At 43.8% G+C, this 57,671-nt stretch carries 40 protein-coding genes (2 of these 40 running past the window's edge); 33 read left to right on the forward strand and 7 right to left on the reverse strand.

Features of this window, described 5'->3' with window-relative positions:
• From ACFI6L_RS02720 to pabB, 3 genes are all read right to left on the reverse strand, one after another.
• A protein-coding gene (locus tag ACFI6L_RS02720) for an L-serine ammonia-lyase (protein WP_014949525.1) crosses the window boundary here: on the reverse strand, positions 1–198 show its beginning. The gene continues 1,176 nt to the left of window position 1, outside the view; 198 of the gene's 1,374 nt are visible here — the first part of the coding sequence; it begins with the start codon at positions 196–198; the stop codon falls past the left edge of the window.
• Positions 199–351: 153 nt separating this feature from the next.
• Entirely contained in the window at positions 352–924 is a 573-nt protein-coding gene (locus tag ACFI6L_RS02725; RefSeq protein ID WP_014949526.1) for a CoA pyrophosphatase, read from the reverse strand.
• Positions 925–986: 62 nt separating this feature from the next.
• Positions 987–2,426, reverse strand: a complete 1,440-nt coding sequence (gene pabB / locus ACFI6L_RS02730; RefSeq protein WP_462573381.1) for an aminodeoxychorismate synthase component I — start codon at positions 2,424–2,426, stop codon at positions 987–989.
• 268 nt (positions 2,427–2,694) lie between these two features.
• Between pabB and ACFI6L_RS02735 the strand changes: the two genes are divergently transcribed.
• Positions 2,695–4,224, forward strand: a complete 1,530-nt coding sequence (locus ACFI6L_RS02735) for a fumarate hydratase (protein WP_014949528.1) — start codon at positions 2,695–2,697, stop codon at positions 4,222–4,224.
• A 233-nt stretch (positions 4,225–4,457) separates the two neighbouring features.
• The gene (gene rmuC / locus ACFI6L_RS02740) at positions 4,458–5,747 is read left to right on the forward strand and encodes a DNA recombination protein RmuC (RefSeq protein ID WP_061095029.1); all 1,290 of its coding nucleotides are present in this window, start codon (positions 4,458–4,460) and stop codon (positions 5,745–5,747) included.
• Positions 5,748–5,789: 42 nt separating this feature from the next.
• Here rmuC and ACFI6L_RS02745 read toward each other — a convergent pair whose 3' ends face one another.
• On the reverse strand, positions 5,790–9,758 hold the full coding sequence (locus ACFI6L_RS02745) for a S8 family serine peptidase (RefSeq protein ID WP_462573382.1): 3,969 nt from the start codon (positions 9,756–9,758) through the stop codon (positions 5,790–5,792).
• A 501-nt stretch (positions 9,759–10,259) separates the two neighbouring features.
• Here ACFI6L_RS02745 and ACFI6L_RS02750 point away from each other — a divergent pair.
• The 28 genes from ACFI6L_RS02750 (at position 10,260) to rmf (ending at position 50,648) form a co-directional block, all read left to right on the forward strand.
• Positions 10,260–11,447, forward strand: a complete 1,188-nt coding sequence (locus tag ACFI6L_RS02750) for a thiamine pyrophosphate-dependent dehydrogenase E1 component subunit alpha (protein WP_014976583.1) — start codon at positions 10,260–10,262, stop codon at positions 11,445–11,447.
• A complete protein-coding gene (locus ACFI6L_RS02755; RefSeq protein WP_061485898.1) occupies positions 11,447–12,424 on the forward strand; it encodes an alpha-ketoacid dehydrogenase subunit beta in 978 nt (325 codons plus the stop codon). The genes ACFI6L_RS02750 and ACFI6L_RS02755 overlap by 1 nt, the downstream gene beginning before the upstream one ends.
• A 16-nt stretch (positions 12,425–12,440) precedes the next feature.
• Positions 12,441–14,141, forward strand: coding sequence for a dihydrolipoyllysine-residue acetyltransferase (locus ACFI6L_RS02760; RefSeq protein ID WP_462573383.1), 1,701 nt, complete (start codon positions 12,441–12,443; stop codon positions 14,139–14,141).
• 147 nt (positions 14,142–14,288) lie between these two features.
• Complete coding sequence (locus ACFI6L_RS02765) at positions 14,289–15,167, forward strand: 23S rRNA (adenine(2030)-N(6))-methyltransferase RlmJ (RefSeq protein WP_462573384.1); 879 nt, start codon at positions 14,289–14,291, stop codon at positions 15,165–15,167.
• An 83-nt stretch (positions 15,168–15,250) separates the two neighbouring features.
• Positions 15,251–17,131 carry a protein kinase domain-containing protein gene (locus ACFI6L_RS02770; RefSeq protein ID WP_014979333.1) on the forward strand — a complete coding sequence of 627 codons (1,881 nt, stop codon included), beginning with the start codon at positions 15,251–15,253 and terminating at the stop codon, positions 17,129–17,131.
• Complete coding sequence (tesB, locus tag ACFI6L_RS02775) at positions 17,124–17,984, forward strand: acyl-CoA thioesterase II (RefSeq protein ID WP_014949536.1); 861 nt, start codon at positions 17,124–17,126, stop codon at positions 17,982–17,984. Before ACFI6L_RS02770 ends, tesB begins: the two co-directional genes overlap by 8 nt.
• Before the next feature lie 10 nt (positions 17,985–17,994).
• Positions 17,995–18,519, forward strand: a complete 525-nt coding sequence (locus tag ACFI6L_RS02780) for a gamma carbonic anhydrase family protein (protein WP_110289107.1) — start codon at positions 17,995–17,997, stop codon at positions 18,517–18,519.
• Between the two features lie 519 nt (positions 18,520–19,038).
• Complete coding sequence (locus tag ACFI6L_RS02785; RefSeq protein ID WP_231513074.1) at positions 19,039–20,160, forward strand: pyridoxal-phosphate-dependent aminotransferase family protein; 1,122 nt, start codon at positions 19,039–19,041, stop codon at positions 20,158–20,160.
• A gap of 391 nt (positions 20,161–20,551) precedes the next feature.
• A complete protein-coding gene (locus ACFI6L_RS02790; RefSeq protein ID WP_014976589.1) occupies positions 20,552–21,283 on the forward strand; it encodes an SIMPL domain-containing protein in 732 nt (243 codons plus the stop codon).
• A 12-nt stretch (positions 21,284–21,295) separates the two neighbouring features.
• Positions 21,296–21,751 (forward strand): GAF domain-containing protein, encoded by a 456-nt coding sequence (locus tag ACFI6L_RS02795; protein WP_014949540.1) that lies wholly within the window; start codon positions 21,296–21,298, stop codon positions 21,749–21,751.
• A gap of 2 nt (positions 21,752–21,753) precedes the next feature.
• Positions 21,754–22,044, forward strand: coding sequence for a hypothetical protein (locus tag ACFI6L_RS02800; protein ID WP_014949541.1), 291 nt, complete (start codon positions 21,754–21,756; stop codon positions 22,042–22,044).
• A 16-nt stretch (positions 22,045–22,060) separates the two neighbouring features.
• On the forward strand, positions 22,061–22,729 hold the full coding sequence (gene proQ / locus ACFI6L_RS02805) for an RNA chaperone ProQ (RefSeq protein ID WP_075176602.1): 669 nt from the start codon (positions 22,061–22,063) through the stop codon (positions 22,727–22,729).
• A 3-nt stretch (positions 22,730–22,732) separates the two neighbouring features.
• Positions 22,733–24,775 (forward strand): carboxy terminal-processing peptidase, encoded by a 2,043-nt coding sequence (gene prc, locus ACFI6L_RS02810; protein ID WP_014949543.1) that lies wholly within the window; start codon positions 22,733–22,735, stop codon positions 24,773–24,775.
• 82 nt (positions 24,776–24,857) lie between these two features.
• Entirely contained in the window at positions 24,858–26,192 is a 1,335-nt protein-coding gene (locus ACFI6L_RS02815; protein WP_014949544.1) for a sodium-dependent transporter, read from the forward strand.
• Between the two features lie 72 nt (positions 26,193–26,264).
• Positions 26,265–27,740 carry a Na+/H+ antiporter NhaC gene (nhaC, locus tag ACFI6L_RS02820; RefSeq protein ID WP_039227711.1) on the forward strand — a complete coding sequence of 492 codons (1,476 nt, stop codon included), beginning with the start codon at positions 26,265–26,267 and terminating at the stop codon, positions 27,738–27,740.
• 47 nt (positions 27,741–27,787) lie between these two features.
• Positions 27,788–30,397, forward strand: coding sequence for an aminopeptidase N (gene pepN, locus ACFI6L_RS02825; RefSeq protein ID WP_462573385.1), 2,610 nt, complete (start codon positions 27,788–27,790; stop codon positions 30,395–30,397).
• Positions 30,384–30,626 (forward strand): DUF2835 family protein, encoded by a 243-nt coding sequence (locus tag ACFI6L_RS02830; RefSeq protein WP_462573386.1) that lies wholly within the window; start codon positions 30,384–30,386, stop codon positions 30,624–30,626. The genes pepN and ACFI6L_RS02830 overlap by 14 nt, the downstream gene beginning before the upstream one ends.
• A 333-nt stretch (positions 30,627–30,959) precedes the next feature.
• On the forward strand, positions 30,960–33,020 hold the full coding sequence (locus tag ACFI6L_RS02835; protein ID WP_462573387.1) for a DUF1302 domain-containing protein: 2,061 nt from the start codon (positions 30,960–30,962) through the stop codon (positions 33,018–33,020).
• Between the two features lie 11 nt (positions 33,021–33,031).
• Positions 33,032–34,399, forward strand: coding sequence for a DUF1329 domain-containing protein (locus tag ACFI6L_RS02840; RefSeq protein ID WP_014949549.1), 1,368 nt, complete (start codon positions 33,032–33,034; stop codon positions 34,397–34,399).
• Positions 34,400–34,478: 79 nt separating this feature from the next.
• A complete protein-coding gene (locus ACFI6L_RS02845; protein WP_462573388.1) occupies positions 34,479–35,525 on the forward strand; it encodes a WD40/YVTN/BNR-like repeat-containing protein in 1,047 nt (348 codons plus the stop codon).
• Between the two features lie 15 nt (positions 35,526–35,540).
• On the forward strand, positions 35,541–37,859 hold the full coding sequence (locus ACFI6L_RS02850; protein WP_462573389.1) for an efflux RND transporter permease subunit: 2,319 nt from the start codon (positions 35,541–35,543) through the stop codon (positions 37,857–37,859).
• A gap of 196 nt (positions 37,860–38,055) precedes the next feature.
• Positions 38,056–42,894, forward strand: coding sequence for an NAD-glutamate dehydrogenase (locus tag ACFI6L_RS02855; RefSeq protein ID WP_338851363.1), 4,839 nt, complete (start codon positions 38,056–38,058; stop codon positions 42,892–42,894).
• Positions 42,895–43,060: 166 nt separating this feature from the next.
• On the forward strand, positions 43,061–44,068 hold the full coding sequence (gene pyrD / locus ACFI6L_RS02860) for a quinone-dependent dihydroorotate dehydrogenase (RefSeq protein WP_014949553.1): 1,008 nt from the start codon (positions 43,061–43,063) through the stop codon (positions 44,066–44,068).
• Between the two features lie 67 nt (positions 44,069–44,135).
• The gene (gene rlmKL, locus ACFI6L_RS02865) at positions 44,136–46,232 is read left to right on the forward strand and encodes a bifunctional 23S rRNA (guanine(2069)-N(7))-methyltransferase RlmK/23S rRNA (guanine(2445)-N(2))-methyltransferase RlmL (protein WP_156078374.1); all 2,097 of its coding nucleotides are present in this window, start codon (positions 44,136–44,138) and stop codon (positions 46,230–46,232) included.
• On the forward strand, positions 46,229–46,462 hold the full coding sequence (locus ACFI6L_RS02870; protein ID WP_014949555.1) for a glutaredoxin family protein: 234 nt from the start codon (positions 46,229–46,231) through the stop codon (positions 46,460–46,462). Before rlmKL ends, ACFI6L_RS02870 begins: the two co-directional genes overlap by 4 nt.
• Positions 46,459–48,399 carry an ATP-binding cassette ATPase Uup gene (uup, locus tag ACFI6L_RS02875; RefSeq protein ID WP_462573390.1) on the forward strand — a complete coding sequence of 647 codons (1,941 nt, stop codon included), beginning with the start codon at positions 46,459–46,461 and terminating at the stop codon, positions 48,397–48,399. Before ACFI6L_RS02870 ends, uup begins: the two co-directional genes overlap by 4 nt.
• A 12-nt stretch (positions 48,400–48,411) precedes the next feature.
• Positions 48,412–50,169, forward strand: a complete 1,758-nt coding sequence (locus tag ACFI6L_RS02880; protein ID WP_014949557.1) for a DUF3466 family protein — start codon at positions 48,412–48,414, stop codon at positions 50,167–50,169.
• Positions 50,170–50,471: 302 nt separating this feature from the next.
• Positions 50,472–50,648 carry a ribosome modulation factor gene (gene rmf, locus ACFI6L_RS02885; RefSeq protein ID WP_014949558.1) on the forward strand — a complete coding sequence of 59 codons (177 nt, stop codon included), beginning with the start codon at positions 50,472–50,474 and terminating at the stop codon, positions 50,646–50,648.
• 101 nt (positions 50,649–50,749) lie between these two features.
• Here the strand turns inward: rmf and fabA are convergent, their stop codons facing one another.
• Positions 50,750–51,268 (reverse strand): bifunctional 3-hydroxydecanoyl-ACP dehydratase/trans-2-decenoyl-ACP isomerase, encoded by a 519-nt coding sequence (gene fabA, locus ACFI6L_RS02890; protein ID WP_014949559.1) that lies wholly within the window; start codon positions 51,266–51,268, stop codon positions 50,750–50,752.
• A gap of 208 nt (positions 51,269–51,476) precedes the next feature.
• Between fabA and ACFI6L_RS02895 the strand changes: the two genes are divergently transcribed.
• Positions 51,477–51,764 (forward strand): hypothetical protein, encoded by a 288-nt coding sequence (locus tag ACFI6L_RS02895; RefSeq protein ID WP_014976601.1) that lies wholly within the window; start codon positions 51,477–51,479, stop codon positions 51,762–51,764.
• Between the two features lie 5 nt (positions 51,765–51,769).
• Here the strand turns inward: ACFI6L_RS02895 and ACFI6L_RS02900 are convergent, their stop codons facing one another.
• Positions 51,770–53,401, reverse strand: a complete 1,632-nt coding sequence (locus tag ACFI6L_RS02900; protein ID WP_187446472.1) for a cryptochrome/deoxyribodipyrimidine photo-lyase family protein — start codon at positions 53,399–53,401, stop codon at positions 51,770–51,772.
• Positions 53,402–53,413: 12 nt separating this feature from the next.
• On the reverse strand, positions 53,414–54,721 hold the full coding sequence (locus tag ACFI6L_RS02905; protein ID WP_168463618.1) for a DASH family cryptochrome: 1,308 nt from the start codon (positions 54,719–54,721) through the stop codon (positions 53,414–53,416).
• Positions 54,722–54,832: 111 nt separating this feature from the next.
• Between ACFI6L_RS02905 and ACFI6L_RS02910 the strand changes: the two genes are divergently transcribed.
• Both ACFI6L_RS02910 and ACFI6L_RS02915 read left to right on the forward strand, forming a co-directional pair.
• Positions 54,833–56,257 (forward strand): cryptochrome/photolyase family protein, encoded by a 1,425-nt coding sequence (locus ACFI6L_RS02910; protein WP_462573391.1) that lies wholly within the window; start codon positions 54,833–54,835, stop codon positions 56,255–56,257.
• A gap of 3 nt (positions 56,258–56,260) precedes the next feature.
• On the forward strand, positions 56,261–57,671 hold the 5' portion of the coding sequence (locus ACFI6L_RS02915) for a cryptochrome/photolyase family protein (protein WP_168463616.1). The gene runs 128 nt beyond the window's last position; only the first 1,411 of its 1,539 coding nucleotides appear in the window; the start codon lies at positions 56,261–56,263; its stop codon lies off the right edge, out of view.

Raw genomic sequence — 57,671 nt, forward strand, 5'->3', positions numbered from 1 at the left:
AGCTTTTCCTGTTCCGTGGCCGATACCGGTTTGGCCTAATGACCCAAACAGTTCAACTTTCACGCTATCCACTGAATCAAAAAGCGCAGCTTCCTGAGCGAGTTCGGTGACAAATTCGGCGCCTGCTTTCATTGGTCCTACGGTGTGCGAACTCGATGGGCCAATGCCCACGCTGAACATATCAAATACACTGATCATAAACTTTCAAAATTAAAACAAAGTAATAGTAAGATCATGCATCCACCAGGGAAAAACCACAATACAGAAAAGCTAATAAAGGGATTAGTTTTGCTAATACGCTGTAAAGTTTAATTTATAGTACACGCAAGAGCGGTTAAGCAAATACAAAGGCTATGGATGAATATGATGAGATAAATTGCGTAACATTGCCGCCGTTGCGCCCCATATCATGCGGTTTTTCCATGGGATAAAGTAAATTGGAAATGCCTTTTTATCGCGATGCGTCGTGTGAACTAAATGATTTCTTCTGTCTAAAACATGTGCGAGAGGCACTTCAAAAGCGCTTTCTACCTCATTTTTGTCAATTATCGGTGTAAAGTCAGGATTTACAAAGCCAACAACTGGCGCAATTTCATATCCGCTGATTGTTCGGTACCTAGGCAACATTCCTACTACGTCTACGTGAGTAGCGGGTAAACCAACTTCTTCTTCTGCTTCTCTAAGTGCTGCGTCAAAAAAAGAGTTATCAGCTTCGTCGACCGCTCCGCCTGGAAAACTGATTTGACCTGGATGATGCTTGAGGTGGTGCGCTCGTTCGGTAAGCAGTAGTTGAAGCGAATTGCCATAATCTATCAGGGGGATAAGTACAGCCGCAGGGCGTCCTGTTTTTCGCAACGGAAAATCTGGCTCGGTGTGAGGCTGCCTTAAGTGGTGAAACTGTGATAGAAATTCGTTCTTTGTCATAGATATTTGCTTACAACCTATATGCTTACCTTTGTGCTAGCACATTACATACAAATACTGTGCTATTGGTTAATTGATTCAAGTACTGGCAGTATTCTAGACACTTTATCTAGGGTTTCTTGATATTCTTCGCTAGAAACAGAATCTAGCACAATACCACCACCGGCCCAGCAATGTAATCGACGGTTCTCTGCCAATACGGTTCTAATACAAATACTTGAATCCATGTCTTCACGAAAACCCATATAGAACACGCTGCCACAGTAGATATTCCGGCGGTGAGGCTCTAGCTCATCGATAACTTCCATCGCGCGGATTTTCGGTGCTCCAGTTATTGACCCCCCAGGAAATGCTGATGCCAGAAGTGATAAAGGCGAAGAAGACTCATTCAATTCACCAGTTACCGTACTTACTAAATGGTGCACAGCCTGATAACTTTCAAGAGCAAAGAGTGCGGGTACGTTCACCGAGTGAGGTTTGCAGTGCTTTGAAATATCGTTGCGCAGCAGATCTACAATCATAAGATTTTCTGCACGGTCTTTTTCTGCTGAGAGCAAGCTGTGAGCACTGGCGGCATCTTCTTCTTTGTCTTCAAATCGCGGGCGTGTACCCTTTATCGGTTTTGTTTCTACAACCCCATCTTTAACGCGTAGAAAGCGCTCTGGTGAAATGGAAGCAATACAGCCTTGGGGCAGGTTATAGAAAGCTGAAAATGGCGCTTGATTTTGATTGCGTAGCTCACAATATGCTTGCCACATATTCCCTTCAAACGCTGCGCTAAAACGTTGCGCCATATTTACTTGGTAGCAATCACCGGCACGCAAATAGGCGTGTATTTTATCCAAACAAGCTTCATATTCCGTTTTAGACAAATTTGATTCGAACCGCGACGTTAACTTGAAATTTGGCTCAGGTGTTTCGTCGTTGAACGAAGAAAAAACCTGAGTCAGTGGTTGACTGTCAACGGAGCAATAATAGATGTAACCTGTTTTTGTATCTTCAATAAGTGAATGAAGATAAAGGCCAACCGCAAAATCAGGGGTTTCGTAGTCATCTTTGGCGATGCTTGGCATCTTTTCATAAAAGCGCCCAGTGTCATAGCCTGCCATACCAGCCACACCGATAATAAAAGGGAGGTGCGCTGTATTTACACTGGCATGTATCTCCACATTTGAAACGCGCGCATGTAAGTGTGCTTGCACCGCTTCAAAGGGAGCCAGTGTCAATTGCTGGTGCTTTGAAGTGTTTAGATCGATGAGTTGAACCTTATCACCTTTTGCTTCGATAACTGCGGAAGGCGAAAATGCCATAATATTGAAACGACCTTCACTTTTCGACGAACCGGAAGTATCCAGTAAAAGGGAATATGGGTGTGTACAGACTCGCTTAAAAAGTGCATTGAAAACGGCTGTGTTCTCGTCACAATTTAGCGCTAATTTATCGGCTAATTCCTCTGCAGTGAAACGGGAAACATGAACGTGAATAGTATCTGCGTGTGACATAGGTGTTTTCTGTACTTCTTTTTATCGTGGGCGTTTGGTGCTTGAATTAAGCACAAACTTCCTTCTATTTTTAACTGGCGTTAACAAATAAGGGCTAATAACCGATCACATTAGGCTGCTTTTTCAGATATCCCTTCAGCATAGTTTTTAAAAATGACTGGAATTAGCCACAAGCACATGGTTTTACATGGTGCGTTGTCTTTAGATGCGCTAGTATACGCTTTTTTAGCTAGCTAAGACCACGAAAGCCAAATAAAAAGAGGATGTCATGACCGTTATCCGTCAACAAGACTTCATTGACAGCATTGAAGATGCCCTGCAATTTATTTCTTATTATCACCCGCTCGATTACGTTAAAGCCGTAGAAGAAGCCTATAAAAAGGAAAAGAGCCAAGCCGCGAAAGACGCGATGGCACAAATTCTTATCAACTCACGCATGTCTGCAGAGGGTAAACGCCCTTTGTGTCAAGACACGGGGATCGTAACCTGTTTTGTTAAAGTTGGTATGGGTGTGACATGGGATAAAACTGACATGACCGTTCAAGAAATGGTTGATGAAGGTACACGTCGTGCATACCTTAATCCAGACAATCCACTTCGCGCCTCTATCGTTGCTGACCCTGCGGGTGCGCGCAAAAACACCAAAGACAATACGCCATCTGTTGTGCATATCGACATGGTAGCGGGTGAAAAGATCGAAGTGATGATCGCGGCTAAAGGCGGCGGTTCTGAAAACAAGTCTAAAATGGTAATGCTTAACCCAAGCGATGATATTGCTGACTGGGTAGTAAAAACTTTGCCGACGATGGGGGCAGGCTGGTGCCCTCCAGGAATGCTGGGAATAGGTATTGGCGGTACGGCTGAAAAAGCAGCGGTACTTGCAAAAGAAAGCCTTATGGACCCAGTAGACATCCAAGAGCTTATAGAGCGCGGCCCGCAAACTACCGACGAAAAACTTCGCTTAGAAATTTTTGACCGCGTAAATAAGTTGGGTATCGGTGCGCAAGGCCTAGGTGGTTTAACGACTGTTGTTGACGTAAAGATTAAGTCGCTACCTACTCACGCTGCGTCAAAACCTGTAGCAATGATCCCAAACTGTGCGGCGACTCGTCACGCACATTTTTATCTAGATGGTTCGGGTCCAGCGGAGCTCACGCCACCTAAATTAGAAGATTGGCCAGAAGTAACTTGGGAAGTGAGCGAAAACACTCGCCGCGTTAACCTTGATGAAGTAACAAAAGAAGATATCCAAGAGTGGAAAGTAGGCGAAACGGTACTGCTGTCAGGTAAGATGCTTACCGGTCGTGATGCTGCTCACAAGCGCATTCAAACCATGATGGAAAATGGTGAAGGTTTACCAGAGGGCGTTGACCTAACTAACCGCTTTATCTATTACGTTGGTCCTGTTGACGCTGTAGGTGACGAAGTGGTTGGTCCGGCTGGCCCGACAACGGCTACCCGTATGGATAAGTTCACTGACATGATGCTAGAGAAAACAGGCCTTATTGGCATGATTGGAAAAGCAGAGCGTGGTCCAGCAACCGTTGATTCAATTGCTAAACACAAAGCGGTTTATCTAATGGCAGTTGGAGGTGCAGCGTACCTTGTATCTAAAGCCATTAAGAAATCTCGTGTCGTAGCATTCGAGGACTTAGGTATGGAAGCAATTTACGAGTTCGACGTAGAAGACATGCCAGTAACCGTTGCAGTAGACAGCACGGGTGCCAATGCTCACAAAAATGGTCCGGCCATTTGGAAAGCAAAAATTGAAGAGCTTGATGCCTCGCTATCTAAATAGATAGAAAGGCAAAACTTAAGATGAGCCGTTCTGCTTAAGAAAGCTAATTAGGTTTTTCATCACAGTATAAAAAACGGGTGCAATAGCACCCGTTTTCATTTGTGTAGTTTCATTTTTTCAAAGGTTTACGTGCTAGACGTTTTGCCCCAATTTCATTTTAAATTTATACCAGTTGGTATATTTATCTGATTTTGTTTATAGTGCTGTACAAAATAACAGTATGAACGTGCACTATGTTAATTAACCTTATTTCTAGCGAACCCATTTCCTTTCTTATAGCCTTCGTAAGTGTGTGTGCTTTTTCACTTTATTCATTTATTCGAGGCCAGGCGAATGCCACCAAGATAGCGCAGCTTTCGCAAATCAATGAGCAGCTACAAAATGATTTGAATAGCGAGCGTATTGCTATTGCCAAGCTTCAAGCACAAAACGAAGCGCACCAAGCAAGAATTCAGGCGCTTCATGCTGCGCATGAAGATAAGCTTGCGTCTATGAATGCATCTGAACAACGTCTGCATACGCAATTCGAAAATCTAGCAAATCGCATATTCGAAGAAAAGCAACAGCGTTACACGCAACAAACAAAACACAATATAGAAGCTGTTTTGGCGCCATTCAAAAACGAGTTAGATGGTTTTAAACGTCAAATCTCAGAACAACACATACGTGAGGGGCAGGAGCGAGCCTCACTTAAAACAGAGATTCTAAGTTTAAAGGCTCTCAACCAGAAAATTACGGAAGAAGCTGCAGCGCTGACCAATGCACTAAAAGGTGACAATAAAAAGCAAGGAAACTGGGGCGAAGTAGTGCTTGAGCGGATACTCAAAGAATCTGGTTTACGCGAGGGTCATGAATTTGAAACACAAATGTCAGCAACATCAGAGCACGGCAAGCGATTTCAACCAGATGTCGTGGTGCATTTGCCAAATGATAAAGATGTGATCATAGATTCAAAAGTAAGTTTGGCGGCCTATGAAAGGTATTACAACTGTGATGATGAAGCTGAGAAAGCGCAATTTTTAAGTCAACATGTGGCTTCTATAAAAGGGCATATCAAAGGCTTAGGCGCGAAGGACTACCAAACGCTTAAAGGCATAAAGACACTGGATTATGTGTTACTTTTCATTCCCATTGAGCCTGCATTTCTGATTGCTGTCGAAGAAGAACCAGATTTAGTCACAATGGCACTTAATCACAATATCATGTTGGTTAGCCCAACTAATTTACTGGTTGCACTGCGTACTATTAATAACATTTGGCAGTATGAGTACCAAAATCAAAACGCACAGCTTATTGCGGAACAAGCAGCAAAGCTTTATGACAAGTTCGTTGGGTTTGTGACGGATATGGAAAAAGTAGGTAAGTCGATGGATACCGCTCACGCAAACTACGAACAAGCAATGAATAAGTTAACCAGTGGAAGAGGGAACTTGGTAAGGCAAATAGAAAAGTTTAGAGAACTTGGTGTACAACCCAGTAAGCGAATGTCTCAGCACTTACAGCAACTTTCTCAAGACGATTAAAAAAGGCCGCAATTGCGGCCTTTTTTCTCTTATCAAAAAACGTTATGAACGTTTCATGCGTCTACGTAGGTAAACTGCTGGAGCAAGAAGCAATGCAATCCAGCCCATTGAACCACCAGACTTATCGTTAACGCGAATAGTCACGCTTTCTGTAGTAGTTTCAATACCATCTGAAGCCGTTACTTGAACCGTTACACGGTTAGACTGTTCGTTACTAGGCGCTGTATCAGTGAACGAAGTGCGCTCTACACCGTTAATGGTGATAGTCACATCGTCTCCGTCTGCGTCAGTTGCAGAAGCAGTTACAGTGTAAGACTGACCTTCATCAACGCTAGTTGGAGCAGATATTGAAATAACTGGAGCATCTTGCACACCTGCAACCGCTACAGTTACTGTGCCTTCACCAACAATTTCACCTTCAACTGGCTCTTCGTTTTCATCAATTGTACCTTCAACACGAACGGTGTATGTAAATGAATCTTCACCGAAGAAGTCAGTATTTGGTGCATACGTTACTGTTCCATCATCATTTACAGTTACTGTGCCATTTGCTGGCTCACCAGAAATTACAACTGTTGATGGATCAAGAGGCGCTTTATCAATAGTGATAGGCGTAAACGTACGGAACTCACCAGACAGAGAGTCCATGGTGAATTTATTGATGATTGTGCTGTCCATTTCGTTAGCAAGAATGTTAGCCGTTACCGACGCATCTTCGTTAACTGACAACATGTCGTCCATATACTCACTAGATGGAACAACAGTACCTGCGTAGCTGATAGTAACTTCGTCACCCGCATTAGCAGTTAGTACAAATTCGTCACCTTCAACTGGAAGGGTACCTTGAAGGCCCGCAGATGTTAGTGCAGCGTACGTTGTACCAACGCTACCTGAAATGTTTTCAGCACCAACTACCGTTGCGTAAACAGGTGAGTCCATTGGACCATATACAAAGTTTACGTTGCCTGTTTCGTACTCAAACCACAACTGGAAGTTAAAGCTTGTGCCATCTTCATTCCAAATTTGAGCGTTTTCCCACTCAACAACAAAGTGACCTGTTGTAAGGCTTACTGCGTAGATATTACCAGCGCCTGCACCGCCACCCGCAAGGTCAAAATCAGTCCAATAAGGTGCGACAATATTGTTTGGCTCACTTAGGCTTGGCAATACTTCTGCAAACGGTGTAGTAATGTTGCCAGAGCTTGTACCTAAAGATACAAAACCATTAGATGAAATCTGCATGGTTGTGTATTCGCTACCTAAGTAAGTGATAGTGCGAGGTAGGCTTACTTCAATTGAAGCGTCATCACACGAACCAGAGCACTCTAGCGGCGCAACACCAATAGATGCCATTGGTACGTAACGGTCAAGACCAAAACCTTCAAGTATGTCACCAATAGTAGTATCTGCGTTCATCGAGAAAGAAGCAGTGTTAAGTGCGCCTTCCCAATATACGGTACCTGAGTCAGCGTCATAGCTTACTGGCTCTTGGTTTCCGTTTTTAACAGCAGAAATTGTAGAAGGGTTAATCGCATATTTGTGGTCAATTTCACCCGTGATGCTGATCATACCAGTTACGTCAGTGTTAGTAGCAAACGCTTCGGTTACTACCAATTCACCTTCAGCTGCTACTTGCGTGCTTACATCGCTATCAAACAATGATGGTTCATCACTGCTAATAGGATAGATAGCTACTGGGATGAAGTAATCGGTTGTTGTGTCGTCAGTGTCTGCCCAATTAATACCACCGAAAGACCATGACCCTGTAGACGCTGTTGTTACATCTACTGCTACCATAATTTCAGCTGAAGCACCTGCTGCAAGGGTTGCCATTTGAGGTGTAACGGTTGCAGAAATAGCTGAGTCATTAAACATTGCTGTAGCATCGACTGTAACTTCTTCATCGCTGGTGTTTGTTACAGTGATAGACATTTCGCAGTTCAGGTAGCAGTTACCGTCTACTAAGCTTAAATCGCTATAAGTTAGCTCTACCGTTGTTGCACGAGGAAGATCTAAACGACCTGCACCCATGTCAAAGTTGTCTGCTGCGGTAGACGCATCTTCTTTCAAAATATCGCGAATTGAAGAAGTAACAAGCGCACTCTTTATCTGCTGTGCAGTCCAATCAGGATGCATTTGCTTAAGAAGTGCAGCTGCACCAGCTACGTGTGGCGATGCCATTGAAGTACCGTTCTTGAACGAGAAGTTCTGGTCTTCGTGTCCTGGTGCATCCGGTGATTCGCCAGAGAAGATGCGAGTACCAGGAGCAGCAATATTAGGCTTAAGGAACGTCGGGTCGCCGTTAGGACCGCGAGAGCTGCTTTCATTCATGATGTCAGCAAGGCTGTCTGAAACAACGCGAACAATATCGCTACCGATAGTTACATTTAGCGACTCTTCAGTAGTTTCAGCTAGGTTAGCAAGCGCTAAACCTGGTGTAGCAGGAAGCATAAGTGATGGAATTGTTTGAGCTTCACTTAAGCCGCCCATTAATATTGGCGCTTCACCGCGTCCATCAACGTTATGAATAAGAACAGCAGTTGCTCCCGCTGCCTCTGCGTTCTCAATTTTAGTCACGAAACCACACGTACCACGGCTGATAAGCGCAATTGCACCATCGAACGCGCCCGCAGCAAATGCATCACAACCTTCAACGTTTGCCGCATCTACTTCGCCTGCATAAACAACAGGTGCAGTAATTGGGCTATCAAATACAATGGCAGGGTTGCCGACTGAGTAAAGTGCCGGAATAGAACCTAAAGTGGTATCGCCTTCAACGGTCACCTCGTTTGCGAACAAACGACCTGTTGTTGTATTTGCGACCGTTATTACGTCTTCTGAACAACCAGGACAGCCAATAGTGCCAGCACCCGGACCATCGTTACCCGCTGCAAAAACGGTAACAACGCCCGCATCGTGCATGGCTTCAAGTACGTCTTCATATACTGAGCCGTTAGGGTTTCCACCTGCACCGCCACCCCACGAGTTATTTACAATGTCAGCACCATCTGTAAGCGCAGCTTCAAGCATAGAAAGCAGCATTGAAGAAGCACCGCTAGAAGAAGCAGGGTTAGCTGGTGTGGCATACAAACCTTTGTAAACCATTAGATAAGCAGCTGGCGCAACACCAGAGATTTCAGCTTCTGCGCCATCGCGCTCTGCCATTACCCCGTAATTACCTACTGCTGTACCTGCTACGTGCGTACCGTGTCCATTGAATCCTAGCGGGCTCTCGTATTCTTCTTCAACAACAGAGAAGCCTTCTACGATGTCTGCTGCGCGAGCAACAATCAGTTTATTGTTACAAAAATCAGGAACTTCTGAACAGTAGTCGTCAGTAGGAAGTGTCGCAGCATCAGGTGCTGTAAAATTTTCACCACTGAATAAAGGGTTTTCTGGACGAATACCACTATCGATGATCGCTACTTTCACGCCTGCACCGGCGCTTTCCTTGCCGCCGAACTGTTCCCACGTTTGAACTGCACCGATCAGATCCAAACTAGCGTCCATTTGGGCATGGTGTACTAAGTCTGGGTATACCGCTTTTACCGTTGAAAGGCTGGAAAGCTTATCAAGTGCACTCTTTGAAACGATACCCGCAAAACCATTAAATGCTGCTGTGTAAGACATGTCAGCTTTGAATGACTTATCGAATGACTTGATAGACTGGATAACCGATTGCTGTTGAGCTTCAAGGAAAGATTGATATTCCTTCGCTGCATTTGACTTGAAATTTACCTTTTGACCTTTGTGGGCAGCCATGCTGCTTACACTTGGATTTACTGCGCTGAATTGCGCCATAGGCACGTCAGTAAGTTGTACGATAACACGTACGCTATCACTATCCGCTTGGATTGCATTTGCATGAATATTCTTTTTGTCGAAGGATGCTTCGATGGCGTTACGTTGTTCAACGCTGTGGCCAGATAATTGATTTGATATTGCTAGTGCACCAAAGGCTGAGCCTGTTAATGCGGTAGCAATAACCGTACTAAGGATTGTTTTTTTCATAATTATTCTCGTGTGAATAGTTCCCTGGAGCCCAACGATTTTTTTGTTTGCTTAAAAGGTCATTCGCCTTTTTTAAAACGCAACTTATCGCTGTGACTATCTATTACTAGCACACTTTTTTTCTTTTTGTAACGAGTGTTTCTGCAATACACAATTTACACATTTTGTTACATTTAACGACGATTAGTCGTTGCATAGATAACTTCCTTTTTTCATTGAAGTTCTAAGCAGTAGATTATTGGATATATAAGCGTTTGAAACGTTAGAAACTCTATTACTGGATGTGAATGAGAAATGATTGTCCTACTCGGTTTTCATATTTTTTACATGGGGTTTACGTTTTTAGGACGAATATCCTTTTCATTTAGACTAATTGAGTATGTCTATTTCACCCATTTGAAAAAATGCCAATGAATAAGTAGGACGCTCCTGCATTTTCTCAACTAGCATATTGTTATCACTATAAGTCGCTATTAACCCTCATATTTAAGGGGAACAAACGTGAAAGACAGAAATCATTTGGCCGAAGTAAAAACAACAAATAAGGTCGAAATTATTACTAAAGGGGTTGTTGATATCCCAATGCTGCAAATCCTTTCTGCCGAAGGTGAACTCATTGAAAAAGCAGTTGAACCTGACCTCAGCAAAGAAGAAGCATTAAAAATATTTAATACCATGCATTACATTCGAGTATTGGATGAACGTATGGTGGGTGCACAGCGCCAAGGTCGTATTAGTTTTTACTTGGCAAGCACGGGTGAAGAAGCGGCGTCAGTTGCAAGTGCAGCAGCACTCTCAGACGACGACATGATCATGTCTCAGTACCGTGAGCAAGGCGCATTAGCCTACCGCGGATACACCACAGAACAATTCATGAACCAAATGTTTAGCAATAAAGACGATCCTAACAAAGGACGTCAAATGCCTATCCATTATGGTGACAAGCCACTTAACTTCATGACGATATCTTCACCACTAGGCACACAGATCCCTCAAGCATCTGGTTACGCCTATGGTCAAAAAATGTCGGGTAAAGATGTGGTTACTATCTGTTACTTCGGGGAAGGTGCAGCGTCTGAAGGAGACTTCCACGCAGGGTTAAATATGGCCGCTGTTTTAAACTGCCCAGTTATCTTCTTTTGCCGAAATAATGGCTACGCCATTTCAACACCAGCAGAAGAGCAATTCGCGGGTGACGGCATTGCTTCGCGTGGCTTAGGTTACGGTATTAAAACTATCCGTGTTGATGGTAACGATGTGTTAGCCATTTATGCAGCTACTAAAGAAGCCCGTCGTATCGCCATTGAAGAAAAGTGTCCTGTACTTATTGAAGCCATGACTTATCGCTTAGCGGCGCACTCCACGTCAGACGACCCAACAGGCTATCGCTCTCGTGAAGAAGAAGATAAGTGGCGTGCAAAAGACCCTATCGCTCGTATGGCGAAATGGTTAGAAAGCAAAGGCTGGTTTGACGAGGCTGAGAACCAAAAGCGCGTCGATAAAGCAAGACAAGACGTTTTAGCAGCAATGAAGAGTTGTGAAAAGACTGACGTATGTGCCATTGAAGACATTGTCGAAGATGTATACGACACAGCACCTTGGCACTTAAAAGAACAACTCAGTGAATTGAAAGCGCATATTAAGAAGTACCCTAAGATGTACCCTAAAACAGCAGGGAGAGTAAAATAATGGCTAAGATGAATCTACTTCAAGCAATTAATAATGCACTCATCACAGCCATGACCGAAGATGAGAAAGTAATGGTCTTTGGTGAAGACGTGGGCCATTTTGGTGGCGTGTTCCGTGCAACCAGTCACCTTCAAGAAAAATTTGGTAAGGCGCGTTGCTTTAACACGCCGCTTACTGAACAAGGCATTATTGGCTTCGCGAACGGCTTGGCCTCACAAGGCTCTGTACCTATTGCTGAAATTCAATTTGGTGATTACATTTTCCCTGCATTCGATCAAATTGTGAATGAGACGGCTAAATGGCGCTACCGTTCAGGCGGTCAGTTCGATGTGGGTACGCTAACAATTCGTACACCTTATGGTGGCGGTATCGCAGGCGGCCACTACCACAGTCAATCACCAGAGGCATTCTTCGCTCACTGCCCAGGGTTAAAGATTGTTATCCCTCGTGACCCTTATCAGGCAAAAGGTTTGTTGCTTGCGTCAATTCGCGATAAAAACCCTGTATTGTTTATGGAGCCTAAACGCCTTTACCGCGCTTCGGTATCGGAAGTGCCTGAAGAAGATTACGAACTGCCATTAGGTAAGGCAGATATTGTTCAAGAAGGTACCGATATCACGTTACTAGGGTGGGGCGCGCAAATAGAAATTCTGCAAAAAGCCGCAGAAATGGCTCTTGAAGATGGTGTGTCGTGTGAAATTATCGATTTACGCAGCATATTACCGTGGGACGTTGAAACGGTTATGCAATCTGTAATGAAAACAGGTCGCTTATTGATAAACCACGAAGCACCGCTAACGGGTGGCTTTGCGAGTGAAATCGCAGCGAGCATTCAGGAACGTTGTTTCTTATATCTTGAAGCGCCTATTGCGAGAGTGTGTGGTTTAGACACGCCGTATCCTTTGGCGCACGAAAAAGAATATATGCCAGATGAAACGAAGACGTACGAAGCCATAAAACGTACGCTTCACTACTAAGCCGGGGGACGATCAAATGACAATTGAATTTATCTTACCGGACATTGGTGAAGGTATAGTTGAATGCGAACTTCTGGAATGGTTAGTTTCTGAAGGTGAGCATATAGAAGAAGATCAACCTGTCGCGGAAGTAATGACCGACAAGGCTACCGTGCAAATTCCTGCAATGCATGCGGGTGTGGTTAATAAACTGCATTACGCGGTAGGCGATATTGCTAAAGTGCACGCACCATTATTCTCTATGACGCCAGATGATGCCGACGCTAACTCAGATACACATGAAGACGCGCAAGCGGAAGTAAAAGACAATGCGTCTGAAACAGCGACAGCGAATGATAGTGCTTCTTCAGGCGCTTCAAACGGCAAGCACATCGAAGACTTTATTTTGCCAGATATTGGTGAAGGTATTGTCGAGTGCGAAATTGTGAAATGGAACGTGGCTGAAGGCGATGAAATTGAAGAAGATCAAGCCGTTGTAGAAGTGATGACCGACAAGGCAGTGGTAGAGATCCCCGCTAAAAACGCAGGTACCGTGCATCGTCTTTATTACGCGCAAGGCGATATAGCGAAAGTGCATAGTGCATTGTTTGCGCTAGAAGTTGCCGGTGAAGTCACAACTAGTAGCGGTACTAATGACGAATCACCATCGGCAAACAACAGTGCTTCAAGCGTTGCATCTCAAAGTTCGGTGAACAAGCAAACAAACGGTTCAAGTCAACAATCAGCGCAATTTGCTCCTTCAAAATTCAGCGACGGCGAATACGAGCCACCTATCGCTATAGAAGGTAAAGTGTTGGCTAGCCCCGCGGTAAGACGTGTTGCAAGAGAAAAGAATATCGACCTTTCTACTGTGGAAGGCTCGGGTAAAAAGGGGCGGATCCTTAAGTCTGACGTGTTGAATCTACAACATTCGAATGTTGACACGTCGTCTCAAAATACGTCATCTTCTGCGCCAAGCTCATCTACCGCAGAAAAAGGTGATTTGAATAGCACAAGCACTGTGCTTAAAGGCAGCGTTAGAACAGAAAAAGTACGCGGTATTCAGGCAGCTATGGCGAAGCAAATGTCGGCTTCGGTCTATACTATCCCGCACTTCACAGTAAGTGACGAGTTGGTAATGGACAACCTGATGGCGCTACGCAAGCTGCTTAAACCTGAATTTGAAGCGAAGAACGTAAAACTCAGCTTTATGCCGTTTTTCGTTAAAGCAATGTCGTTGGCACTTAATGAGTTCCCTGTCATTAACAGTCAGCTTAACGAAGACGCCACTGAGATAAGCTACTTCACAGATCACAATATTGGTTTTGCAATAGACTCTAAAATTGGTTTGCTTGTACCGAATATTAAACGCGTACAAGACCTCTCGCTTTTAGATATTGCTGTTCAAATGCAGGATATTATCGAACAAGCCAGAGCGGGCCGCGTGGCTGGCGAGCACCTTAAAGGCGGTACGATTAGTATCTCTAATATCGGTGCAATAGGCGGTATTACCGCAACGCCAGTAATTAATAAGCCAGAAGCTGCTATTGTTGCTCTCGGTAAAACGCAGAAACTTCCGCGTTTTGATGATGAAGGGAATGTTAGCGCGCAAAATATCATGGCGGTTAATTGGTCTGGCGACCACCGTATTATTGATGGTGCGACGATGGTGCGATTTAATAATCTATGGATGAGTTACCTAACTCAGCCGGAAAAAATGTTGATGCACCTTAAGTGATATCATTCAAAGCAATTTGATTTGCAGTAGCAATATTTTTAAAGGGCCAATAGTAAAACTATTGGCCCTTTTTTGTTTTGTATACCTCAAAGCGCGTTGACGTTATTATATAGCACTATAAACAAACGAAAATTTTACTGAGGTTTTGTGCTTAGTTATCAACATGCCTTTCATGCGGGCAACCACGCTGATGTCATCAAACATCTTTGTTGGATTGGCGTTATCAACGCATTAAAGAAAAAAGATAAACCTTTTACGCTTTTCGACACCCACGCAGGCGCGGGCGCGTACGATCTAACCGATGCCATGTCATCAAAAAATAAAGAGTATGAGACGGGTATATCTCGTTTGCTTATAGATGATAAAGGCGTTCAGGACTTGCCAAATTTGTTGGCCGACTATCTATCGTTGTGCCAACCATTTTTAGCGCAGCAGCAATATCCGGGCTCGCCTGCAATAAGCGCAAAAGCGAAAAGGGATAGTGATAATTTACACCTAATGGAACTTCATCCTGCGGAATTCGATAAACTAGACAACAACGTGTCCCGTTTACGCACCCGTAATAGCCACGTACATAAACGAGACGGATATGAAGGTCTTCGCGCACTTACGCCACCTAAACCCAATCGCGGTGCTATTTTAATCGACCCTCCTTATGAGCGCGTGAATGAATATAGCGACCTTATTAAGGGTGTGGAACAGGTATTTAAACGCTGGCAGCAGGCACAAATCGTAGTGTGGTATCCACTATTGTCAGAGAGGGCTGGTGCCAAAAGTGGTGCAAGTGAAGCTATGTGCGAGAAGCTTGCAGCATTAGGTAAACCCTGTTTTAAAGCAGAAATACATGTAGCAGAAAATACCCCAGATGCTGGAATGTATGGTTCTGGCGTATTCGTGTTAAACCCGCCTTGGCAATTAGATGCTAATTTAGAGAGCGCGCTAGAAAGCGTTGTTGGTATGTTAGGTGCTGATGAAACGGGTTATCACGCTACAGCGCATGTTACCTGGATAAACGAAGATAATTGATTGCTGTGCAGTTTAACAATGGTAAGCGTATTGTTGCTGATTAATCTGTTTCAAAAAGTCACTAAAAGCGTGAAGTAAAAAACATGTCGCAACTCAAAGGCCTAAAACATTTCTATATACCCGATGAGCAGTCGATATATTTGCTATCCCATGCGGATGCGAAAAAACTAAAAGACTGGGTAAACCTTTGCATTTCACAGTTAGAAGGGTTGGGTTACAGTGACATCGAACTTTTAGGGAAAGGGGCCTTTGGTTTTGCGTTTGCAGGGAATGCACCAAGCGGTGAATCACGGGTATTTAAGTTTTCGCGAATAACGTTGCCGCAGCATGTGCAAGATAGACTAGAAGAGGAAGCTTTTATGCTTTCTCACGTTAATCATGAGTTTGTGCCGCGGTTTATTGAATATCAACAAATACGCAAACAATCCATCTTGGTTATGGGGCGCGCACCTGGCGAAGACCTAGAAAAAGTCAGCTTGAAAACAGGCCCACTTTCGCCCCGTATTATCGTCAAAATTGCAGTGCAGGTCGGCGAACTTTTATCCAGTTTTCGCCAATACAGTGAAAATGGAGAAATTAAACCCATTGTGCACGGAGACATAAAGCCCTCGAATCTGGTTTGGGATGCCGAAAATGAATCGGTTGGATTGATTGATTGGGGCTCTTCAGTGTTCGCACAGACTGACATCACTGGGCAATATGTGGGTAACAATGTCATGGATTTAATGTCGGGTGAACTGCATCAAACTAATGCTCGACTTGGCGATGTTTATTTTATTGGCGAGGAGCAGCTTAATGGCGCACTCTCCAGCCCCCGCTTCGATGAACAAGGCTTGGCCAGTACATTATATGCATTGGCATCAGGGCAGTCGTGTCGTTACGGAAGCAAGGTTATTACACCTTCATCCCTTGGCCTTCCCAAAATGCTTGCTAATATCCTTGAGCACATGCTCAGTGAAGATCCAGAAAAGAGAAGGCAGGGCGGAGATTACCTGTTTAATCATCTCCACGTTTTGAAGAATATGGTTTTCACTCAAGACAAGCCAACACAATATACTCCGTTAATCCCTACATGGCTGGCCCACACTCAGAACCGTGCTGATATTGAAACCGTTGTTTACAGCTCTCGAAAATCTTACCTACGCCAACAAGCAAGACTGTCTGACTCGTTAGATGAAAAAGACGTAGAGGAACTTCGTTATATAGACGATGCGCAATTTGACCGCTACTACAAAAACTATTTACAGGGCATGGGGGATACCGAAAAAGCATTTGTTTCTGCAATAAGCAGACTAGGCCGTTACCCTGTAGTTGGCGGTATGGCTGTGCGCTGGGAGCCAGAAGGTATATATGTCGATTCAAGCTTGAACTTATATGATGAATCAATGAAAGCAGCGTTTGATTTAGCAGTGAATAATGTCATTAATTTAGCAAGGGCTATTCACAAGCCCGCGGTGTTCAAGTGTTGTATGTTCAACGCCAAAAACACGCTGCACATTGAACGCGAAAGTGAAGATGAAGACTTTAAACCAGCAGGCGGTATGTTTATTCCCTACGAACTATCACGGGTTTCTGCACAAAAGGATGAAAGCCGTACTCACTCATATTTCGAAGATGGCGATGATCCAGATGAACTATTAAAGCTGCCTCAGGAGATTATCGATACCATCGTTCAACTTAATACAATACATCACACTGGTTGTATTATATTTGAAGCATTACCGCGGCATTTGAAAATTCACAACTATTACACGTTGCTTGATCACAGCCAAGAAGAGCGCTTCCACGCATTATTAGCGCAACTCGTTCAGCAAATTCCCAAAATAAAAGGGCTAGGCATTTCAGGGTTTATGAAGTTACCCTATAAAGATACGCGCTTTTTCGAGCATAAAGCAAAATTGCCTGAAAAGTACTACCCGCGAAACCCAAAAGCAGTAATTGAAGAGAAAGTACAACATGTCTGAGATTAAACTATCGTCACTTTTTGAACTCGAAACAGTGGAAGCTGGCATCTATCGAGGTCAAAGCTGGGATTTAGGCTTCCGCGCCTTGTTTGGTGGGCAAGTTTTGGGGCAAGCGTTAGCAGCTGCATACGAAACAGTGGAGGCTGGTAGAGTCGCACACTCATTCCACACTTATTTTTTACTACCAGGCGATGCTAAAAAGCCTGTAGTTTACGATGTTGAGGTAGTGCGAGACGGCAGAAGTTTCTCTGCTAGACGGGTTAAAGCCATTCAGGATGGTAGAAATATTTTCTACATGACAGCGTCTTTTCAGGTTCCTCAAGATGGCATGGAGCATCAAAACCCAACAATGCCAGATGTGCCTGCGCCGGAAGATGTGCAGTCTGACATTGAATTCTATGAAGCTAACTTCAATAAAATTGCACGGCCTATGCAAGAAGCGTTGAGCTATCATAAACCTGTAGATATTCGCACGGTAGATGCAGCTAACTCTTACCAGTCAGCGAAACGCGAACCGACGCGTTATATTTGGTTAAAAGCAAGAGACACAATGAATGCATCATTGACTGTTCATCAAGCTGCGCTTGCTTACGCATCAGATTATCATTTTCTCAGTACGTCGCTTCAACCACACGGTGTTGCGGTAACCGATAAATCACTTCGAATCGCAACGATAGACCATGCTATGTGGTTCCACCGCCCAATCAATATGAACGAATGGTTATTGTATGCAATGGAGAGTCCTTTTAGCGGAGGCTCTAGAGGTTTGGTACGCGGACAAATATTTAACCAAAATGGTGAACTTGTTGCGTCAACCATGCAAGAAGGATTAATGAGAAAAGTAGACGAATAGGGAGAGGGTAATGCGCTACAAATTAGGTTCTACATCACCGCTGGTTGATGAAAGTACGTTTATAGCGCCAGGCGCACATGTTATTGGTAATGTTGAACTCAAAGTGGGTTCAAGCGTTTGGTTCAATGCGGTTATACGCGGCGATATGGACAAGATAACCGTTGGTAAAAATACGAATATCCAAGATGGCAGCGTATTACACACCGATGCAGGTATTCCTTTAGTGCTAGGTGAAGGGGTAACAGTAGGACATAAAGTCATGCTTCACGGCTGCGAGATTGGTGACTATTCCTTGATAGGAATTAACGCTGTGGTATTAAACGGTGCAAAAATTGGAAAGTACTGCATCATTGGCGCTAACGCTTTGATAACGGAAAACATGGAAATTCCGGATTACAGTTTAGTAGTTGGAGCGCCTGGTAAAGTCATTAGAACATTTGATGAGAAGATCGAACCCAAACTAAAAGCGTCCGCTGAACATTACGTAGATAACGCCAAAACATATAAGTCATCATTACAGCCAGTTGATAGCTGAAATTTAAGACTAGGCTGTTCGCGATATTTTGAATCCCCATAAAAAATGCCCAGAACAAACGTTCCGGGCCTAGGGGAATGGCTCATTGCTGAGCCGTGCGCTAACTTTTACACAGGAGAGTTTAAATAAAATCTTTTAAACGGACAATGAGTATAGAATACATTTGTTTAAATTATAAACAATTTTTGTGTGAATTTTATCTTACACTCTCAACGTCAATTAAATTGTAGAACTTATACGTTAGTAATCAATGGACTAAAAACTGGTCGGATGTGATGTTTTTTGAGAGAAAGATGTACAGTTTATATCCACATGTTGCACACATTTTATCCACGTGATGAAGCGTTGTTAATGTATACCCTTGTTAAATATATAGACATACTTTCATTCATGTAAGTTATGTTGAAAACAGACGGTTGTACCATGCCATTATCCTTGTAGTATGACGTCAACGTTCATGCTAAATATGCGTGATACTGACTCTAAAAACAGGCTCTTACATTAATACGAGGATGGATTATGCAATCATTTTCTACTTTTATTCCCCCTGAACGGACTTTGATGGGTCCAGGACCATCCGATGTTAACCCCAGAATTTTAAACGCCATGGCGAGACCCACCCTGGGCCATCTCGATCCATTATTCATTGAGTTAATGGACCAAACCAAGCAGCTTTTACAGTATGCGTTTAAAACTGAGAATGCACTTACTATGCCTATTTCTGCTCCGGGCTCAGCAGGAATGGAGGCTTGTTTTGTTAATCTTGTAGAACCAGGCGATAAGGTACTCGTGTGTATTAACGGCGTATTTGGCAATCGAATGGTCGAAAACGTAGAGCGTTGTGGTGGAGAGGCTATTACCATCAACAATACATGGGGCGAGCAAACTGACCTTAATGTGGTAGAAGACACCCTTAAAGCCAATCCGGATATTAAGATCCTTGCCTTTGTTCACGCCGAAACATCTACGGGCGTACGCAATGAAGCCAAAGCGCTTTGTGAGCTGGCTAAAAAGTATGATTGTCTTAGCATTGTTGATGCAGTTACCTCTCTTGGAGGTATCGAGTTAGATGTTGACGGTTGGAGCATTGACGCTATTTATTCAGGTTCACAGAAGTGTTTGAGTTGCGTGCCGGGTATCTCTCCTGTTTCATTTAGTGAAAGAGCAGTTAACGTTATTCAAAACCGAAAAACGAAAGTGCAAAGCTGGTTTCTAGACATGAACTTGATTGTTGGTTATTGGGGGCAGGGCGCCAAGCGTGCCTACCACCATACCGCACCTGTCAACAGTATGTACGCTATGTACGAAGCACTTCTGATTTTAAAAGAAGAAGGCTTAGAAAATGCGTGGCAGCGTCATGCATTGGGTCATGAAAAACTTGCGCAGGGTTTAAGTGAACTTGGGTTAGAGCTAACGGTAGACAGTGCTTATCGTTTGCCTCAATTAAATGTAGTTAAAATTCCAGACGGCGTAGACGATGCTGCCGTTCGCAAGCAATTGCTTGAAGATTTTAATTTAGAAATCGGCGCCGGTTTAGGCGATCATGCCGGTAAAGTATGGCGAATTGGTCTTATGGGATACGCATGTAAACCCCGTAATATCGATCACTGCCTTGCTGCGTTGCGCACTGTGCTTAAGTAAAACGCCTAGCGCCTTTTACTCTTTTCGGTCAACACGTTCAGCGAGATGCTTAGCTGAACGGTTGGCTTTTAGCCGTATAGCATATAAAACCCATTTAACATAGCGCTTTGATATCAGTCCGCATAGATCATTACCGACTCAGCGAGATTTAAAATGTTCGTAATCGCGGTGTGTTACCGCAGTTATAGTGGTTCTACATCAAGTTGACTGGTATTAGTTATCCATTTTTGGGTCTTGCCTCATAAAAAGCACATCTCGGCGAAGTTATATCTCTTCTCGTCTCAGTTCAGTGCTAACATTTCGTTTGTTGCGTATATTCATAAACTATTCAGTTTTAAACATTTATCCTTTCGGTAACGTAATTAAAAGGCACCATAAAAAAGGAATCTCTATGAAAATGATCACGCGTACTAATACTTATTCGACAGCAAAAAGTGTAGTTAAAAAAGCATTGTTAGCTTCATCATTTATTGCCTTATCTGCACCTATGGTTGCTGCACAGGCCGCACAAGAAGCGGTTATAAATGTGCAAGGCGTAGGAGCGGTAGAAGTGACACCAAACGCTTATTCAGTCACACTCGTTGTTGAAGAAGAAGGTAATACAGTAGGTAAACTGAACACTCAGCTTGATTCGGACCTCCGCTCTATTGTTAAGTTCTTGCTTAATCAAGGTATAGATGAAAAGCACATTCAGAGTATGCAAGTACGCTTACAACCTCGCTATATCAATACGCCTCAAGGCCGTCAGCAAGAAGGTTTCACGTTGTCACGAGATATCACCGTCACATCTACTGACCTTGAAACTTATGACAAAGTACTAGATGGCGTGCTTAAACGAGGTGTTGATCGCATACAACAATTTAATTTTATTTCAGTGGGTGAAGGCGATGCCTATCAAAAAGCACTTATCTCTGCGGTAAAAGACGCAAAGCAACGTGCACAGTTATTAGCAAAAGAATTAGAGATTGAAGTAGGTGAAGTTGTTGCAATCTCAGAATCTGGTGGCAATATGCCGATTCCAGTAATGCGTGCAGAAGCTTTTGCCAAAGACATGTCTATGTCTTTACCTGGCCAAGAGCGCATAGAAGCGCGTGTTAATGTGTCTTTTAACATTGTTCAATAGCAGGAAATTCGTTTGAAAGAACAACAGTACGGTCAGTTAATAAACCAAGCAAAGAGTTTGGTTTCTGGCGAGCACGATCTTATCGCTAACATGGCAAATATAAGTGCGCTGCTTTTCAATAGCCTCGAAGAGGTGAATTGGGCAGGTTTTTACCTTTATAAAGAAGAGCAGTTGGTACTCGGTCCATTTCAGGGGCAACCAGCATGTATTCGCATTCCACTTGGAAAAGGCGTTTGCGGAACGAGTGCAAGTACCAGAACTGTTCAGCGTATAGCAGACGTTCATCAGTTCGAAGGACACATTGCCTGCGATGCTGCGTCAAACTCTGAGATTGTTGTTCCACTAGTGCTAAACGATGTGCTGGTTGGCGTACTTGATATCGACAGCCCTGTTTTTGAACGCTTTACCGAAGAAGACGAAAAAGGGCTCGTTGAAATTGCTCAAATTCTTATGGATTCGCAGAAATAATTATGAAATCCAGTGTTGATATTCACGTTGTTTTATCCACGTATGAGGACATGGAAGACTTTCATGATGACCCAGATGAGGCATCTGAACGTTTAAATTTCATCTTACATGCGGTGTACGACAATGCAGAAGAAGATATTGAAACACAGCGTTTAGAGCAAATTTTGCACTACGCATGGGAATCTTGGCAACAAGATAAGCATTTATTAGAAATAGATGACGACGAATTGCTTGATTGGGTTGACCACACGCTGGCAACTTGGGATGATGCAAGTAACGATGAAATCTCCTGAATAATTTAGAAAGTTAATGGAATCACCAGAGAAGTTTACCAACAGTAAGGAAGTGATAGCTTTCCTTGCAGAGACCTTTCCGAAATGTTTTAGCATTGAAGGCGAGGCCCGCCCACTTAAGATCGGTATTTTTCAAGATCTTGCCACACGTTTAGAAGAAGAGGAACGCGTTAGCAAAACCTTACTTCGTTCTACACTACGACATTACACCAACAGCTGGCGCTATCTTCATAGCATCAAAGAAGGTGTAAGCCGTGTAGATTTAGACGGCGTTGAAGGCGATGCAATTGAAAAAGAACACGCTGATCATGCGCAGCAGCAGTTAGAAGAAAGCAAAGCAAAAGCAGCTGAAAAGCGCAAAGCTAAGCTAGCTCAGCAGCCTAAGCGAAAAGATAAACGTCAATTTAATCGTCCAAAAGGTGAAAAATCTGCAAATTCGGACCATGCTGATACTAAGCGCGGAACTAAACCGAAAAATAACAGACCAAACAATACACCACCTGCGAAATTGACAGATAGCGATTTACAGCAAGGTACGCAAGTTACCGTTAAATTAGGTAAAGCACCTATGCCTGCAGTAATTACCGAAGTAGCTAAAGATGGCATTCACGTTCAATTAGACTCAGGCATGGTAGTTAAAGTAAACGCAGACGCTTTACGTTTGGCACGCTCCAAGAGGTCGTAAAATATGAGAGACATCCTTCGAATTTCCATCGCCAGTGCTTTTCTTACCGTTGGGGTAGGAGCAGGCGCAGTTACGTCAACACCAGAGGTAGACGAGCTTCCCATTTTACAACAGGAATCTCAACACAGTGTTGCAGCTAAGCGAGTAAGCGCACTCTTTACCAGGGCGCACTACAAGGAAATTTCGTTGGATGATGCACTCTCAGCTAGAGTTTACCAGCGCTTCATCGATTCATTAGATCACAATAAACAAGTGTTATTGCTGTCTGATGTTGTGGGTTTTGAGAAATACCGCACATTGTTTGATGATGCGCTGAGTAAAGGCAACCTCTCTGTTGCCTATGATATGTATAACGTAAGCGCAAAACGACGCATTGAGCGTTATGAATTTGCACTTGCACTGTTAGAGAAAGGCCCGTTCGACTTTGAAAAAGAAGGCGATAAGTTCTTTTACGACAGAGAAGATGCTGAGTGGCCAGCTAATAAAGCTGAGCTGGATGAAATTTGGCGTCAACGCGTTAAATACGACGCGTTAAATCTAATACTTGCAGACAAAACATGGGAAGAGGCGAAAGAACTTCTTACCAAACGCTATACGCGAGCGATTAAGCGCACTAAGCAAGCAAAGAGCGAAGACGTTTTTCAAACTGCAATGAATGCATTCGCACGTACAATTGAAGCCCACACCAGTTACTTATCTCCGCGTAACGCTGAACGTTTTCAAATGGACATGAACTTGTCGTTTGAAGGTATTGGTGCAGTATTACAAAGCGAAGATGATTACACGGTAATCAAAAGCGTTGTACCTGGCGGACCTGCAGATGAGTCTGGCGCAATAAAACCAGAAGATAAAATTGTTGGCGTAGCACAAGACGACGAAGAGTTTGTTGATGTGATTGGTTGGCGATTGGACGAAGTGGTCGAGTTAATTAAAGGCCCGAAAGGAAGTACTGTCCGTCTACAGGTTGAAAAAGGAGCCACGGACGCGAAAACCACGTCGGTAGTTAGCCTTACTCGCGATAAAATTAAGTTAGAAGATCGCGCAGCCAAATCGGAAGTATATGTGCCAGAGACTGGTCCTCACGCAGGTGAACCTCTAGGTGTAATCACCATTCCAAGTTTTTACAACAACCTTAGTATGGATGTTGCTAAAGAAATAGAAAGCTTGAAAGCGCAAAACGTTAAAGGCGTTATCGTAGACTTGCGCGGTAATGGCGGTGGTTCTCTAACCGAAGCAACGTTACTTACTGGCCTATTTATCGAAAAAGGCCCGGTGGTTCAAATTCGATACGGTCAGAGCAAAGTTAGCGTTAACCGTGATACAGATGGCGAAGTGGCTTATGATGGCCCGTTAACCGTATTAGTTGACAGATATAGCGCGTCTGCTTCAGAGATTTTTGCGGCAGCGATGCAAGACTACAACCGTGCTCTCATCGTAGGTGAACAAACCTTCGGGAAAGGGACAGTGCAGCAGCATCGCGGTTTAGGTAAAATTTATGACCTTTACGACAACCCATTAGGTAGTGTTCAGTTTACTATCGCCAAGTTCTATCGCATTGACGGCGGCAGCACACAGCATAAAGGCGTTATTCCTGACATTCTTTATCCATCGGCGGTTGAACCAGCTGAATGGGGAGAAAGCCAAGCGGAAAATGCGTTGCCATGGGACAGTATCAATCGCGCTAACTATACGACGTTTGCAGACGGTACTGCTGCGCTTGATGTTTTAACAGCGAAGCACAACAAACGTATTTTACAAGATCCTGAGTTTTCTTATATCCAAGACGACATAAAGGAATATAAGGAAAATAAAGACAAGAACTTCATCTCATTAGTTAAATCTGTACGTGAAGGCGAGAAGAAAGAGGCGGAAGAGAAGTCGCTTGCTCGTGCTAACGAACGTTTACAGCGATTGGGAATGGAAACTGTCACAACATTGGACGACCTACCTGAAGATATGGAAGAATTAGATCCATTCTTGGACGAGGCAGCCAATATTACTTTCGATATGATCGAAACGGGCCGTTACGCTATCACAAGAAATTAAGTGATTAGAAAAAAGGGCTGGTCTAGGGCCAGCCCTTTTTTTGTGTCTATAAATTATTAAAACAATAATAAAGGGAAATAACATGGCTATCAGAGGCGAATTTTCCTCTCGAATAGGGTTCGTGCTAGCAGCGGCAGGCTCGGCAGTAGGACTAGGTAATATTTGGGGCTTTCCTACAAAGGTAGCAAGTAACGGCGGCGCAGCATTTGTTCTCGTATACTTACTGCTGGCTTTTGTACTCGCTTATCCCGTACTTATGGCAGAACTTATAATCGGTCGTAGTTCACGTTCGAATATGGTTGACGCTTTAGGTAAAATATCAGGCAATTTCGTCGGAAGGCTAACGGGCATTTGGGGCTGTGTTACCGTGTCACTTATCCTTGCATTCTACGCTATTGTAGGCGGATGGATGCTGGTTTATTTCGCCGATGCAGCCGTTAGCATGGTGGGATTTACGAGTGCTAGCGACTGGCTACTCACTTCATCAGTTACGCGTAACATTATTTTCTGCTTCTTATTCATGGGCTTAACTGCATTTATCGTTGTCGGTGGTGTAAAGTCAGGCATTGAGAAGTGGTCGGTGCGTTTGATGCCTACATTGGTTATTCTCATTCTTGCACTGATTGTTTATGTGAGCCTACAGCCTGGTGCCGTAGAAGGTTGGTCAGCATATTTAGTACCTGACTTCTCTCGCGTTCTAGACCCAGACTTATTAATTAACGCCATGGGACAAGCCTTTTTCTCTATGTCTTTAGGTGTGGGTACCATGCTGGTTTATGGTTCATACTTAAGTAAAAATGAAAATCTACCAAGCATTGGTGCGTCGGTAGCGCTTGTCGATATCGGTGTTGCGGTTATTGCGGGTATGCTTATTATCCCGGCCATGTACGTTGCATTAAACAACGGCGTTGAAATCTTCACGCCGGAAGGCGCGTTAATCCAAGGTGACACGCTGATTTTCAAAGTTCTACCAGCACTTTTTGATACCATTGGTAGCGTAGGTCTTTTCGTTGCTTTTACCTTTTTCGCGCTAATGGCGATTGCTGCCGTCACGTCTTCAATTTCAATGTTGGAAGTTCCCGTTGCGTTTATGGTAGAAAGTAAAGGTCTTCAACGTAAAAAGGCCGTGTTATTAATGGCATCGGTCATCTTTGTATTAAGCTGCATCATCATCTTAAATTTTGAAACCTTGTTCGGCTTTGTTATCGCATTAACTACCGAGTATAGCCAACCGTTACTAGGACTCGCCTTGTGTATTTTCGCAGGTTGGGTGTGGCGCAGAGATGCAATACTCGATGAACTTAAACAAGGTGATCAGTTTGCTGAACACAGCATTTTCTGGAAGATTTGGCCTTGGTACGTACGCTTTGTGTGTCCCGTTATCATTGCGCTTATGTTCTACCGCTCAGTTTTCTAAAGCATTCTGGTAAAAAGCGGACAACACGCTTAACGCGTTACAAATACAATAATAAGGTTTTAAAAAACGACAATGACGAATAAAGAAATAAAAACGCCGTCACTTCTCGATGCAATGCTTCCTATTCTTGCGTTAGTCATAATGATGGGAAGCGCAGTTTATTTGTTTGCCGATAACTCTTCTTACGGTCCAAACCAAATTGCACTTCTTCTAGCGATGGGCTTAGCTGCTATCATTGGAATGAAAAATGGCTACAGCTGGAAAACTATCGAAAAGGGCATTGTAGACGGTATCTCAATGTCTTTAGGTGCCTGCTTAATTCTGTTAGCGGTAGGTTCTCTTATTGGCACATGGATGCTAGCCGGAACCGTGCCTACGCTTATCTATTTCGGTTTAGAGTTGCTTAACCCCTCGTTTTTCTATGCTGCCGCTTGTCTGATTTGTGCGGTTGTTGCAATGAGTATAGGTAGTTCTTGGACTACCGCGGCGACTGTGGGTGTTGCGCTAATGGGCGTTTCTGCAGGCATGGAAATGTCGGCAGCCATAACCGCCGGCGCAGTAGTATCAGGTTCGTACTTTGGCGATAAAATTTCGCCCTTATCTGAAACAACAAACTTAGCGCCTGCCGTTGCGGGCACGGATTTATTTGAGCACATCCGTTACATGCTTTGGACGACGATTCCGAGCTTTGTTATTGCGCTTATTCTATTTACGGTACTGGGCTTTAGTGAAGTGGGTGAGGCCAAAGCAGAACGCATTGAGCAAATGCAACTTTTGTTAAACGAGTCTTTTGACTTAGGTTGGCATTTGTTAATTCCCCTTGTCGTTTTGCTCACTTTAGCGATTAAAAAGATGCCTGCGTTTCCAGCTGTTTTTATCGGCGCTTTGTTAGGTGGCGTCTGGGCAGTTGTATTCCAGTGGGATGTGGTTACTTCTATGGCAAGTGCTGACGACTCGGTGAATGTAGGTGCGTTGAAGGTAGTTTGGACTGCGCTATTCGATGGCGTAAGCTTCTCAACGCCTGACGAGAACTTAAACAGCTTGCTTTCTCGTGGTGGCATGTCTTCTATGTTAAATACCATTTGGTTGATCATCTGTGCAATGTCGTTCGGTGCCGTATTAGAGCGTGTTGGCCTATTAAAGCGTGCAGTTTCTGCCATATTAATTGGTGCAAAATCCGCAGGGGATATGGTGAGCAGAACCATTCTTACTTGTTTTGGTACCAACCTGGTTACTGCAGATCAGTATATTTCAATCGTGATGCCAGGCCGTATGTACAAAGAAGAATTCAAAAAACGTGGTTTAGACCAATTGAATCTTTCTCGCAGCCTTGAAGACGGCGGCACACTTACGTCTCCACTTATTCCTTGGAACACCTGTGGTGCTTACATGCACAGTGTTCTATTAGTCAATCCATTTGATTACGTATTCTATGCATTCTTCAACGTAATCAACCCGATCCTTGCTGTTATTTATGCGTATTTAGGTATTAAGATTTTACGTATTACGCCACCGCATGTTGAAGTAAACAGCAAAGATACGGTTTAACACAGAGTTCCAATTAAACCCACGTAGGCTTTCTTCCAGGAGGATCTATGTCAGTTCAAGCTAAACGCCGGGCGGATTACCAGCCGCCCGCTTTTTCAATAGCGACAGTTGACCTACATGTAACGCTACACCCAACGCAAACCAAAGTTATCAGCACGTTGTCCGTCACTCGTAATGGCGCGCACGATAGTCCATTAGTACTTGATGGCGATAATTTATCGCTAGATTCTATTTCTATTAACGGTACGCACCTATCTGATAATGAATACACGGTAACAGATAGCGCTTTAAGCGTGGTTACTGAACTTGATGAGTTCGTCTTAGAAATTACCAATACCATTGCCCCTGAGCACAACAAAGCGCTGGAAGGCTTGTATTTATCAGGTGGTGCCTATTGCACGCAGTGTGAAGCGGAAGGGTTTCGTCGCATTACGTACTTCATGGACCGTCCGGATGTTTTGTCGGTCTACACAGTGACGGTAGTTGCCGACAAATCAGTACCGATGCTTTTGGCTAATGGCAACCCAGTGGACAGGGGCGAAGTTGACGAAAATACGCATTTTGTTAAATGGCACGATCCACATCCAAAACCTTGCTACCTTTTTGCTCTAGTTGCCGGTGACTTCGATTTACTCACCGATAGCTACACCACCACTAGCGGTAAAGAGGTTGCGCTAGAACTTTATGTTGATAAAGGCAAAAAGTCTCAAGGTATTTTCGCATTAGAATCTCTCAAACGGGCGATGAAGTGGGACGAAGATGTGTTCGGGTTAGAGTACGACTTAGATATCTACATGATTGTTGCCGTCGATTTCTTCAATATGGGAGCGATGGAAAACAAGGGCTTAAATGTTTTTAACAGTAAGTTTGTATTAGCCGATCAAAAAAGTGCCACCGACGATGACTTTTTCAATGTTGAGTCGGTTATCGCGCATGAGTACTTCCACAACTGGACCGGCAACCGTGTTACTTGTCGCGATTGGTTCCAGCTAAGCCTTAAAGAGGGGCTTACTGTATTTAGAGACCAACAGTTCAGCGCTGATATGACTTCGGCGTTAAGTAATCGTATAAAGCACGTTCGTGTTATGCGAGAACACCAGTTTGCAGAAGATGCGAGTGCAATGAGTCATCCAATACGTCCAGAAGAAGTCATTGAAATGAACAACTTCTACACGGTGACGGTTTATGACAAAGGCGCTGAAGTTATTCGCATGTTCCACACATTATTGGGGCCTGACGGCTTCAGACGTGGTATGGACGAGTACTTTAGAAGACACGACGGTCAGGCTGTCACCTGTGATGACTTCATTTCAGCAATGCAGTCTGCTACTGATTTAGATTTAACCCAGTTTACCCGCTGGTATAGTCAATCTGGTACGCCAGTGATTTCTGTCGCACACAGCACTGAGGTCGATGATGATGGCATTGTTAAGCATAGCTTTACATTGTCACAGCACACACCTGCAACCTCCGATCAGAAAGAAAAGCTTACTCTATATATTCCTGTAAATATCGAGATTATTGATGATGAGGGGAAAAGCTATACAGACAACGAGTCGTTAATTCAAAACGGCATGGTCATTTTAAAAGATGATTCTATGCGTTTTACTGTAGAAGCCAAAACTACTAATTTAACACCTGTAGTATTGGGTAACTTCTCAGCGCCAGCGAAAGTAGAAAACCCATTGGGGACAGAGTCTTTACTTACTATATTTAAGCATGCGAAGGATCCATTTAATCGGTGGGATGCAATGCAAACATTGTATGACCGCTGTGTGAAGCAATTAGAGGAATCGCCGGGGTCTGGTATCAGTAATGAAATCTGGAACGGTATCAAGCAAGCGATTGCCCAAGAGCAGAACAACCTTGAATTGCTGAGTGAATGTTTAGTCATACCTTCGTTTGAGACACTGTGCCAAAGCCGAAGTAACATAAACGTTTCCGTACTTTCGAAAGCGAGAAAAGCATTCTGCGACCAGTTTGCTCGCGCACTCGAAAAAGAGCTAAAACAAGTCTTCGAAAATATCGAGAAAAGCGCGTATTGCTACACGCAAGAAGCGGTGAATCAACGTCGCTGCAAAAATGTCGTGCTTGCACACTTAGCGCGGTTACCCCAACACGAGCATATTGTGGTTTCTCAGTTTGAAACCGCTGATAATATGACAGATACGCTAGGCGCGTTGAGAAGCGCACAACACTGTAGCGCCACCACTTTCGACAGTTTGATGGCTCAGTTTGAGGAATCGTGGAATCATGACCCGCTTGTTTTGGACAAATGGTTCGCACTCCACGCTACACAAAATCGAGACGATATCTTTGCGACTATCACAATGTTATGTGAGCACCCTCAGTTCGCAATGAGTAACCCGAACCGTGTTCGTTCTGTTATTGGTAGCTTCGCTTTCTATAACAGCGAAAGGTTTCATGCACTCGATGGCAGTGGATATAAATTTGTAACCGACTACTTACTTAAGCTCGATGCGGTCAACCCACAGGTTGCCGCCCGTATTGTAACGCCACTGACGCAATGGCAGGGCTTTGCAAGCGAGCATCAGGTTCATATGAAGCAACAGCTTGGCCGTTTGCTTAATCACAAAGGTTTAAGTAAAGATTTGTTTGAGAAAGTAAGTAAAAGCCTTGCTTATGACAAGCATTAGCCAAACTGACTCGGTTTTTTACTTTTCAATAAATGCACCTTACAAGCAATGTGAGGTGCTTTATATTCCATCTATGCCAGATGTGGTCATGGTCAGTGAATCAGGCCTAAGCGTCCAAGTACCGACCAACCGGCTCAGGCAATTTGTTACGTCTGATGGTATTAAAGGTCGTTTTAGGATGATTATTGATGCCAACAAAAAAATAAAATCCTTCGAAAGGCTCACATAGAGCCTTTTTTGTACGCGACGAATTACTCTCTTGTATACGAGTTTTCACCACTCCCATACGTAACACTTATGCGTTTTCTTTTGTCATTGAGCGTTCCAAAATACTTAACGCAACAGTTTCGCAATATTTCTGTACATTTTTCCTGCAAGTTTATAAATGCCTTTTATACTCACAATAAAGCAATAACTATTTGATACGACTAATGTTGTAAATTTTGTTAACTGGTAGGATTAGTTCTTGCGGTTATGGCAAAATGATGTAATGATTTTGTTAATCGTTATGGTTGGTCATGATGTCACGTATTAAGTCACATCGACTTGGGAGTATAAAAATATGAAAAACGGGCCTAGCGCTTTTAAGATATCACCGGTAGCAGCGGGAGTTCTCTCACTGCTAGGTGCTGCTGCAGTACCAGCACACGCTGCGAATTGGCAAGTGGGTGATGTAAGTATTTCTTTAGATTCAACATTTACATTAGCTACAAGTATTCGAACAGAGGCAAGAGATTACGACCTTATAGGTAACAGTAACCATCCTCAATTCGACTGGAGCGGTTATCACGCAGCTTTCAACCCTTTATACCCAAGTGGCGACGTGTGGGGTTTAGCAGATGGCGGTTATTCCACCAATGGTGACCTTGGTAACCTTGCACACGATCCAGGTGACGCGTTTGCAACGCAAATTTCAGGTACTCATGAATTAGATATCAATTTTGGCGACTATGGTTTCTTCGCCCGTGGTTTCTGGTTCTACGACTTTGAGCAAATGGACGGCGACCGTCCATACTCTAACCCAATAACGGGTAACCAATACGACTTGTGTCAAGACCCTGAAGCAGAAGACCTACTGTGTACCGATGTACGTCTTTACGACGCATTCTTCTATGGCGACTGGTGGATTGGCGACAAACCATTTACGCTTCGTGTAGGCCGTCAGGTGATCAGTTGGGGTGAAAGTACATTCATCCAGCACGGTATTAACACAACGAACCCTGTTGATGTAACACGAGCTCGTGCTCCAGGTGCAGAACTTAAAGAAGTATTCCTTCCAGTAGGGATGGTGTACGCGTCTTTAGGTTTGACTGACACAGTGAGTATTTCTGGTTATTACCAGTACGAGTGGCAGCGCAGCTGGCTTCCAGTTTCTGGCAGCTACTTCGCGGGTAACGACTTTGCAGGTGAGGGCGGTCAACGCCAAAACATCCAGCTTGGTTTCAGTGGTAACCCAGACATCGACTTAGATCACCTTCTCACTGCGTTGAACGGATATGGCGATTTGCTTCGCTCTGGCGCTAATCCAGCTGACATTTCGCAAGCCTACCTTGCTTATCCAACCAAAGTGGCTATCCGCGGTTTTTCTGACGAAGCGCACAATGACGCGGACGATCAGGGTCAATACGGTTTACGCTTGACGTGGTTTGCTGAAAATTTGAATGAAACAGAGTTTAGTTTCTATCACATCAATTACCACAGCCAACGCCCGCTTATTTCAGGTAAGACATCCGATTTTACTGCTGAAGGAATTGGCGCGGATCTCGCGTTCCTAGCGTCTAATACCGTTACTCGCGACAACATCACTGAACTGGGTGCATTTACACAGTCAGAGTTCTTCTACCCAGAAGATATCAAACTTTATGGTATGAGCTTTAACACTAACATCGGTACTACGGCTCTTGCGGGTGAATTTGCTTACCGTGTAGATGAGCCGCTTCAAATCGATGATGTTGAATTGCTTTACATGGGTATGCCAGAGCAGCTAGCGAATGCTGGGCTACGTCCAGATTTAGAAGGTATTTCACAGCTAAACAATATCGGAAGAGCAGTAGGCCCAGGCGAAACAGCGGAAGGTTATCTATTCTCTGATACATGGCAAATGCAGTTTACTGCCTCACACGTGTTTGGCCCTAAATTTGGCTCTGACAACTTCGTACTATTAGGCGAAGTAGGCTATGTGAACGTTGTAGATATGCCAGATCCGAACGTAATTCGCTTAAATGCGCCTGGTACAGCACGTACGCCGTCACTAGAGCCTATCAATGGCAATAGTCGTGAAGGTTTACATCAAGCGCTATCAGACGGACCAGAGACTAACCCGTTTGCTACTGACGATGCGTGGGGTTACCGCTTACTTGCTGTCGCTGATTACAACGACGTCATGGCCGGAATTAACTTACGTGCTCGTGCAACATTCTCTCACGATGTAGAGGGTACAACACCAGACCCTCTATTCCTTTTCACAGAAGATGTTAAGTCTGCTGCAATTTCATTGACGTTCGACTACCTAAGCAAGTGGTCAGCAACTGCGTCGTACAGCGCTTTCTGGGGCGGTATTGGTACTACTAATGCGCTATCAGACAGAGACTTCGTTTCATTTAACATCAAATATGCAATCTAAGAGTGGTATTTATGATTAGAAAAGTAGGAATTATCGCTGCGGCTTTATCACTTGCTCTGTCAGGTGCAAGCGCGATGGCAAAGGTGTCTGACGCAGATGCCAATAAACTAGGTAACGAATTGACGCCACTGGGCGCTATGAAAGCAGGTAATGCAGACGGCAGTATCCCAGCGTGGACTGGCGGTATTACTTCAGCACCAGCGGGCTACACAGTGGGTGATCACCATCCAGACCCGTACCCTGAAGATAAAGTGCTATTTGAAATCACGGCACAAAACTACAAAGAATATGCGGACTTTCTATCTGAAGGTCAGAAAAAGCTTTTCGAAGCTTACCCTGAAACCTTCCGTATGCCGGTTTACCCAACGCGTCGTTCTGCGTCTAATCCCCAGGCTATCTACGATGCAACTAAGGTAAATGCAACTAGCGCGGAGCTATTAGACGGCGGTAACGGAATTAAAGGGGCTGTTCTTGGTATTCCGTTCCCAATTCCACAAAATGGTCTTGAAGCAATTTGGAACCATATACTTCGCTATCGCGGTGAAGCGGTTCAGCGTAATGGTGGTCAAGCTGCAGTAACAACTGGTGGTGATTACAACGTAATCGGTTTCGATGAGCAGTTATTAATTAAGTACGCAGAAGAAGGTGCTACACCAGAAAAGCTTACTGACGAAAACGTCCTTTTCATGTTTAAACAAAAAGTAACAAAGCCTGCTCGTTTGGCGGGTACAGCACTGCTTGTACATGAAACAGTTGACCAAGTAAAAGAGCCGCGTAAAGCATGGACCTACAACACGGGTCAGCGCCGTGTACGTCTAGCACCAAACATTGCTTATGATACACCTGGAACTGCAGCTGATGGCCTTCGTACTACCGATGACTTTGATATGTTTAACGGCTCACCAAACCGTTACAACTGGAAGTTAGTGGGTAAGAAAGAAATGTTCGTTGCATACAACAACTATGCACTTCATTCAGATAATGCGAAGTACGATGACATCTTAAAGCCAAACCACGTTAATCCAGACCTAACACGTTGGGAAAAACACCGCGTTTGGGAAGTAGAAGCCACATTGAAAGACGGTTTCCGTCATATTTATCAAAAGCGTGTATTCTTCATTGATGAAGATAGCTGGCAAATTCAAGTTGCTGATATGTATGATAATCGTGGCGAACTTTATCGTGTTGGTGTAGCGTATGGTGTGAACTATTATGAAGTACCTACCCAGTGGTCTACGCTGGATGTGTACCATGACTTGAACTCTCGTCGTTACCTGGCCATTGGCCTCGATAACGAAGAAGAGATGTACGACTTCACCGTACGCCCACGAGATGTGGAATTCACACCTCAGGCGTTACGACGAGAAGGTATGCGCTAATCGCCTTAAACAACAAACGGTTGGCAATTGCCAGCCGTTTTTGTATGCAGACAATTATAAATAGGGGGAATGGTTAATTATGAAAAAAACCATTGCAGCGTGCATTGCCGCCACTTTCGCAGTTAATTACTCTACAACTGCAATCGCCGAAGAAGCATTCATGGCACCATTGGTTGAGCAATCGGTTCTTTTGGACATTGACGCTGATACATTTGTCGTTATTGTCGGTGAACGCGGTCACGTGTTAGTTTCAGAGGATGGTGAGGCATTTAATCAAAAAGCCGTACCAACACAATCAACGCTTACAGCGACAACTGTTGTAGGTGATAATATTTGGGCAGTGGGCCACGACGCTGTCATTCTTCATTCTTCAGATAAAGGCGAGACGTGGGAAATACAAAATTTCCAACCTGACCTTCAGCGCCCATTTCTAGACGTTTTATTCTTCAACGAAAAGCAGGGGATTGCTACAGGTGCCTATGGCTTGTTCTATCGAACCTTAGACGGTGGAAAAACGTGGACGGCAGAACGTCATGCCAGTCTGCTTGACCCAATGGATCAAGAATACCTTGAAGATATTCGAAAAGAAGATGAAGACTTCTATCAGCAAGAACTTGAATCTATTTTACCCCACTTAAACAGAATTACCCTTGATGGTGATACGCTTTACCTAGCAGGCGAAGCCGGGCTACTAGCCAAAAGTACCAATATGGGAGAATCATGGGAACGGTATTACGTCGACTATACAGGATCGTTTTTCGATATTAAGCCGCTTGATGAAAATACCGTTCTAGCGGTTGGCCTTCGCGGAAATATATTTGTTAACAGAAACGAAGGTGAGTGGGAATACGTACAAACTTGCTCAACCAGCACACTAAATTCAATTCTAACTGGTTCTGAATCGAAGGTTTATGCTTTGGGTAACAATGGGATGATGGTAAGCGCACAGCGACCTTTACCCACCAGTATGCGAGACCCCTATGCAAACCTTTCAGATTGCGAAGCTGATGAAGGCATTGTCGTTTCACAGATTAAAGACAAAGCCGCGCTTCTTAATGCAACACAGTTTAATGGTAAGAATATTGCCGTTACTGCGAATGGCATTAAAACGTTGAATTTAAAATAGGGCAGTATAAAAACAATGACCCATTTTCTTGAAAAATTAGTATTCGGAAACCGTAAAATTGTCGTAGCCTTGTTTGCTATAGCCACAGTTTTCCTTGGTTACCAAGCTTCACAAATGCGCTTAGACGCAGGTTTTGAAAAGAACATACCGCTAAATCACGAATACATGAAAACGTACATTGAGCACCGCCAAGATTTTGGTGGCGCTAACAATATATTAGTTTCTGTGTGTGATAAAAACGATAACATCTACAATCAAAACTTCTTCGATACACTAAAGAATGTTCACGACCAACTCTTCTTTATTAATGGGGTGAACCGTTCGTTAGTTATTTCGCTTTTCTCTCCTTCAACCCGCTTTACTGAAATTGTGGAAGGCGGCTTTGCAGGCGGACCGGTCATTCCTGCCGACTTTAATTCTGCAAGCCCAGAAGCATTAGAGTTGGTGGCTGCCAACGTAGAAAAGGCAAACATCGTCGGAAGACAAGTATCCAGTGATTACAGCTGCGCAATGGTAACAGCGCAATTGCTCGATATTGACCCGCAAACTGGCGAACCTCTCAATACATTGGCATTAGCGGCAGAACTTGAAGAGCAGCTTCGCGGTCAATATGAAAACGAAAATACGTCTATTCATATAATTGGCTTTGCGAAAATGATTGGCGATGTGGCCGACGGTGCAAAAGACGTGCTGCTCTTTTTCGCCATTGCTATCGCGATTACTGCGGTAATGGTGTATTTCTTCTCGCGCAGCATCATGCTTACGTTATTGCCATTAGTATGCTCAATCATTGCCGTTATCTGGCAGCTAGGACTGCTTACTTCAATTGGCTTTGGTATGGACCCTATGTCAATACTGGTGCCATTTTTGGTATTTGCCATTGGTGTGAGCCACGGCGTACAAATGATTAACGCGGTAGAAAAACAAGCAGTAACCGGTATTGGTGCTAAACGGGCATCTATGGCGGCATTCAGAAACTTGCTGGTTCCAGGCGGAATTGCATTGTTATCTGATACGGTTGGCTTTATGACGTTATTGGTAATCGATATCGGCATTATTCGCGAGTTGGCTATTACGGCAAGTATGGGTGTAGCGGTAATCATTCTTACCAACTTGTTGCTGCTGCCTGTGCTGATGAGCTTCTTAAAACTTGACCAGAAATATGTCGAAAAATTCGCGGGTAAAGAAAACGCTAATTCGAAATTCTGGGAAGTCATTGCAGCTTGTTCACGTAAAAAGCCTGCGGCAATAATTCTTATCGTTACTGCTATCCTATTCGTGTTTGGTCATTTCCAAGCTCAGAATATGAAGATAGGGGACTTACATGCGGGTGCACCTGCGCTTCATGAAACGTCACGCTACAATCAGGACACTTTCCTGATTACCGATAAGTACGAAGTAACGGTAGATTACATTTCTATTTTGGTTGAAACCACACCAGAAGCTTGTACGTCACACAGCGTGATGAAGGCCATGGACGATTTCCAGTGGAAAATGGAAAATGTTCAAGGCGTTCAATCGGCGGTTTCGTTGGCATCTGTTGCCAAAATTGTTAACGCAGGTTACAACGAAGGCAACGTTAAGTGGCAGGTACTCCCTCGTAACCAGCAAACATTGGTGCAGGCAATTTCTCGCGTTCCAACGTCGTCTGGTTTACTTAACGGCGATTGCTCGGTCATGCCAATTATTCTGTTTATGGAAGACCACAAAGCAGAAACGATCTCTCGTGTCGTTGAAGCGGTAAAAGCGTATCGCGATGAATATCAAACCGATGATATGAAGTTCAGTCTTGCTTCTGGTCCTGTCGGCGTGATGGCCGCAACTAATGAAGCAGTTAGTGCAGCGCAAGACCCTATGATGCTTTATGTATTTGGCGCCGTTATTGCATTGTGTCTAATTAGCTTCCGCTCGCTGCGTGCTACGTTAGTTGTTGTTATTCCGCTGTATGTGGTGTCTGTACTGGCGCAAGCCTTAATGACATACCTTCAAATTGGCCTCACCGTTTCTACATTACCAGTTATCGCACTTGGCGTGGGTATAGGTGTGGACTATGGTATTTATATACTCTCTACCAAGAGCTTAATGCTGAAGAAAGGCGCTACCGTTCAAGAAGCATATTTCGCTGCATTAAAAGAACGTGGAAGTGCTGTGCTATTTACCGGTATTACGCTGGCAATAGGCGTGAGCACATGGGTGTTCTCTTCGCTTAAGTTCCAAATGGATATGGGCATTTTGCTTACATTTATGTTCGTCGTGAACATGCTTGGAGCAATAATTGTACTGCCTGCACTAGCAAGATTCCTATGGTGGAACAAGAATGACCCTGATGCATAAAATATTTTTGCATAGCTAAGCATTAAAAAGGGCCTTTAGGCCCTTTTTTTTGGGTGTTTTCTGCATACTTATCTATGCTGTTAATATAAGGTTAAAAATGGGCTTTCATTAGCGTCATTTATTAGAGAAAATAGTTAGGTACTCGGCACTTATACCAAGCTGGATTGGTATTACGACATTCAAAAAAGGTTAACAAATGACAGTCACCTCACAGCGACACTCAGTACTGCTAGACAATGTATTTGCACTTATCGACAAAAAAGTAGATACCAAGCAGAAGTCTCTTGTGCAGCAATTCGGACGTCTGTTGTATAAAAATATTTCAAGCGATGACCTAGAAAATCGCAACGACAGCGACCTTTATGGTGCAACACTTAGTTTATGGAATGGCTTGGCGAAGTTTGAGCATACGTCGCCATACATACGCGTATTTAACCCGGAAATTGCCAAACACGGCTGGCACTCAAGCCACACAATTGTTGAGATTATTGTGTCGGATATGCCATTCTTGGTTGACTCGGTGCGCATGTTGCTAAATCGTTTGAACATCACCGCACATTTATTCCTTCACAGCCCAATTGGCATTAAGCGCGACAAAGCGAACAAAGTTCAAGCGTTTGCTGAGCCAGGTCAATCGCTTGAAGGTGCGAAAAAAGAAACGGTCATCTTTATCGAAATCGATAGACAAACATCGAAAAAAGACATTGATGCTCTAACACAAGAACTGCACTCTGTCGTTGATGAAGTTTCTCTGGCAGTTCAAGACTGGCAAGGCATGACAAATACCTTGCAAGACGTAATTAAAAACAATGGTAAATTTAACTGGCCTGTATCTGCAGAAGCCAAAAAGCAAACTAAAGCTTACTTAGAATGGTTAGGCGATCACAACTTCACAATGATGGGTTACCGTTATTATGACGTTAAAGCCATTGAAGGGGACCATAGATGGATCCCTCAAAACGACACCAGTTTAGGTTTGCTTAAAAACTCAGTAAACGACCGTGAGCGTTTGTTGTCTCGCTTGCCTGCGTCGGCCCGTGCGGAAGCGCTTAGCAAAAACCCATTGATTCTGACCAAAACAAATTCACGCGCGCGAGTACACCGTCCTGCATATATGGACTATGTAGGCGTGAAGGTATTTAACAAAGAAGGTCAGGTTGTTGGTGAGCACCGCTTCTTAGGTCTGTATTCTGCCTCTTTCTATAACAACAGCGTAACTCAGCTTCCGATTTTACGTGAAAAAATCAAACGTATTTGTGAGCTATCTGGTTTCGAGCCTGGAACTCACGCATACAAAGCGTTTGCAAATATTATAGAAACCTACCCACGAGATGAGTTGCTACAAACGCCAGCGGAAGAGCTAGCGCAAATTGTGATGGGTATTTTTCAAATGCAAGAGCGTGGAATTTCACGTTTATTCATTCGAAAAGACATTTTTGGCCGCTTTTTCTCGTGCATGGTGTTTGTGCCAAGAGAGCGCTATAACACCCAGTTACGCAAAGAAACCCAAGCGCTACTTAAAGCGTCATTGGGCGCAACTGAAGAAGTGGAATTTACTACGTTCTTCTCAGAGTCTGTATATGCCCGTACGCATTACATTGCTAGAGTCAACGACAACAACGCGGAATTCGATGTGAAGGAAATAGAGCAAAACATTATTGAGTTGACCAAAACCTGGAATGACAGACTCGCGTCAGCTATTTCAGCGGCACACGGTGAGGCTTCGGGTAAAGCGTTGGAACGCAAATACAACAATGCTTTCTCTCGCAGCTATATGGAGCATAACCTACCGTCAGCAGCGCTTGTAGATATTGGCAAACTAGAGATGTTAGACGACAACCACACATTGGATATGTTGTTCTATCGTCCACAAGAAGAAGACGCTGACAGCCAAGTAGTTAAGCTTAAGCTTTTCCACCGTGCTGAGCCTATTCATTTGTCTGACGTGTTACCGATGCTTGAGAATTTTGGGTTACGCGTAATCGATGAAAGCCCTTATAAAGTTACGTGTTCAGAAGGTGAACGTAACTGGGTCATGGACTTCACCATGTTACATAAAAGTGGTCAGCACTTTGACATGGAAAACGCCCAGGTTCTCTTTCAAGATGCCTTTGCCAAAGTGTGGTACAAGACACTAGAAGACGACGCGTTTAACCGCCTTATCCTTGGCGCGAATATGACTGGTCGTAAAGTTACGGTACTTCGTGCTTATGCTAAATACATGCGCCAGACCGGCAGTTCTTTCAGCCGTGACTACATCGCAAACACACTAGCTAACTATCCAGACATTGCTCGTTTACTCGTAGACTTTTTCGACCAGCGTTTTAATCCTAAGAAAAAGCGCAATGAGAAAAAAGAGGAAGGTATTCTTGAGACTATTAAGGAACAGTTAGATAACGTTAGCAACTTGGATGATGACCGAATTATTCGTCGTTATCTGGATATGATGTCTGCAACGTTACGTACAAACTTCTATCAGGCAGACGATGCCGGCAATGAAAAATCATATGTATCATTTAAGATGATGCCGGAACTCATTCCTGACATGCCATTACCACTGCCTAAGTTTGAAATTTTTGTTTACAGTCCTCGCGTTGAAGGTGTGCACCTGCGTGGCGGCAAAGTTGCCCGCGGCGGTCTTCGTTGGTCTGATAGACAAGAAGACTTCAGAACAGAAGTACTCGGCCTAGTAAAAGCGCAACAAGTTAAAAACACGGTGATCGTGCCGGTTGGTGCAAAAGGTGGTTTCGTTTGTAAGAACCTACCTGTAGGCGAAGGTCGCGCAGCTATTCAGGCTGAAGGCCAAGCATGCTATCGCACTTTCATCACCAGCTTGTTAGATATTACTGACAACATTGTAAATGGTGAAATTGTTCCTCCTAAGGATGTTGTTCGCCTTGATGATGACGACCCTTATTTGGTTGTTGCTGCAGATAAAGGCACCGCCACATTCTCTGATATCGCAAACGGTATTGCGGAAGAGTTTGGGTTTTGGCTGGGCGATGCATTTGCATCTGGCGGTAGTATTGGATATGACCATAAGAAAATGGGTATTACTGCGCGCGGCGGATGGGAGTCGGTTAAACGTCATTTCAGAGAAATTGGTATCGACTGTCAGACCACTGACTTTACCGCTGTTGGTGTGGGTGACATGGCAGGTGACGTATTCGGTAACGGTATGTTGCTATCAGAGCATACGCGACTAATCGCTGCGTTTAACCATTTACATATTTTCTTCGATCCAAGCCCAGATGCAGCAGCAACTTATAAAGAGCGTCAACGCCTGTTTGAGAATCCAAGCCTAAGCTGGGAAGACTATGACAGTAAGCTGATTTCAAAAGGCGGTGGCGTATTTAGCCGCGCGTCTAAATCTATCAAGCTTACACCTGAAATGAAAAAGTGGTTAGGTACGCGTCAGCTAACGATGACGCCTAATGAGCTAATTCACAATATATTGAAAATGCCAGTCGACCTACTGTGGAACGGTGGAATCGGTACGTATATTAAGAGCAAGAAAGAATCTCACTCAGACGTAGGTGACCGTGCTAATGATGACTTACGCGTCAATGGTCGTGACGTACAAGCTAAAATTGTGGGCGAGGGCGGTAACTTAGGTCTAACGCAGTTAGGTCGTATTGAATATGCGTCTAACGGTGGCCGAGTTAACACTGACTTCATCGATAACGTAGGTGGGGTTGATTGCTCGGATAACGAAGTAAACATCAAAATCTTGCTTAACAGCCTAGTTAACGACGGTGAACTTACGCTTAAACAGCGTAATAAGTTGCTCTACGATATGACCGACGATGTAAGTCGAATTGTACTGAAAGACTGCTACCGTCAAACTCAGTCTATCTCTATTACTGAGTTAGCTGGCGTTAAGCAACTTAAAGAACAGCTTCGCTTTATCCACGGTCTTGAGCGTGAAGGTCAGCTAAACCGTGAATTGGAATTTATACCAAGTGACGATGAGATTTCTGATCGCGTAGCCACGGATCAAGGTTTAACTCGCCCAGAGTTAAGCGTATTGATTGCGTACGGCAAAATGGTACTTAAAGATGCGCTTAATATTCCGGAAATCACTGACAATCCTTACCACGGTAAGTTGTTAGTAGAAGCCTTCCCTAAAGTGCTCCGCGAAAAATTCGCAACACACATGCAACAGCATCCGCTTAGAAGCGAAATTATTGCGACTAAGTTAACCAACAACATGGTTAACGACATGGGCCTTAACTTCGTGTTTAGAATGCAGGAAGAAACTGGCGCAAGTGTGAGCGAAATTGCTGACGCATACGCAATTGTTCACGGTATCTTTAACATGAAGACGCTGTGGGAGCGCATCGAACAACTGGATAACGTTATTCCAGCTCAGCTACAGCTTAAAATGTTAGATGAAGCACGTAGAATTATGCGTCGCGCTTCGCGCTGGTATATTCGCCACGGTAATAAGACGCAATCCATTGAAGAAGCCATCGCGAGCTACCGTGGTACCTTCGATATATTATCGAAGAACCTGCAAAACTACTTGGTTAAAAGCGAATTTACTCAGCTTGAAAACGCTACGCAGAAATACATTGATAAGGGTGTACCAGAAGACATCGCTTATCAGGTTGCAAGCTTCTCTAACATGTTCTCTAGCTTTGACCTTGCGCAAATCGTTGAAGCAGATAAGCATGATACCGATGTAGTCGCTAAGCTTTACTATCAGCTAGGTTCTCGTTTAGAACTTCACTGGTTCTTAGATCAGATAAACAACCAGGCGGTAAGCAACCACTGGCAAGCGTTAGCTCGCGCCTCGTATCGTGAAGAGTTAGATTGGCAGCAGCGTTCCATTGCAGCTAACCTGCTAGCTTCTCGCGAAGACGTAAGTAGTGCAGATCAAATTCTTGATGAGTGGATTGAAAGCAATCAAGTCCTACTTAAGCGCTGGTATCACATGATGTCTGAGTTTAAGACCAGTACAACGCACGAATTTGCGAAATTTTCTGTCGCTTTACGTGAATTGATGCTTTTAAGCGTGAAGTCTAACCATTAGAATACACGCACCTTAATGATTTAAGCCCTGTTTATCAGGGCTTTTTATTGGCCGACTGAACATTGCTGTACATTTTTGAAGCATCGTTTGTAAAAGCAAACCTCATACAAGCGCAATATACGTTGATGATCAACAGGCCCTTAATTAGCGAGCGGTAATAATAACCATGCAATCTCTAGTGCAAAAATTCTTGCTTCAGTGTGAACCTGAAAAAAGTCACGATTTCACCATTAACTGGTTAAACAAGACCCAACATACACCGCTGAAATGGATGTACAGCACACCGACGATAAAAAAGCCCGTTACCGTTGCCGGCATGACCTTCGATAATCCGGTAGGACTTGCCGCCGGTCTTGATAAGAACGGCGATTGTATTGATGCATTTGCGAGCATGGGATTTGGTTTTGTTGAGATAGGCACGGTAACGCCTCGTCCGCAGCCAGGAAACCCAAAACCTCGTTTATTCAGAATTCCGGAAAAGCACGCCATTATTAATCGCATGGGATTTAATAATAAAGGTGTTGATCATCTTGTCGAACAAGTGAAAAAGGCTCAGTTTAAAGGGCCTATTGGTATTAATATTGGTAAAAATAAAGATACCGAAGAAGCGAATGCGCTCGACGATTACCTGATTTGTTTAAACAAAGTTTATCCTTACGCAAGCTACGTCACTATTAACATTTCGTCACCGAACACACCTGGCCTAAGAAACCTCCAATACGGTGAAGCGCTCGATAAGCTGTTAGTTGGCCTAAAAGCAGCACAGGAAACGCTAACGCAAACCCACGGTAAATATGTGCCGCTGTTCATTAAAATAGCGCCAGATTTGAGCGATGTGGAAATTGACAGTATTGCTGCTTCGCTAATTAATAGCAAAATGGATGGTGTAATTGCTACTAATACGACACTTTCACGTGATGCCGTTGCCGGATTACAGCACGCTGAGGAAATGGGCGGTTTAAGTGGCTCAGTTATGACAGATATGAGCTTAGAAGTAACACGCAAGCTAAACAAAGCACTTGACCGCGCTATTCCTATTATTGGCGTTGGTGGTATTGACTCACCCGAAGCGGCACAAGCACGCTTGGACGCTGGCGCATCACTGGTGCAGGTCTACTCGGCTTTTATTTATCAAGGCCCATCGCTCGTTAAACGCATCGTAAACGCGTTATAATATACCCAAACCAATCTCTCGTGTACGTGCTTTTTCTTAAGCACGTACATCAAAAACAGGTACATGAATGAATACTATTCTGGTTACGACCAGTCGCGGTCTTGACGAACTATTAAAACAAGAAGTGCTACGCCTTTGCCCTGATGCGCAAGTTAAGCAAGGGCCTGGCACTATTCAGTTTGAAGGCTCAAAAGAGGATGCGTATAAACTTTGCTTATGGTCACGCTTAGCTAACCGCGTAGTTTGGGTGTTGGCATCAGGCAAAGCAGGCGATGCAGATGCACTGTATAATACGGCTATGGGTATTGACTGGCAAATGCAGATGGATTCACGTCATACCTTATCTGTACAGTTTATCGGCACAAACTTTGCCATAAAAAACACTCAATTTGGTGCGGTTCGTGTTAAGGACGCCATAGTAGATTCATTTGTAGAGCAAGGCTTACCGCGCCCATCAGTAGAACGAAAGAGCCCTGATATTTCTGTGTATGCAAGACTACATCGCGATAATGTAATTTTAGGCATAGATTTAGCGGGGGCAAGTCTGCACCAACGCGCATACCGACAAGAAACCGGTGACGCGCCGCTTAAAGAGCATATCGCAAGCGCAATGCTAATGCGTAGTGGATGGACAGAGAATACCGATGCGCCATTGGTCGATTTGATGTGTGGCTCGGGCACCATCGCGATTGAGGCAGCCTACATCGCTCGCAATATTGCGCCAGGTATAAAGCGTAAGTATTGGGGCTTTACTAAGTGGCTCGGCCACGAAGAGAAGCTTTGGGATGATTTGGTAGAACAAGCTATTTCCGCGCAAAAGCCTAGCTGCAGTGGTATTTACGCGGGTGATTTCAGCCGTAAAATGGTAGCAATTGCAAAAGCAAACGCTGATTTTGCTGGCGTATTTAACGATATTTCGTTCTCACAGCAAGACGCAACAAAATCTTCTCCGCCCGTTGCCACACCAGGCTACGTCGTTTCAAACCCTCCTTACGGAGAACGTTTGGGCGAGCTAACATCGTTAATACCGCTATTTAGTGATTGGGGTAAGCGTTTTAAAGAAGCCTGGAAGGGATGGCATGTGTCGCTTCTTAGCAGCAATCGTGATTTGCTTCGGGTTTTAAAGCTTCGCGCCACCAAAGACTATGCCATGAATAACGGTAAGCTGGAATGTCGTTTAGCGAATTATGTGTTGGATGAAGAAAACACGGTACAGTTTAGCGAGGACGCTAGCAACCACGAGTTTGCTAATCGTTTGAAGAAAAACCTCAAACGCATGAAAGGCTGGATCAAGAACGCTAACACTAACTGTTACCGCATATACGATGCTGACCTGCCAGATTATAACGTTGCCGTAGATAGATATGGTGACTGGCTGGTCGTTCAAGAATACGCGCCGCCAAAAACGGTTTCTGAAGATAAAGCACGCAAGCGTCTGCAGGAAGTCTTGCTTCATTTGCCAGCAGTAACAGGTGTTTCACCAAGACAGATAGCGCTTAAAGTGCGTAGCCAACAAAAAGGTACAAAACAGTACGAGAAAATTAATCAGACTGGCGACATGATGGAAGTGTTTGAAAATGGCGCTCGTTTCCTGGTTAACCTTACTGACTACTTGGACACAGGCCTTTTCTTAGATCACCGTAATACCCGCCAAAAAGTGCAGGCGTTGTCCCAAGGTAAAGACGTTCTTAACTTGTTTTCATATACGGGTAGTGTGTCGGTATTCGCCGCTAAAGGTGGCGCAAAGTCTGTAACGACAGTGGATATGTCTAATACTTATTTAGAGTGGGCAAAGAAGAACGTAGCGCTGAACAAACTCACTGCGCCTCATGCTTTTATTCAAGCTGACTGCACCACTTGGTTAGGCACGCATAAAGGCAAATACGACTTAATTTTTATCGACCCACCGTCATTTTCGAATTCAAAGCGTATGCAAAATACGTGGGATGTGCAGCGCGACCACGTAAAAATGCTTACCGATGCTAAAGCGTGCTTAAAAGAGCAGGGGATCATCATCTTCTCTAACAACAAGCGTGGCTTTAAGCTAGACGAATCAGCCATCAGTGAACTGGGCTTGTCAGTAGACAATATTACCAAAGACACAATTCCAGAAGATTTTGCACGTAAAGGCAATATCCATCAGTGCTGGGTACTAGCTTCATGAAAATTTATTTTTACACCGGGCCGCAATGTAGCCTGTGCGACTTAGCCGATGTTGAGCTTCAACAAACGTCTATGTTTTCATCGCTTAATATAGAGAAGGTTAACATTCGCACTAGCACTGAGCTTTATCATTTGTACGGTGCAAGGATCCCCGTTTTGAAACGGGCAGATAACGAAAAAGAAATTGGCTGGCCTTTTAATACAGCCGATTTAGAGGAGTTTCTTCAGTGAGCATTTTGCAGTTAAAAAACATCACTGTTATTTATGGAAATCCGCCGCTGTTAGACGGTGTCGAACTGGTTGTACAGCCTAAAGAGCGCGTTTGCCTAGTAGGTCGCAACGGTAGTGGTAAATCAACGCTAATGAAAGTTATCGCTGGCGATATTATTGCCGACGATGGGCAGCGTATAATTGAAAATAATACGGTCGTTGCGCGCTTAGAGCAGGACCCGCCTCAAACCACCGATGTGACGCTTTTTGACTATGTTGCCGAAGGCTTATCTGACGTAGGTGAAACACTGAAAGCCTACTTTCATCAAACCCGTATCGTTGGTGAAGATCCAAGCGAATCAAATTTAAATAAATTACAGCGACTACAAGAACAGTTAGAAGCCAGAGACGCGTGGCAGTTTGAACAGCAAATTGAACAGACGCTAACCATGCTAAAGCTAGACCCTGAGATATCGCTATCTACTCTTTCTGGGGGATGGCGTAGAAAAGCAGCGCTAGCTCGTGCGCTTGTTCGACAGCCGGATTTGCTCCTTTTAGACGAACCAACTAACCACCTTGATATTGAAATGATCCGCTGGCTTGAATCCAGCTTGAGTAATTACCAAGGCGCAATTGTGTTTGTGAGCCACGACCGTGCATTTATACGTGCCATGGCTACGCGAATTATTGATCTAGACCGCGGCTCGGTTACGAGCTATCCGGGTAACTACGAAACTTATTTAGAAAAGAAGCAGCACGATTTAGAGGTTGAAGCTTCACAAAACGCTGAGTTTGATAAAAAACTAGCGCAAGAAGAGGTATGGATTCGTCAGGGCATCAAAGCCCGCCGTACCCGCAACGAAGGCCGAGTAAGAGCGCTGAAAAAACTACGCGAGGAGCGTAAAGCGAGAAGAGCGGTTCAGGGCAATGCGGTAGTCAATCAACACCAGGGCGCGCGCTCTGGAAAGATGGTGTTTGAAGTAAAAGACTTAAGCTATAGCATTGAAGGCAAGCCTATTGTTAAAGGGTTAAACCTGAATGTTTTGCGTGGTGACAAGCTTGCTCTCATTGGTCCTAATGGTAGCGGTAAAAGTACGCTTATCAAGCTTCTACTCGGCGAACTCCAGCCCGATAGCGGCAACTGCAAACAAGGCACTAACCTTGAAGTTGCTTACTTTGACCAGCACCGCCACGGGCTGGATTTAGAAAAGTCTGTGATAGACGCGGTAGGCGACGGTAAACGCGATCTGATGGTAAATGGCCACCCACGCCATGTGATCAGCTACTTACAAGATTACTTATTTACGCCTGAACGCGTTAACGCCCCGGTTAAGTCGCTATCAGGTGGAGAGAAAAACCGCCTGATGCTAGCAAAACTGATGCTTAAACCGAGCAACGTTTTGGTGCTGGATGAGCCTACCAATGACTTAGACGTTGAAACCTTGGAAATGCTCGAAACCTTACTCAACGAATATACCGGCACCGTGCTTTTAGTCAGTCACGATAGGGAATTTGTTGATAACGTAGCAAATAGTAGCGTGGTATTCGAAGGTAATGGAATGCTTCGCGAATTTATTGGGGGTTTCACTGACGTAGAAAACTGGTATAAAGAGCAACAGGAAAAACGTCAGCAAATCGAAAAGGAAGAAAAAGCCAAGGTAAAGAATGAAACTAATTCAGCTTCAGACAGTCCTAGTGCTAAGTCTTCTCCCCGTAAGACGAAAAAGCTATCATACAAAGACCAGCGTGAACTTGAGTCCTTACCGAAAGAACTAGAAACACTTGAGGAAGAGCTTGAGGCTATGCAAGAAAAAGTGAACGACCCGGACTTTTTCAAACAAGACAGTGACATTACTGCCAAGGCGTTAGCCGAGTTGGCAGATAAAGAAGAATTACTTTCCCAGAAATATGCGCGCTGGGATGAACTAGAAAGTATGCTGGAAGATAATCAGCAGTAAATAGGATTTTAAATGAAACGAACTCAGCTTGCCGCCGCCGTTCTGTTGGCAACAGGAAGTGTTTCGGCATTCGCCGCGACCTATTCAGTGACGCCTCTTCCTTTACAGGATACCGCTAGAAACAATTTTGCTCGTTCGATTGATAACTCAGGCAAAATGTTGTCTGTCGTTCAACTGGAGTTTAATCCACCAATCGACGCAGAGCAGCTTGAAGAAGACACGACTTTTTTTGACCAGTTCGGTGAGAGTCTAGAAAACGAAGATGACGCACGCCAGGGTGTTTTTACAGACATAGACTACACCACGGTAGTAAACTATCTTCTATCGAACCCAAATCTTACAACGGGACAGAAGCTAGCGTCGTATAGAACCTATGCAACCGACACTCAAGATATATCATTAGTACCAGGTCTTGATGAAGTTACAGACAAATTTGATGACTATACGCGATCTGTTGAATCGACTGGTCGTGACAGCTTGAACGGTAACTTTATTGTCGGTGATTCTTCGGGACTGGTTGTTCTAGACCCATATGAGAACGAAGATGGCGATACATTAAACTACACGTATCCAGAGTCAGCACAACAAGCCTTTGTTCAAGCATCTGGAGAGACTAAAGTACTTCCAGCTGTTGATGACACTGTAGGAGGGTTCTCTTCAGCTCGAGCAATAAACGCAAACTTACAGGTTGCAGGTTTCAGTACTGTTAGTTTCCGCGATGATGTTGCCGATGCTGTTGAAACGTGTACAGACGATGAGTCTCGTGGTGACACATCTGAAGGTCGCTGCCTGTTTACTATTTATAATGGCGATTTTGCTGTTCCACGTATTTCTAGCTACTTCATTAATTCATCTACAAATTACTTACCGAGCTTCGTATTGCTGTCTGAGGTTAACGCTACCATTTGGCAGATCGATGTCAACGGCGATGTAATCAGCACCGATACCTACCCGTTATTATTTGAACCTGATGAAGACGATACACGCCACTATTTCACGTATGCCTATGACATAAATAACCAAGGTATCGCAGTCGGTGAAGGCCTTACTGGAGATCGCATTACGATAACGCGCCCAAATACATCAGGCAGAACTGAAAGTGAACGAGTTGCAACGGTTTTCAGAGACGGTGAAACCATTGAACTTCTTCCACGCGAAGAAAATATCATTAGCCAGGCTATCGCAATTAATGATGAAAATTGGGTGACGGGTGCAGTGCTTCGTTCACAAAGCGATATCGCACGCTCTCGTTTGTTTGTATACAACCTTGATACCCAAGAACAGCATTACCCTGATGGCTTCTTCGTGAGTGCTGGTGTGACTGCGAATGCCATTAACAATAATAATATCGTGGTGGGTAAGGCAGACGTGGATGCAACGAGTGATACGCTTCGCGATACAGCGGCATTTATGTACAACATTGATACTGAAGAGTTTACTAACTTAAATGATTTAGTTTCTTGTGATAACCCTTATGAGCTAATTGAAGCAGTAGATATCAACGATGATAATGAGATCATTGCGAATGCGAGAATTAAAGCTACGAACAAGTATGTAACGGGTAACGATATAATTAATTCAGACGGTGAAACAGAAGAAATCGACTCCGTAGTGGCGGTTAAACTGTCTCCGTTATCGAATGGTTCCATAGATGAATGTGAAATTCCTGAGGACGAACAGCCCTATGAGCGAAAAGGAGCTGCAACAGGTTTACTCGCATTTTTTGGTCTATTTGCTGCAGTATTTATGCGTAGACGTTTAAAGAAATAGCTGACCATTTGGACAATATGTAATCAATATTAAAAGAGCCACCTATGCGTGGCTTTTTTTATGCCTAAAAAACGTAAAAAAAGACATATTTATGCATAAAAAATGTAACATAAATTTCATAGAAACTTCATTTATTTAAATTTTGTCAAGCCCTTTTATTTTTTATTTTTCTTGAACCATTTAGTTAATTGCACTATCACAGTATTGTACGCAATCACTTTTCCGGCACTATCAACCGAAATGATGTAGAGCGCTCGAGAAAATGATTTGTTGTACTTTCAACAAACAAAAGAGGCTAATCAATGAAAAGACAAAAAAGAGATAAACTGACACGCGCCCATTCGAAAGGCTATCAAGCTGGCATTAGCGGTCGTTCAAAGGAAAATTGTCCATTTCAGCAAAACGATGCACGTTCACAGTGGTTAGGTGGATGGCGCGAGGCAGTAGAAGACAGACACTTAGGTTTAAGTGTTAAATAACACTTCTCTTTTATGAACTGATTATGCAAAAAGGAAAGCCCCTGAAAAGGGGCTTTTTTGTTGGTCAACGTTAATTGACCTTATAGCTCTATAAAGGCAGTTTAGAAGTTTGAGGTATCTTGGAACAAGCCAACTTTCAAATCTTTCGCTACGTAAATCTCACGGCCATCAACTTCTACTGAACCATCTGCCATACCCATGAAAAGTTTACGCTTTATCACGCGCTTCATCGTGATCTTATACGTTACCTTCTTAGCGGTTGGAAGGATTTGACCGGTAAATTTAACTTCACCTACACCTAAAGCTCGGCCTTTACCAGGGCCGCCGCTCCAACCTAAGAAGAAACCAACTAACTGCCACATCGCGTCTAGGCCTAGGCATCCCGGCATTACCGGATCACCTGGGAAGTGACAATCAAAAAACCATAAATCGGGGGTAATATCTAATTCAGCGATAATTTCGCCTTTCCCATGTTCACCGCCATCTTCTGTAATTGAAACTACGCGATCCATCATTAACATGTTAGGTGCGGGAAGTTGACTGTTACCTGGGCCAAACATTTCACCACGGCTACACGCCAATAAATCTTCTTTGTTAAAACTATTTTTCTTCTCTGACATTCCCAACTCGTTGCTGTTATTAAAGTGACGCTGCTAATTTAGCGAACAGTTGTACGCCAAACAACTCTGAACAGTCATTTTTCTGAAGAAAAACGCATGCTAATATAGGTTTAGCAACTTTGGCTTGTACAAACATCGTTCTACACGTGTGATTTTTGTACTACTTCTAAATACAAGCTCTACAGTAACGTAACATTGTGTGAAAACTATGACAGAACAAACAACGAAAAAAAGCATTAAAAAGAGTGCCGCAGATAGAGCTAAAGCCAACGCTGATAAACAACGAAGATTCAGAGAAAGGCAAAAAGACGCAGGTAAGAAACTTGTAAGAGGCTATGTTAGCCCTGAAGCAAAGGCATGTTATGACGAAATACGCGACAAAACTGGCTGGACTGACAGTGAAGCTATGTCAAATGCCATGCGGCTTATGTACGCAGCTTACAAATGTGGACAAATTAAACTACTGAATGAATGGCTTCGCAAAAATAACCGTTAGCCGGTTTATTTAATTTTTGTTTTCAGCCATGCACGACTCGGACTATTTTGCATGGTGTGGCGTTTAACAATGCGATGCGCTTCTTTAACCACATCATCTCGCTCGCGATAGTCCCATAAGCGTTTTGCCGTGATGCGATTATTCTCTGTTATATCAACGAGCGGTTCAACGTAGTCGCGTTCAACGTCAAAATCTAACATTTGCGCTTCTAGGGGCGGCAATAAGTGAGGGGCGTGAACAGCTTCACTGGGTAATTTAGCAAGTTCTGGCACCCACTTTTTGATAAATACACCTTCAGGATCTAATTTTGAAGATTGTGTTGCAGGGTTGTATAACCGCACGGTGTGAATGCCGGTTACGCTAGCCTGCATCTGTATTTGGGGGTAATGAATACCTGGCTCAAAATCTAAGAACTGTGTTGCCAAATAATGCGCTGCCTTTAGCCAGTGTACATTTAGGTGATGACACAGAAAACTGGTTACCATGGCGCGCATTCGAAAGTTTAAGTACCCGGTATACTTAAGTGCTCGCATGCAGGCATCTACCAACGGATAGCCGGTCAATCCCATTGTCCAAAGGTAAAAGCGACGCTCGGCTTCTGGACCATCTATAAACGGAAAGTTTTCGTATCCACTATTCATTGGTCGCCATTCAATACTGTGTTCGCTCTCAAATTTTTGAATAAAATGGCAGTGCCAATGTAACCGAGACGTTAAAGCGGCTAGGGAGCGACTCCATTGTTTTCTATCAGAATTCGGCAGTAACTTTTTCGTCTGCTTTTGATGTTGGACGCTTTGGTAAACTTGCTTAATTGATAGATTGCCCCATGCCAAGTAGGGACTTAAACGAGAACATGCCCGTCTTGCATATTCCGGCTTAGAAATATGTTGATGGTAGTATTGTCCTCTAGCATCGAAAAAATCTTTTAATACTTGCCAAGCACGCCTTTCACCGCCTGGCTGCATCTTGTTTAATTTTTTTAACTTGTCTAAAACATCCTGCCGATAATAATTCGCTTTCTCGCTACAATGAGTGCCGGTTTGATTAGTAATATGACAATCAAACAGACCAAGCTCATCTAAATTTTTGCAAGCAGTGTTGATGTTGTTATGCTGGGCCCAGTCGACCCAATTAACGCTATTTATATCAATATCATAGGTTTTCGTTGTAAAGTGACGATCCCAGTTTTGCTGCCATTGCTCACGGTGAGGCAAACCACGCATCACTGCGCCATACTGGGACTCAATATGGTTTATTTTCTTTTTCTTCAAATAGTTACTTACTAAAATGTCACGGTTATGCGTAACGCTCAACCCTATTTCTTGGTAACTCCTAACTGCTGAAATGGCGTAGTGCTGGGCAATAAGTTCGAGCGCATCAATAACTTCACAGTGTAAGGTCAGTAAACGGGCGCCTGAAGGCAACTGGGCGTTAATGTCGTCGATACTTTGCTGGATAAATTGCCAATGACGCATGTCCATATGCGGGTCGGCTATAAGGGAAGGTTCCCAACAAAAAAGCGGAAGAATGTTTTCGTTTTTTTCAACTGCACGGTAGAGAGGCTCGTGGTCTCGAAGACGAAGGTCACGTTTAAACCATATGACAGTGACCGATTGTTTAGAATGTACTGGAACCATACGACGAACTAACTACAACCACTTTTTACGAAATTGGCCGTCCGAATCATAAATCTCAGTCTGCTTTTGAAGGTTGAACTGTCTGTGGCCGCGAGGGTCGCTTCCAACACCAGCTAAGTAAAGCCAATTGCCCCAATTACTCCCCACATCGTAATCGATTAATTGATGCTCAAACCACGCTGCACCGTATCGCCAGTCCTGCCTTAGTTCGTGAACCAAACAGCTCGCAACCAGTTGCCTGCCTCGGTTTGACATATAGCCAGTTTCAGCGAGTTGTCGCATGCAAGCATCGACTATCGGATAACCGGTTTTTCCTTCGCACCATAACGCAAAGGTTTCCGGACAATGCTGTGTCGACGGCTTTTTACCCTGGATACCGCTAAAACGAAACCAATTGGCCCCGTATTTACACTGTAACCAATGAAAAAATTCGCGCCAAAGTAATTCAAAGTATATCCAATAAGTGGAATCGTTTTTTTCAACGGTTGCTTCAAACTGTTGAACTTGCCGAATGACTTCCCGTGCAGACAGCGACCCGTTCGCTAACCAGGCCGAAAGCTTGGTACTGTCTTGCCAAGTATCTAAAGCGTTCCTTGTGTCTTTATACGTTGCTGCAGCTTTCCAATCGAAGAGATAAGTATTTAAATGCGTCAGCGCTGCTGTTTCACCTCCAACAAACGATGATTGAGACGGGCTTGGTAAATCAGTATCAATGGCGAATAAAAAAGACTCATCTAATTGCGGTGTAAAAGGGCTTGGTAAGCTTTCCATGGGTGGATGGACAGATAATGGCTTACAGTGCTTTTCTACTTTTCTGCGAAACGGACTAAAAACGTCGGGCATCTCTTTTATGTTGAAAGGAAGGGTTTGTGCATCAAATAAGCCAAACGTCGGAGTTTCTATTACTGTTACCGAATCGAAAAAGCGCTTTACTGTATTTAATTGTGCTCTCTCATTAAAACCACAGTGCTCGCTTACCCCAAGGTGAGAATATGGTCCGGACTTCATCAATTGAACTAAACGCTCAGCAGGGTCGCCTTTGACAATGAGCAAATCATGTCCGAGCTTAGCTAATTGCCGTTTTAAATCCACAAGTGTTTGAAGCAGGAATGTGTGCCTATGTTTCCCCATAGGCGCAAAACCATATGTCGTAGGTGTAAACGCTTTATCATCAAGAATATAAAGAAAAGTAACCTGCTGAACTGCTTCACACAGCGCAGAAATAGCAGCATTATCGTGAAGTCTAAGGTCATGTCGAAACCAATATAAACCTCGTTGATTGTTGTTCGTACGTTTTGTTTGTTGGTGGTGATTTATCATACTAATTTTGAGTACTTTTTTACTATTTCTACGGATCCTGAATCCGAGTCTTATCGTAGTACATGCAATACGAATAATATTAAGATTTGGCGCAATGCCTGAGGAAAAAAAGTGACCGTTCCCGTTAGTATAATGTGGTTCAGACAAGACCTACGTGTAAAAGACAATCCGGCCTTAAACGCTGCCTGTGATATGGGAAAAATAGTACCCATCTACATATATGATGACACTGCACCTAATGGCAGAGAGCCTGGGGGGGCAAGTAAATGGTGGCTGCATCATTCACTCTCGTCGCTCAATAAACGCTTGAACGGACATTTACAAATATTTAAGGGTGACCCACAGACACTTATTCCAAAGTTAATGAAATCATTTAACGCTAAAGGTATCTTTTGGAATCGGTGCTATGAGCCATGGCAAATAAACCGCGATAAAACGATCAAGAAAACCTTAATCGAGCATGATTATGAAGCCCATAGCTGTAACGGCAGCTTACTATGGGAGCCAATGAAAGTATTAAAGAAAGACGGTACACCGTATCGCGTATTTACACCCTACTACAAGAAGGGCTGCCTGCAGGTTGAAGAGCCTCGTTATCCCAAAGCACCACCCGCACGTATTACTTATGCGGATGTCGACAACGACAGCGATGGATTAACATCGCTAGACTTACTCCCTTCCATCAACTGGGATGCAACCATTGAAAAAGAGTGGTCACCAGGCGAAGACGGCGCCGCTGATAATTTAGCTGACTTTATTGAAAATTCAGCACGTAAATACAAAGACGGCAGAGACATACCGTCAGCCAATGGGACATCGCGTTTGTCGCCGCATTTACACTTTGGTGAAGTGTCTCCAAATCAAGTTTGGTACGCGATAAAAGACCAGTTTGGAAATAGTGAAAACAAAAGCATTGAAACCTACTTGAGTGAGTTAGGTTGGCGCGAGTTCAGCTATTATTTGCTGTTCCATTTTCCTACTTTGCCTAATAAGAACTTCAACGAAAAGTTCGATAAGTTTCCTTGGCGCACAGATGCGAAAGCGCTCAAAGCGTGGCAAAAGGGAAATACAGGCATTCCTATCGTAGACGCTGGCATGCGCGAACTGTGGCAAACGGGCTACATGCATAATCGAGTTCGCATGATTGTGGGCTCGTTTTTAGTGAAAAATCTATTACTCAGTTGGCATAAAGGCGAGCGATGGTTTTGGGATACATTGTTGGATGCCGACCTTGCGAGTAACAGTGCTAGTTGGCAATGGGTTGCGGGTTCTGGCGCTGATGCTGCGCCTTACTTCAGAATATTTAACCCAATACTACAAGGCGAAAAATTTGATAAAAAGGGCAACTATGTGCGTAAGTATTGCCCTGAATTGAACAAGCTGTCAGACAAGTATATCCATAAGCCATGGGAAGCCCCTTCGGCGATATTGAAAGATGCAGGTATAGAACTTGGTAAGGAATACCCAAAACCTATTGTTGATTTAAAAGCATCGCGTCAACGCGCGCTAGACGCATTCCAAACATTAAAAGAGTAGGGTATGGCAGCACTCATTTTAGTTTTAGGCGATCAGCTTACCGAGACGTTGCCAGCGATTGCTAACGCAGTAAAAAGCAAAGACACAATCTTGATGGCCGAAGTCCGTGAAGAAGCCACCTACGTTAAGCACCATAAGAAGAAGATAGCGTTTTTGTTTAGCGCAATGCGTCATTTTGAAAAAGCGTTGCGAGACGACAATTTTAACGTTAACTATGTTCATTATAGCGACACAAACAATCAGGGCGATTTGCTCGCTCAGGTTAAGCATGAACTTAACGGAAATGATTTTGACGAAGTAAAGGTGACTATGCCCGGAGAGTACCGCTTACTCAAAAGCATGGAGCAATGGGAAAACGTGCTTGGCATACCCGTTAGTATATGTGATGACAATCGCTTTTTATCGTCCCCACAAGAATTCACGGATTGGGCTGAAGGCAAGAAACAACTTCGAATGGAGTTTTTTTACCGTGAGATGCGTCGCAAACACAACGTGCTCATGGAAGGAAAAAATCCCATTGGCGGTAAGTGGAATTACGATGCCCAGAATCGCGAAGCAATGCCTGAAACCCAGAGAGTACCGAAGCATTCTACGTTTGAGATTGATGACATTACTTCGAAAGTTATTGAGCTCGTAAAAAGCGAGTTTAGCGATCATTTTGGCGATATCAATCACTTCCACTTTGCGGTAACTCGAAAAGACGCACTCAGCGTATTGAATACTTTTATAGAAGAAAGATTACCTAACTTTGGTCAGTATCAAGATGCCATGGTGGAAGGCAAGCCTTGGCTTTATCATTCACATATCGCGTTTTATTTGAACTGCGGTTTACTGACGCCAAAAGAAGCTATTCATGCAGCCGAGCAAGCTTACCATGCAGGGCAAGTTCCACTGAATTCTGCTGAAGGGTTCATTCGCCAGATTCTGGGCTGGCGGGAGTATGTTAGAGGGTTCTACTGGCACTTTATGCCAAATCTAAAAACCGATAACTACTTCAATAACAGCCGCGCATTGCCCTCGTTCTTTTGGGACGCCCAGACGAATATGAACTGCATGCGCCAGTGTATTAAAGAAACGCAGCAGAACGCTTATGCCCACCACATACAAAGATTGATGGTTATTGGTAATTTTAGTCTTTTAACTGAACTTAGCCCTGAGGAAGTGCAGGCATGGTATCTGTTAGTGTATGCCGACGCATATGAATGGGTTGAACTTCCTAATGTTGCGGGCATGATTTTGTACAGCGATGGAGGTAACCTAGCAAGTAAGCCGTACGTCGCAAGCGGAAGCTACATCAACAAGATGAGCAATTACTGCAAAAATTGCGGATACCAAGTTTCTAAAAAGACCGGACCAAAAGCGTGCCCGTTTAACTACTTATACTGGCACTTTATTGACAAACACAAGGAAAAAT

The sequence above is a fragment of the Alteromonas sp. G4i35 genome, assembly GCF_054960375.1.

Excerpts from the sequence above, each read along its gene's own strand:
- ACFI6L_RS02725 (WP_014949526.1), bottom strand. The coding sequence starts at position 924 with ATGACAAAGAACGAATTTCTATCACAGTTTCACCACTTAAGGCAGCCT.
- pabB (WP_462573381.1), bottom strand. The coding sequence starts at position 2,426 with ATGTCACACGCAGATACTATTCACGTTCATGTTTCCCGTTTCACTGCA.
- ACFI6L_RS02735 (WP_014949528.1), top strand. The coding sequence starts at position 2,695 with ATGACCGTTATCCGTCAACAAGACTTCATTGACAGCATTGAAGATGCC.
- rmuC (WP_061095029.1), top strand. The coding sequence starts at position 4,458 with ATGTTAATTAACCTTATTTCTAGCGAACCCATTTCCTTTCTTATAGCC.
- ACFI6L_RS02745 (WP_462573382.1), bottom strand. The coding sequence starts at position 9,758 with ATGAAAAAAACAATCCTTAGTACGGTTATTGCTACCGCATTAACAGGC.
- ACFI6L_RS02755 (WP_061485898.1), top strand. The coding sequence starts at position 11,447 with ATGGCTAAGATGAATCTACTTCAAGCAATTAATAATGCACTCATCACA.
- ACFI6L_RS02760 (WP_462573383.1), top strand. The coding sequence starts at position 12,441 with ATGACAATTGAATTTATCTTACCGGACATTGGTGAAGGTATAGTTGAA.
- ACFI6L_RS02770 (WP_014979333.1), top strand. The coding sequence starts at position 15,251 with ATGTCGCAACTCAAAGGCCTAAAACATTTCTATATACCCGATGAGCAG.
- tesB (WP_014949536.1), top strand. The coding sequence starts at position 17,124 with ATGTCTGAGATTAAACTATCGTCACTTTTTGAACTCGAAACAGTGGAA.
- ACFI6L_RS02780 (WP_110289107.1), top strand. The coding sequence starts at position 17,995 with ATGCGCTACAAATTAGGTTCTACATCACCGCTGGTTGATGAAAGTACG.
- ACFI6L_RS02785 (WP_231513074.1), top strand. The coding sequence starts at position 19,039 with ATGCAATCATTTTCTACTTTTATTCCCCCTGAACGGACTTTGATGGGT.
- ACFI6L_RS02790 (WP_014976589.1), top strand. The coding sequence starts at position 20,552 with ATGAAAATGATCACGCGTACTAATACTTATTCGACAGCAAAAAGTGTA.
- ACFI6L_RS02800 (WP_014949541.1), top strand. The coding sequence starts at position 21,754 with ATGAAATCCAGTGTTGATATTCACGTTGTTTTATCCACGTATGAGGAC.
- proQ (WP_075176602.1), top strand. The coding sequence starts at position 22,061 with ATGGAATCACCAGAGAAGTTTACCAACAGTAAGGAAGTGATAGCTTTC.
- prc (WP_014949543.1), top strand. The coding sequence starts at position 22,733 with ATGAGAGACATCCTTCGAATTTCCATCGCCAGTGCTTTTCTTACCGTT.
- ACFI6L_RS02815 (WP_014949544.1), top strand. The coding sequence starts at position 24,858 with ATGGCTATCAGAGGCGAATTTTCCTCTCGAATAGGGTTCGTGCTAGCA.
- nhaC (WP_039227711.1), top strand. The coding sequence starts at position 26,265 with ATGACGAATAAAGAAATAAAAACGCCGTCACTTCTCGATGCAATGCTT.
- pepN (WP_462573385.1), top strand. The coding sequence starts at position 27,788 with ATGTCAGTTCAAGCTAAACGCCGGGCGGATTACCAGCCGCCCGCTTTT.
- ACFI6L_RS02830 (WP_462573386.1), top strand. The coding sequence starts at position 30,384 with ATGACAAGCATTAGCCAAACTGACTCGGTTTTTTACTTTTCAATAAAT.
- ACFI6L_RS02835 (WP_462573387.1), top strand. The coding sequence starts at position 30,960 with ATGAAAAACGGGCCTAGCGCTTTTAAGATATCACCGGTAGCAGCGGGA.
- ACFI6L_RS02840 (WP_014949549.1), top strand. The coding sequence starts at position 33,032 with ATGATTAGAAAAGTAGGAATTATCGCTGCGGCTTTATCACTTGCTCTG.
- ACFI6L_RS02845 (WP_462573388.1), top strand. The coding sequence starts at position 34,479 with ATGAAAAAAACCATTGCAGCGTGCATTGCCGCCACTTTCGCAGTTAAT.
- ACFI6L_RS02850 (WP_462573389.1), top strand. The coding sequence starts at position 35,541 with ATGACCCATTTTCTTGAAAAATTAGTATTCGGAAACCGTAAAATTGTC.
- ACFI6L_RS02855 (WP_338851363.1), top strand. The coding sequence starts at position 38,056 with ATGACAGTCACCTCACAGCGACACTCAGTACTGCTAGACAATGTATTT.
- pyrD (WP_014949553.1), top strand. The coding sequence starts at position 43,061 with ATGCAATCTCTAGTGCAAAAATTCTTGCTTCAGTGTGAACCTGAAAAA.
- rlmKL (WP_156078374.1), top strand. The coding sequence starts at position 44,136 with ATGAATACTATTCTGGTTACGACCAGTCGCGGTCTTGACGAACTATTA.
- ACFI6L_RS02870 (WP_014949555.1), top strand. The coding sequence starts at position 46,229 with ATGAAAATTTATTTTTACACCGGGCCGCAATGTAGCCTGTGCGACTTA.
- ACFI6L_RS02880 (WP_014949557.1), top strand. The coding sequence starts at position 48,412 with ATGAAACGAACTCAGCTTGCCGCCGCCGTTCTGTTGGCAACAGGAAGT.
- rmf (WP_014949558.1), top strand. The coding sequence starts at position 50,472 with ATGAAAAGACAAAAAAGAGATAAACTGACACGCGCCCATTCGAAAGGC.
- fabA (WP_014949559.1), bottom strand. The coding sequence starts at position 51,268 with ATGTCAGAGAAGAAAAATAGTTTTAACAAAGAAGATTTATTGGCGTGT.
- ACFI6L_RS02895 (WP_014976601.1), top strand. The coding sequence starts at position 51,477 with ATGACAGAACAAACAACGAAAAAAAGCATTAAAAAGAGTGCCGCAGAT.
- ACFI6L_RS02900 (WP_187446472.1), bottom strand. The coding sequence starts at position 53,401 with ATGGTTCCAGTACATTCTAAACAATCGGTCACTGTCATATGGTTTAAA.
- ACFI6L_RS02905 (WP_168463618.1), bottom strand. The coding sequence starts at position 54,721 with ATGATAAATCACCACCAACAAACAAAACGTACGAACAACAATCAACGA.